Below are 55151 nucleotides of genomic sequence, written 5' to 3' on the forward strand. Positions count from 1 at the left end.
TCTCGACTCATCAAGCCTTGCCGGCCCGTACTCACTGTCCGGGCCGTTTGGCTGTTTGCCGGACCCCATATGCTTGCCAAACGCATCATCCCCTGTCTGGACGTGACCGCCGGCCGCGTCGTTAAAGGCGTCAACTTCCTGGGCCTGCGCGACGCCGGCGACCCGGTGGAAATCGCCCGTCGCTACAACGAACAGGGCGCGGACGAGTTGACCTTTCTGGACATCACCGCCAGCTCGGACCAGCGCGACATCATCCTGCACGTGATTGAATCGGTGGCGGAGCAGGTGTTCATTCCCTTGACCGTGGGCGGCGGGGTGCGGGAGGTGGCGGACATCCGCCGCCTGCTCAGCGCCGGCGCGGACAAGGTCAGCATCAACACCGCGGCGGTGACCCGCCCGCAGTTGGTCAGCGAGGCGGCCGACCGCTTCGGCAGTCAGTGTGTGGTGGTGGCGGTGGATGCCAAGGCGGTGACGCCGGAGAACGACCGCTGGGAGGTGTTCACCCATGGCGGCCGCACGCGCACCGGCATCGACGCGGTGGCGTGGGCGCGCCAGATGCAGCAACTAGGGGCGGGAGAAATCCTGCTGACCAGCATGGACCGCGACGGCACCAAGATCGGCTTTAATCTGGAGCTGACGCGCGCGGTGTCGGAGGCGGTGGATATCCCAGTGATCGCCTCCGGCGGCGTGGGCACGCTGCAACACTTGGTGGACGGGGTCAAGCTGGGCAAGGCCGACGCGGTGCTGGCCGCCAGTATTTTCCATTTTGGCGAGCACACGGTGGCGGAGGCCAAGCAGGCGATGCGGGACGCCGGCATTGAGGTGCGGCTGTGATAGCTGGTTCCATGCCCGTCGCGCTTGCCGCCGGGCACGGCCTCTAAACGCTCCCGCCTTGTTTGCGTCAACGTCCTGTCTCGCGCTTGCGCGCAGGACTTTAGAGCCTGTTCAAAGTTTCGCGAGCTAGGGCGAGACAAGGCGAAAGCCAGCGAAAAAGCGGAATGGTCGAGGGGTACATGAGCATGTTGAGCTTGTACTCACCGCGCAACGCTTCACGAAGCGCAGCAGACTATGAACAGGTTCTTAGAACATAAACCCACTTGCCGGCGTCTTAATTTGAAGCGAAGCGGACGCCGCGCTGAATCATTTTCCGCGCCGCCACTCATAGCCAAGGCGCGCGGCGCAAAGGTGAGCCATGAATTGGTTGGATGAAGTCAAATGGGACGACAAGGGCCTGGTGGCCGCCATCGCCCAGGACGCCGCCAGCGGCCGGGTGCTGATGGTGGCATGGATGAACCGCGACAGCCTGGCCTTGACCGCGGAAACCGGCGTCGCTCATTACTGGAGCCGCTCGCGCGGCAAGCTGTGGAAGAAGGGCGAGGACTCCGGCCATCTGCAAACCGTCAAGGAGCTGAGGCTGGATTGCGACGGCGACGTGGTGGTGATGCAGATCGAGCAGGCTGGCGGCATTGCCTGCCACACTGGCCGTGAAAGCTGTTTCTACCGACGTTTCGACTCAGCGCGGCAGGATTGGGTAGTTGTCGACGCGGTGTTGAAGGACCCGGATGCGATCTATCGCAAGGATTGACTTGCGCGCGGTCAACGCCGCGCGGCGGCCGGCCGTTAGAATGGCAGCCGGCAAGCCGATTGTTATCGTTTTGCCATCGGAACGACATATACTTGCCGGGGTTGCGGCGTAAAGGAATAGCGACATGAGCCAGGATGTGCTGAAAACCATCGCGGACACGCTGGAAGCGCGGCGCGAAGCCAGTTCCCAGTCTTCCTATGTGGCGTCCCTGTTTCACAAGGGCGAGGACGCCATTTTGAAGAAAGTGGCGGAGGAGGCGGCAGAGACGCTGATGGCCTCCAAGGACAAGGACAAGCTGCACTTGGTGCGCGAGGTGGCCGATCTGTGGTTCCACAGCATGGTGTTGCTGACCTATCATGGCCTGCGGCCCGAGGACGTGCTGATGGAGTTGAAGCGGCGCGAGGGTATTTCCGGCCTGGATGAAAAGGCCTCCCGCGCCCCCACCCCTTAAGATTTAGCGAGAGCCGACAACAATGACAGATTGCATCTTCTGCAAAATCGTGGCCGGGCAGATTCCGGCCAATAAAATCTACGAAGACGACGATGTGCTGGCCTTCCACGACATTCGTCCGATCGCTCCCGTGCATTTCATGCTGATTCCCAAGCAACATGTGGACTCGCTGGCCCATTGCGGTCCCGAGCACGAGGCGGTGCTGGGCAAGATGCTGACGCTGGCGCCCAAGTTGGCGCGCGAACAGGGTCTGGAGGCTGGTTTCAAGACCGGCATCAACACCGGCCGCGGCGGCGGGCAGGAAGTGTTTCACCTGCACGTGCATGTATTCGGCCACAAAAACTGATTGGCCGATCAGGCCGGAGCGGACGGCCGGGCGGCCTCCGCGCATTCATTCGATTTGATAAGGAAGTGAATCATGGGTTCTTTCAGCATCTGGCACTGGCTGGTGGTATTGCTGATCGTGGTGCTGGTGTTCGGCACCAAGAAACTGCGTAATATCGGCGAAGATCTGGGCGGCGCCGTTAAAGGCTTCAAGGAAGGCATGAACGGCGAGAACGACAAGGCCGCCAAGGATAAGCCGGCCGAAACCGGCCGTATCATCGACGGCGACGCCGACAAGAAATAAGGCGCGGTTCAAGCGTGTTTGAAATCAGCTTTGGCGAAATCCTGTTGATAGGCGTGGTGGCCCTGGTGGTGCTGGGGCCGGAGCGCCTGCCCACGGTGGCGCGCACTCTGGGCGCGTTGGTGGGCCGCGCCCAGCGCTTTGTGGCCACGGTGAAGGCCGATATCCAGCAGCAGGCCAACTTGACCGGTCTGAACGAATTGCGGCAGGACATCGAGGACGCCGCGCAGTCGTTCAAAGGCCAGCTCGATTCCGAAGTTCGGGGCGTGCGCGAGGCGATGGAGCAGAACGGCGCCGAACTGCGCGCGCTGGCGGACGAGGCGCGCGCGCCGGTGGAAGAGGCGGCCAACGTCATCCACGGCGGCCTGCAGCCGGATCTGCTGGAGCCTCTTCCGGTCGAGCCAGCGGCGCAGGCCGAGACGGCGCCGGTCAAGGACGAGAACCAACTGGATCTGTTCGACGACTTGCCGCCGTCGCCGCCCCAGCCGGTGGAGCCGCCATCGCTACGCTGAGGCCGGCCGCACCCGGCCGGGCGGGGCTGGTTCCCGCTTCGGCCGTTCCTGAATCCATTGGAAATCCCGCGCATGAATGAACAACCCTTGCTCGCGCATCTGCTTGAGTTGCGCACCCGTCTGGTGCGGGCGCTGCTCGGCATCGCGTTGGTGTTTCTCGGCCTGTTCCATTGGTCCGGGGATATCTACCACCTGTTGGCCAAACCATTGCTGGACGCGCTGCCTGCGGGGGCGAACATGATCGCCACCGATGTCACCGCGCCGTTCTTCGTACCGGTCAAGGTGACCATGCTGGTGGCTTTCCTGATCTCGCTGCCCAATACCCTGTATCAGATCTGGGCCTTTGTCGCGCCCGGGCTCTACCACCATGAGAAACGGTTGGTGCTGCCCTTGGTGGTGGCCAGCCTGCTGCTCTTCCTTATCGGCATGGCTTTCGCCTATTTCCTGGTGTTCCCTGTGGTGTTCGGCTTCATGTCGGCGGTAACGCCGGTTGGGGTCAGCATGATGACCGACATCGATAAATACCTGTCCTTCGTGCTGGGCATGTTCATGGCCTTCGGCGTCACCTTCGAGGTGCCGGTGGTGGTGATTCTGCTGGTGCGCATGGGCGTGGTGTCGGTGGAAAAACTGCGTCAGGGCCGGCCTTATGTCATCGTCGGCGCCTTCGTGGTGGCCGCCGTTGTCACGCCGCCGGACGTGCTGTCGCAAACCCTGCTGGCGGTGCCGCTGTGGTTGCTGTACGAAGCGGGCATTCTGATGGCGGTATTCCTGGGCCGCAAGAAGGAGCGTCCATTGCTGGAGGATGGTTCATGAATCGAAACGCCTGGCATTACGGCGCGTCGGCGTCGCTGATCGCGCTGATTCTGCTGTGCCTGGCCTGGGAGCTGTGGCTGGCGCCGCTGCGTCCGGGCGGCTCGCTGCTGGCGCTTAAGGCGGCGGTGCTGCTGCTGCCGCTGCGCGGCATCCTGGGGCGGCGCTTGTATACCTATCAATGGGCCAGCATGTTCATCCTGGCCTATTTCACCGAGGGCGTGATGCGCGGTTGGGCGGATCGCGGCTTGTCGCAGCAACTTGCATGGGGCGAAATCTTCTTGAGCGGACTATTCTTCGTCTGTGTATTGGGCTTTGCCAGAACTTTCAAGTTGTCGCGTCAACCGCAGTAGACTCCGCGCGCAGCGAAAAGGAAGCCGTCAGCTCATGCTGGCGGCTTTTTTTGTGCCCGCGGCCCATGCGGGACGCAGACTGTGAAACTTGCCGGAGTCATGCGAGTAAAACCGCAAACGGCTTGGTTTACAATCGCGGCGAAACCGCGGGCTTGATCGGCGGAAATCCAAAAAATACAGTTTGGTTGGGGAGTGTGTAAATGCGGAATATGACGATTGCGGCCCGGATTACCCTGGGTTTCGCCTTGTTGTTGGTGGCGCTGGCGGTGACCAGCTTGCTGGCTTTCATCGGCCTGGGGAGTATTTCCAGCCGGGTGGAGGATGTCAGCACCCATGAGTTGGCCTTTTACCGCGACGTGGTGGGTTTGCAGCAGCACATGGGCAATCTGCGGCGCTTCGAGAAAGACTATTTCATCAATATGGGTGACGCGGCCAAGCGCGCCGAGTACAGCGAGAAATGGAATAAAACAATAGAGAGCGCTCATGCGGCGATCAAGAACGCCGGCACGCACCCGCTGAACGGCGACGCCACTCAGCAACTGACGGCGCTGGACGGGCTGCTCAACAGCTATGCGGACGGTTTCAAGGCAGTGGCGGCGAAGGTGGACAAGCAGGAGCTTGCCGGCACCAGCGACGCCAACAAGGCGTTTGGCCAGTACAAGAGCAGTATTCACCAGATGGAAGAGGTCTCGGCCAAGCTAGCCAAGGGCGGTTCCGACGCAGTGGCGCAGCTGCGTAGCCAGATCGACGCCTCCGCGGACGCGGTGCGCAGCCAGTTGCTGGCCACGGTGGCAATCGGCCTGCTGGCTAGCCTGGTGGTGTCTTGGTACATCATCTGTTCCATCCGCGTGCCCTTGCTGCAGATGCGGGACTCCGCGCAGCAGTTGGCGCAAACCTGCGATCTGAACTTGAAGCTGCCGGACTTTGGCCGTAACGAGCTGGGCAGTGTCGGGGAGTCGCTGGCTTCCTTGGTCGGCACCGTGCGCCGCTTGGTGCAGGAAGCGCAGGGGCACGCCACCCAATTGGCCAACGCTTCCGGACAAATGGCCGACGTCAGTTCCCAGGTGTCCGGGGCCGCGGCCAATCAGGCGGAGTCCGCCGCCAGCGGCGCGGCGGCGATTGAGCAGATGTCGGTCAGCATCAATCTGGTGGCGGACAACACCCGTGATGTGGAAGATCAGGCGCGCCAGACCATGGCGCAGGCGGATAGAGGCAACGGCCTGGCGGAGAAAGCCGCCAGCGAGATTCAGCGGATCGCCAGCGGCATTACGGAAACTTCCACCGTGATGGACCAATTGAATCAGCGCTCCAGCGATATTGGCGACATTGTGCGGGTGATCCGCGACATCGCCGACCAAACCAATCTCTTGGCCTTGAACGCGGCGATCGAGGCGGCGCGAGCCGGCGAGATGGGCCGCGGCTTCGCCGTGGTGGCCGATGAAGTGCGCAAGCTGGCCGAACGCACCAGCCAGGCCACGACGGAAATATCCACCCATATCGAGGGCGTGCAGACCGATACTCAGCGTGCTTACCAGAGCATGCAGCAGGCGAATGCCCGCATCGAGAGCGGCGTCAGCAGCACCTCCAGCGTGGCCGAATCGTTGCGTGAAATTCATCAGCTGTCGCAGCATTCGGTGGAGCGCATCTCCGACATCGCCAACGCGATCAAGGAGCAGAGCCACGCCAGTCAACTGGTGGCGGGCAATGTAGAGCAGATGGCGCAGATGAACGAAAGCACCGCCAAAGCCTCCGGTCAGGCCAGCCGGCTATCGCAGGAGTTGCAGCAGTTGTCGGTGGATTTGGACTCCAATCTCAGGCGTTTTCGCACCTGAGAGCCTGTTAAACGTCTCGCGAGCAAGAGGGAGACAAGGCGAAAACCAGTGAATAAAGCGGAATGTGCACGTGGTACATGAGCATTTTGGGCTGGTTTTCAACGCCGTATCGCCGAAGCGCAGCAGACTTTGAACAAGTGTTGAGGGAAGAGGCTTTATCTCAGCCGGCGATGCCCAAAGCGTCCAGGCTGTTGCGGCGCAGGGCCTGGCGCAGTTCCGGTTCCGGCAGCCCGCGCAGTTCGGCCAGCAAGGCGCTGAAGGCGGCCAGATGGGCCGGCTCGTTGGGCCGGCCCTGGGCGAACTCGGGTCGGATGTCCGGCGCATCGGTCTCCAGCACCAGGCCCGACAGCGGCAAGGTGGCCGCCAGCCGGCGGATGCGCTGCGAGCCGGAGTAGGTCATCGCGCCGCCGAAGCCCAGCTTCATGCCCTGGCGCAGCATCGCTTCCGCCTGTTGCGGGCTGCCGTTGAAAGCGTGGGCGATGCCTAGCTCGACGCGCTGCTCGCGCAGATGTTTGAGCACGCGGTCCACCGAGCGGCGCACATGCAGCACCACGGGCAGCGCGTATTTGCGCGCCAGTTTCAGCTGTTCGACGAACAAGGCTTCCTGCCGCGCCGGGTCCAGTTCCGGCAGATAGAAATCCAGACCGATTTCCCCCACCGCTTCCGGCCGCTGTTCGCGCAGCGCGCGCTCCAGCTCTCCCAGATGCTCGTCCAGATGCCGTTCCAGGTAGATGGGATGCAGGCCGAAGCCTATCCAGCAACCGTGGTCGCGGCGCAGGGCGGCGGCGGCGGCGAAGGTGTCGGCGCGCACCGCGGGCACCAGGATCTGGCCCACGCCGGCGGCGCGCGCGCGTTCCAGCACGGCGGACAGCATCGGGGCCAGCTCCGGCGCGTCCAGATGGCAGTGGGTGTCGATCAGCGCGTCGGACGCGGGCGGGGAGAGAAAACGGTGCATGGCGGAGTCGTCGCTGGTTCAGCCGGCTTCCGGCTGCAATTGCTGCAGCAAGTATAGCCGTTGGTAGATGCCGCCCACGGTCATCAATTCCTCGTGGCTTCCGGTTTCGGCGATCTGGCCGTGGTTGAGCACGATGATGCGGTCGGCGTCGCGTATGGTGGACAGCCGGTGGGCGATGGAGATCAGCGTGATCTGGCCGCGAAGCCGTTCCAGCGCTCTTTGCACCAGCTGCTCGGTTTCGCTGTCGATATGCGAGGTGGCCTCGTCCAGCAGCAGGATGCGCGGCCGGCCCGCCAGCGCGCGGGCGATGGCGATCAACTGCTTCTGTCCGCTGGACAGCCGCGAGCCGCTCTCGCCCATATCGGTGTCGTAGCCCTGTTCCAAGGCCAGGATCAAGTCATGCACCCCGGCGGCGCGCGCGGCGTCCTCGATTTGCTGCTGGGACAGCGGCCGGCCCATGGCGATGTTGTCGCGCGCGCTGGCGGCCAGCAGGAAGGGCTCCTGCGGCACCAGGCCGACGCCATCGCGGAAGGCCGCGTCGTCGAAAGTGGCCAGCGCTTGGTCGTCTATCAGGATCTCGCCGCTTTGCGGCGCGTAGAAGCGCAGCAGCAGCGACAACAGTGTGGACTTGCCGCTGCCGGTGTGGCCGACGATGCCGATGAAGCCGCCGGCCGGAATCTCCAGCGAAAGATCAAGCAGCACCGGCCGTTCGGGCTGGTAGCCGAAACTCACCTGGCGGAAGCTGACGGCGCCCCGGCCAATGCGGCCCCCGCCTTGGCCGGCCGTTGCGGCCGGCTCCTGCAGCAGCGCGTCCACCCGCGCCGCCGCCACCACTGCTTGTTGCAGCTGGCTGAACTGCATGGTGATCTGGATCAGCGGGTCCACCATGCGGCCGATATAGCTGATGAAGGCGTAGAGCACGCCTATCTGCAGCGCGCCCAGCGGCCGTTGGCTGAAGCTGTAGATCACCCCGGCCAGCAGCAGCACTTTCAGCAAGTCCAGCGCCGGCCGCAGCAGCCAGGCGTTGGCGCTCAGTTCCGCGATCCGCGCCCGGTAATAATTGTGGTTGGCCTGATCGAAACGCTCGGCGAAGCGGCCGGTGGCGTTGGAGGCTTGCAGCACGCTCATGCCGGAGATGGATTCCGCCATCTGAGCGTTGATGTCGCTGCGCAGCGCGCGGGCTCGCGTCACCGACGGCGCGCTCCAGCGCTGATACAGCCAGACGATGGCCAGCATCGCCGGCAGCAGCATCGCCGCCAGCAGCATCAGCCGCCAATCCAGCCAGGTCATCGCCGCCATCACGCCGATCACCACGATGCTGCTGTCCAGCATCACGAACAGCACCTGCACGTACAACGCCTTCACCGACTCGGTGTCGTTGGTGACGCGGCTGACCAGTTGGCCGGTGATCGCTTTGTCGAAAAAAGCCATCGGCAGCCGGATCACATGGCGGTAAACCTGCTCGCGCAGTCTTTGCACCGAGCGCATCGCCACGCCGGACAGGCGCACCAGCTGCAGATAGCGCAGGCTGGAGGCGGCGTAGCCGGCCATCAGACAGGCGAGCAGCAGCAGGCCCATTTCCAGCCACTGCGGCGCGCGCGGCAGAAGGTAGCGGTCGATGAATACCTTGCCCAGCAGCGGCGACAGCGCTTCCATCAGCGCGGCGGCGATCAGCCACAGCGTGCCCCACAGCACATGGCGGTTTTCCGGAGCGGCGGATTGGCGCAGCAGGGCCACCGCCCGGCGCCGATTGATCGCGGATTGATCAGATTTCATCCAGGCTGGCCTCCAGTTGTTGGTAGCGCCACTGGCTGGCGTACCAGCCGTTCAGTTGCAGCAGCGCCTCGTGGCTGCCGGCTTCGGCAATGCCGCCGTGCTGCAGCACGATGATGTGGTCGGCGTCGGCCACCGCCGATAGCCGGTGGCTGGCGATGATCACGCTGCGGCCGCGGCGTGCTTCGCGCAGATGGTGCAGGATCTGGGTTTCAGTCTGGGTGTCCACCGCGGACAAGGCGTCGTCCAGCAGCAGCAGCGGCGCGTCGGCCAGCAGCGCGCGGGCGATGGCCAGGCGCTGGCGCTGGCCGCCGGACAAGGCCACGCCTTTTTCGCCCACCGGAGTGGCGTAGCCCTGAGCCAGACGCAGGATATCGTCGTGGACCGCCGCCAGCCGCGCTACGCGTTCGATGTCGCGCTCGGAGGCGTCCGGGCGCGTCAGCGCGATATTGTCGGCCACCGAGGCGGAGAACAGGAAGGATTCCTGCGGCACCCAGCTAATCGCCGCGCGCAAGGCGTCCATCTTGTATTCCTCCAGTGGCACGCCGTTCCAACTGATGCTGCCGGCCGGCAGCGGATATTGGCGCAGCAGCAGGCGCAACAGCGTGGATTTTCCGCTGCCGGTAGGGCCGACGATGCCCAGGGTCTGGCCACGGCTCAGGCGCAATTCGATCGCGCGCAGCGCCGGCGTCGCCTGTCCCGGGTAAGTGAAGTCCAGATTGTGCCAGCGTAGTTCGCCAGCCGGTTCCGTCGTGTTGGAGCCGCTGTCGTCCACGGACTCGGGCGCGCTCAGCACGGGCTCCAGCCGGTTCCAGCCGGCGCGGCCGCGCTCCAGCAGCGACAACACCCAGCCGGCGGCGAACATCGGCCAGATCAACTGGCCCAGATACATGCTGAAGCTGGTCAGCGCGCCTATGGTCAGTTGTTGTTGCCAGACCAGATAGCCGCCCACGCCTAGCGTGGCCGCCGCCGCGGTGCTCAGGGTCAGCCCCACCACCGGTTCGAACGCCGCCTCCCAACGTTGAGCCTCCAGGCTGTTGTCGGCCGCGGAAGCGGCCAGGCCGGCCAGTTCGCGGCTGCTGCGTTCCTCCAGGCCCAGGGTGCGCAGCGTGCGCACTCCGCTCAGCGTCTCTTGAACGTGGTCGTTGAGCCTGCTGAAGCTTTGCAGCGAGCCGGCCCAAGCCTGGTGCACGCGGCGGGTGATGCACCAGAAGGCGAAGGCCATGAGCGGGAAGGGCAGCAGCGCGGCGGCGGCCAGCCGCCAGTCTATGCCCAAGGTCATCATCGCCAGCACCATTACCAAGGTCAGGCTGCCGTCGAAGCCCGCCAGCATGGCTTCCCCGGCAGCCATTTCCACCGCGTCGATGTCGTTGGTGGCGCGCGCCATCAGGTCGCCGGTGCGTTGGTGATGGTAGAAGCCCGGTCCCTGGCGGCTTAGCCGCTGATACAGCCGGGTGCGCAACTCCACGCCCAACTGGTAGGCGGCGGCGAACAATTGCAGTCGCCAGCCGGCGCGCAGCAAATAGATCACCACGCCGAACAGCAGCAGCCAGCCCAACTCGCGCAGCAGCTGCGAGCCGCCAAGCTCGCCCTTGGCCAGCAGGTCGACGATTTGGCCGATCTGGCGCGGAATCAGCACGGTGAGCACCGCCACGGCGGCCAGCATCAACGCCGCGCGCAGGTAGTAGGGCCAATGGCGGAGGACGAAGCCGCGCAGCAGCGCGGGCAGGCTGGCGCCGGGGGCGAGATCGGACGGGCGTGACATGGCGGAGGCGGGCTATCCGGATTGGGTATCGAGTCGAACATTCTATGCCGAATCCGATAGCGGTGTCAGAACCTGTTCAAAGTCTGACGCGCTGCGGCGGTACGGTATTGCAAAGGGTTTCGAAATGCTCATATACCACGGGTACATTCCGCTTTTCCGGCTGTTTTCGCCTTGTTCCGCTCATGCGCGGAATCCTTTGAACAGGCTCAGGCCGGGCGGGCCCGGCCTGGCGATTGCACAACTGGGCTTAATTCGTTTGCGCCGCGGGCGTCAGCCGCGGCCTGCGCACTTTGTGATAGAGGACGACCAGCAACAGCAGGAAGGGCAGGCCGAAGACCAGGGTCAGCCGGAAGACCTCGGTAAAGACGGTGGTGACCATGATCGCCAGCATCAGCACCAGCCCGGTCAGCGTGCTGTAGGGAAACAGGCGCATCTTGAATGGCAGATCCAGCCCGCCGGCCTGATCGTGATGACGGCGGAAGCGAAGATGCGTGTAGAAGATCATCAGCCAGGTGAACATGGCGCCGAACATCGACAAGGAAATCATCAGCGTGAACGCCTGTTGCGGAAACAGCACGTACAGCACCGCCGCCAGCGCGATGCCGCTGGTGGACAGCAGAAGCGCGTTGACCGGAATGCCGCGCGGGTTCAGTTTGCCCAGCCCTACAGGCGCGTCGCCGGCGCGCGACAGGCTGAACATCATGCGGGTGGTGATGTAGAGCTGGCTGTTCATCGCCGACAGAGCGGCCACCACCACCACGAAGTTGAGGATGCCGGCTGCGTAGGGAATATTAAGCACCTGCATCACGGTGACGAAGGGGCTGTTGCCGGAGCCGATGCGGCCCCAGGGCACGATGGCGATGATCAGGCTCAGCGACAGCAGGTAGAACACCACGAGCCGCGCGATAGTGGCGCGGAAAGCCTGGCGCACCGCCTGCTCCGGATTTTCGGCCTCGCCAGCGGCCACCGCGATCATTTCCACGCTCAGATAGCTGAAGATGGAAATGACCACCGCCACCCACATCCCCCAGACACCGTTGGGGAAAAAGCCGCCGTCGGCGCTGAAGTTGTGCGCGCCGTAAGCCGGGTTACCGCTGCCCCACACCACGTAGCAGCCCATCAGGATGAAGGCGAGGATGGCGAAGATCTTGATGGAGGAGAACCAGTACTCCACGGTGCCGAAGGCCTTGACGCTGGCGGCGTTGACGCCGATCAGCGCGCTGGAGAACAGCAGAATCCAGATCCAGGGCGGGGTGTCTGGAAACCAGTAGCGCATGTATTCGGCCACGGCGGTGATTTCGGTTCCCACCGCCAGCACCACGCAGGCCCAGTAGCTGTAGCGCACCAGGAAACCAGCCAAGGGGCTGACGTAGTGCTCGGCGTAGGCGCCGAAGGAGCCGGAGGTGGCGTGCGCCACCGTCATCTCCGCCAGACAGCCCATCAGCAACAAGGTAATCAGGCCTCCGATGGCGTAGCTGAGCACCACGCTGGGTCCGGCGAAGCCGATGGCGAACTTGCTGCCGAGGAACAGGCCGGTGCCGATGGCGCCGCCGATGGCGATCATGCTCATCTGTCCGGCGGTGAGCCGGCGTTGCAAGCCTTGTTCTCTGTCTTTGATGTCCTGGAAGCTGCTCATGATGTTTCTCCTCTGTAGATGGCGCTATTTGCGGGATCTAACGTCCCTTGCGCTGTTGAGCCGCCGGCCGCGTGAGATCGCGGGCGGCGGCTCTAGGGAGGCGCGACGGTTTGGGACGTCGCGCCGTGCCGGGTTCAGGTTACCTCGCCGCGGCGATGAAACTCCGGGCGGTCCCAACTGCCGCTGTCCAGGATCTCGCGCAGAATTTCCACCGCGTCCCAGATGTCGGCATAGCTCAGGTAAAGCGGGGTGACGCCGAAGCGCAGCACTTCCGGCTCGCGGTAGTCGCCAATGACGCCGTTGGCGATCAGCGCCTGCATCACCGCGAAGCCCTGCGGGTGGCGGAAGCTGACGTGGCTGCCGCGGCGCGCGTGCTCGCGAGGGGTGATCAGGGTCAGCGGATGCCCGCCGCAACGTTGTTCCACCAACTCGATGAACAGATCGGTCAGGGCCAGGGACTTGGCGCGCAGCTGCTGGCTGTCCACCTCTCGCGCCACGTCCAGGCCGCACTCCAGCAACGCCAGCGACACGATGGGCTGGGTGCCGCACAGGAAGCGGCGGATGCCCTGGGCCGGCGCGTAGTCGGCGGCCATCTCGAAGGGTTTGGCATGGCCCCACCAGCCGGACAAGGGCTGCCAGAAAGCGTTTTGATGGCGCGGGGCCACCCAGATGAAGGCCGGCGAGCCCGGGCCGCCGTTCAGGTATTTGTAAGTGCAGCCCACGGCGAAGTCGGTGTCCGCGCCCTTCAGGTCAACTTGCAAGGCGCCGGCCGCGTGGGCCAGGTCCCAGATCGCCAGCGCGCCGTGTTGATGAGCGCTGCGGGTCACCGCGGCCATATCGTAGAGATAGCCGGTGCGGTAATTGACGTGGGACAGCAGCAGCACCGCCACCTTGTCGTCCAGCGCCTGTTCCAGCGGCAGCGCCTCGTCGATCAGTCGCAGTTCATAGCCCTGCTGCAGGAATTCGATCATGCCCTGGATCATGTAGAGATCGGTGGGGAAGTTGTCGCGCTCGGACAGGATCACCTTGCGTTCCGGGTGGGCTTGCCGCTGGATGCGCAAGGCCGCCGCCAGCGCCTTGAACAGGTTGAGCGAGGTGGTGTCTGTGATCACGGTTTCGCCGGGGCCGGCGCCCAGTAGCGGCGCCAGTTTGTCGCCCAAGCGCGTCGGCATTTCGAACCAGCCGGCGGTATTCCAGCTGCGAATCAGATCATGACCCCATTCGCGGGTGATCACCTGCTGGCTGCGCTCCAGCGCGCCCTTGGGGAGCACGCCCAGCGAGTTGCCGTCCAGGTAGATGGTGTTGGCCGGAAGGTCGAACCGTTGGCGGAAGCCGGCCAGCGGGTCTTGCTGATCGGCGATGAGACAAGCTTCGCGAGTGTGTTTCATGGCGGGTCCTACACGAGAGGGGTGGAAACGGACAAGGGCCGCAGCACGGCGCGTACCGGGCTGGCGTCCAGGTTCATCAACTTCAGCGGCAGCGCGATCAGCTCGTAATCGCCCTCCGGCGCGTGGTCCAACAGCAATTGTTCCAGGATGGCCATGCGTTGGCGCGCGGTGGCGTGATGGGCGTCCATGGTTTTGCTGTCCATCGGGTCCAGCGAGGCGGTATCGACGCCGATCAGGCGCACGCCCTGGCCGCCCAGCCAATCTATGGCGGCGGCCTCCACGCCGGGGAAGTCCGCGTCCCAGGACTCCAGCGGGTAGCGCGCGTAGCTGCGGATCAAGAGGCGCGGCGGCAGCGGCCCGGTTTGGATGGCGAGCCGGGACTGGATCTGCTCCAGCCGGATCAGAGGGCCGGGAGACAGGCAGTGAATCACCCTGCAGGGCCCCAAGTAGGCGTCCAGCGCGACTTGGCCGATGCCTTGGCCGGCGGCCTGGAAGTGGGCCGGCGCATCGGCGTGCGCGCCGCTGTGCGGAGACAGGGTCAGTCGCGCCACGTTGACCGGACAGTGGGCGTCCAGCTGCCAGGCCGGGCTGGCGTCGAAAGCGGTGTCGCCGGGCCAGACCGGCAGGCCGGCGCGCAGCGGGGGGCTGATGTCAAGCAACATGGAGCGGCTCCAGAGAGGCGAAAAGCTTGGAATCATGCTATCACCAAGGCCTCCGCCAGAAATTGCAAGTTGCTCTTGCTGATGGCATGCTTTTCGCAGGAACTGCAGCGAAACGGATAGATAACGATGGGAAATTGCAAATGCAGCTTGATGCGATAGATTGCCGGATTCTTTCCGCATTGCAGCACAACGCTAGGCTCAGCAATCAGGACCTGGCCGATCAGGTAGCCCTGTCTCCGTCCGCCTGCCTGCGGCGAGTGCGCACGCTGGAGAGCCAGGGCCTGATACGCGGTTATCACGCGCAGTTGGACCCGGCCCTGCTCGGCTACGAGCTGGAGGCCATCGTGCACGTGACCTTGGACCGGGCGCGCGAGGATTGGCACGAAGATTTCATGAACCGCATCCAGCAGTTCGAGGAAATCGCCGCCGCTTACATCGTCGCCGGTCCCAGCAACTATGTACTGCACGTCCGTTGTCGCAATCTGGCGGCCTTTAGCGGTTTCATCGTGGAGCGGCTGAACCGCATTCCCGGCATGCGCGACATCTGTTCCTACATCGTGATGCGCACGCTCAAGGATCGGCGCTGGGAGGTGCCGTTGGACGGCAAGTAGCGGCGGAGGTCATTCCGCGGCGAGTATGGGGGGCGCTTGGGATGGATTGTGAATAATCACGTTGTTAATGATAATCATTAGCATTAACTTCGGCGCTCCTATCCCAAGTACCCCACCCATATCATGAAATACCGGAGTCTTTCCGCCTGCCTATTGCTGTCGGCGGCTTACCCGCAAACCCTGCTGGCCGCCGAGCCCGCGCCGCAACTGGAAACCGTTCACGTTAGCGCCGAGCGCAAACGCGCGCTTTTGCATGGCGAGGAGCTGGATGCGGCGCAATTGCGCCGCGCGCGCGGCACGGGCAACGCCGACATCTTTTCCGCCCTGCCCAGCGTGCAGGTCAACAATATCCGCAACGAAGCCGGCGCCATCGACCTGGGCATCCGCGGCCTGCAGGGCGAAGGCCGGGTGCCGGTATTGATAGACGGCAGCCTGCAATCCACCCATACCGCCCGCGGCTACCAGGGCACCAGCGACCGTACCTATATCGATTCCGACTTGATCAGCAAGGTCAGCGTGGAGGAGGGGGCCAGCAACGGCGCCTTCTCCAGCGGCGCGATTGGCGGCCTGGTGCAGATGCGTACCTTGGGCGTCGAGGACGTACTGCGTCCGGGCAAGGATTTCGGCGTACTGTTGAAAGGCAGCCTGTACAACAATAACAAGATGCCCGCAGTGCCTGGAGACGAGCGCGACCAAGTGTATTACCAATTGAACAACGGCCTCAGCCCGCGAGTGTTCAACAACGGTTCGGCCACGCTGGCGTTGGCTTATCGGCAGCCTGGCCTCGACGCTCTGCTGGCTTACAGCAAGCGGCGCACCGGCAATTACTTCGCCGGCGTCCATGGCTATGAGGGCTACCCGGAAGCGGTGGTGTCGCGCGGTCAGGAAGTGGTGAACACCAGTTACGAGAGCGACTCTCTGTTGGCCAAGCTGGGCTTCGCGCTGGACGACGCGCAGCGCTTGAAGTTGATCTTCCGCCGCCACCGTCAGCAAGCCGGCGAACTGCTGGCCGCTTACTGGTACAAGAATTCCAACGATAAGAATTTCCAAGAGCTGCCGCCAGGCGTGGAGTCGATGCCGCAATGGGCGCTGGGCAGCGCCGTGGTGCATGCCTATAGCGCCAACTACAGCTATACGCCCAGCGACAACAAGCTGATCGACCTGAACTTGGGCCTGTGGGCCACCGAGGCGGATCTGGATCAGCACAACGGCCTATGGGCCGGCCGCCCCGGCGCCTCCTACGGCGATCAGTACATGCATGCCTACAACAACAAGCGTCACGGTTTCAATGTGCTCAACCGATCAGAACTGGATGTCCTGCCCTTGAGCCTGAGCTACGGCCTGGCCTTCCAGCAGGAGCGCACCCAGCCCACCAGCCGCTACACCGAGCAGCCGAGGACGCTGGAAGCGTCGCGCAACGGGGTGCGCAATGAGCGCAGCCTGTTCGCCAACGCCGTCCTGTCCTATCGCTGGGCCAGCTTCTCTCTGGGCACGAATCTGCATGGTTCGACCACGCGCGACTATTCGACCAATCTGGAAGCGGATTACGCGCCCAAGCTGGACCTGACTGGCCAGGTGGACGTTCATCTGGCCAAGTGGCTGGATGTTTACGCCAAAGGCGGCCGCGCCTACCGCACCCCCAGCCTGTACGAAACAACCACCTCGTCCGAGGTCTTCAGCTACAACCCTTACAACCCCTTGCGGCCGGAGCGTTCGCTGAACCTGGAACTGGGCCTTAAGGCGAGTTTCCAGAACGTGTTCCGCGATCAGGAGCGCATCGGCTTCAAGGCCGCCTATTTCGACAACAAGGTAGCGGACTATATTTCCAGCGCCTGGTTGGACAGGACGCCGGGCATGCCGTCGTGGCAGGGCAATCTGACCTTCCTCAACTACGACAAGGTGGAACTGCGCGGCTATGAATTCGGCTTGGACTACCATAGCCCGTCCTTCTTCGTGGAAGCCGCCGCCACTCGCTACCTGGAGCCGGAAGTGTGTTCGGTGAACCAGGCGACCCGGCGCGACGCCGCGGTGTGCAATCCGAACGGCTTCGCCTGGAGTCTGATCCCGACCCGCATCCCGCCCAAGAGCGTGTACGTGATTTCCGCCGGCAAGCATTTGTTGAACGGCGATCTGACCGTGGGCGGACGCTGGCGTTACCATTCGGGCAAGACCAATCCGGCGGACTGGCTCAAGGGCACTGGCGCGCAACCGGTGTTGGAACTGGCGTCCGAACGCTTGGTGGACCTGTTCATCGAGTACCGCCTGAACAAGCAAGTCAACGTGAATTTCAATGTGGATAACCTGACCAACCGCTATGCGGTGGATCCCGGCTCCGTGATCAGCATGCCGATCCCGGGGCGGACCATACGGATGGGGATGGAGGCGCGCTTCTGAGAGCCTGCTCAAAGCCTGCTGCGCTTCGTGGAGGGTTGCACGGTGAGTACAAGCTCAAAATGCTCATGTACCACGTGTACACACCGCTTTTTCGCTCGTTTTCGTCTAGTCTCGCTCTTGCTCGCGTGGCTTTGAACAGGCTCAGGGAAACCGGCCGCGCGTTTTTTGCCGTGGCCGGCGGGAATCTGCGCGCCGGCCGGCGGTCTGTAGACTTTATGAGCCGTATGGACGCGGCCGCTCGATTCAGGGGGATAAGCATGAGCATCAAAGTGAAGCTGGCGCTGGGCGCGGCGGTGTTGGCCTTGGGGGCGTGGTTCTACGCGACGCCGTATCTGACGGTGCGCGGGATGCAGCAGGCGCTGGACGCGCGCGACGCGGCCAAGTTGTCCGGCTATGTGGACTACCCCGCCTTGCGCAATAGTCTGAAAGAGGCGGTTGCGCCCAAGTCGGTGCTGGAGTTGAACCAGTCCAAGGACAAGAATCCTTTGGCGGCGATGGGCGCGGCCATTGCCGACGCGGTGATTGCCCCGGTGGTGGACGCCATGGTGACGCCGGAAAGCCTGGCCTTGATGATGCGGGGGATCAAGCCCAAGCCGGGTTTGCCGCAAGGCGGCGCCGATGAGCCGGCGACCGGCGGCGGCGCATCGGAAGATCGGCGCGCCGGCGTGGATACGGCCATGGGCTATGAAGACATTGACCGCTTCGTGGTGACGGTGAAACAGAAGGAGAAATCCGAACAGTCCTTGGGCTTGATTTTCAAGCGCGATGGCTGGTTCGGCTGGAAATTGTCGGCGGTGCGGCTGCCCGAGTAAGAAGCTGTTGACGATCCGCCACATGTTGGCTGTGTGGTGTTGAAACCCGCATTGGAAATGCTCATGCGCGATCGGCGCATTCCGCTTGCTCAGCGGGTTTCGTCTTGTCTCGCCTCAGTCCGCGCTAAGTAGAGAAGACAACAAAAAAACCCGCATAGCTTGCGCTGTGCGGGGTTTTTGGGGTTTCGGCTTGCCAAATCGCTGGTGCCCAGAGTCGGACTCGAACCGACACACCTTGCGGCGGGGGATTTTGAATCCCCTGCGTCTACCAATTTCGCCATCCGGGCGTCTTCGGCATTCCGAGAACACGAATGATAGCGATAGCAAATCGCTTTGTAAATCCTTTTTTCCCAGGCGCTGGGCGACGGCTCAATCCTGCTTCAGTTTGAGCGCAAGGTCGTAGAGCTGTTTGCGGTTGCCGTCGCAGATCTGCGCAGCCAGGGAGGCGGCCTGTTTGGTGGGCAATTCCGCCGCCAGCAGCTTGAGCACGCGCACGGTTTCTTCCGGCACGGCGTCATCGGTTTCGTCGCGCGCCGGGGCTGCGTCCAGGATCAATACAATCTCGCCGCGCTGCTGGTTGGAATCGGATTCCACCCACTCCAACATTTCCTGGGCGGGGAGATTGCGGAAGGTCTCGAAGGTTTTGGTCAGCTCGCGCGCCAGCAGCACGCGGCGTTCCGCGCCCAGCTCCGCCACGATGTCTCGCAGGGCGTCGACGATGCGGTGAGGCGCTTCATAGCACACGGTCAGATGCGGCGCGGACTGCCATTGGCGCAGCGTTTTGCGGCGCTCGCCGCTCTTGGGCGGCAAGAAACCGTGAAACAGGAAGGACGGCGCGGTCAACCCGCTGGCGGACAAGGCGGCGATCACCGCGCTGGAGCCGGGCACCGGCCGCACTGGCAAGCCGGCGGCGCGCACCGCTTCCGCCAGCCGCGCGCCGGGGTCCGACACCGCCGGCGTGCCGGCATCCGACACCTGCGCCACGATTTGGTCTTCGGACAGCCAGCGCACCACTTGTTCGGCCATGCCGCGCTCATTGTGCTCGCGCAGGCTGACCAGGCGTTTAGCGTGGATGCCGTAGGCGGACAGCAGTTGTCCGGTGACGCGCGTGTCCTCGGCGCAGACCACGTCGGCGGCGCTGAAAGCCGCCAAGGCGCGGGCGCTGATGTCCGCCAGATTTCCAATGGGCGTGGCCACCACATATAATGTGCCGCGACAGAAACTTTCCCTGGCTGATTCAAGCAGATGAGCGAACGAAGTATGCAAAGACTGACTCCGCTGTTGGTTGGCGTCTTGATGACTTGGTTGACGCCGACAATGGCGCAAACCCCGGACTATATCATCCAAAGCAACACCGCGCCGCTCAAGTTGCTGGGCCAGCCGGCGCCGAAGCCGCTTGTTCCGAAGGTCGCGCCGCGCGATGCCAGCGCGACGGCGACGAAACCGCAGCCGGTCAACGGCCGCCTGCGCGTCGGCCTGCTGCTGCCCACCGGCTCAGCCACTTTGGGCGAAGCCGCTGCGGTGGTGCGCAGCGGAGTGGAGGCGGCGGCGAGCGTGGATCAGAACGCCGAGCTGGTGCCCATAGACGCGTCCGAGGACACCGCGGTGGCCAGCTACCATCAGGCGCTGGCTGGCGGGGTCAATGTGGTGATAGGCCCGCTGTCGCGCGGCGCCATCGCCGCGGTGGCGCCGCTGGTGTCGGTGCCCACGCTGGCCTTGAACTCGATAGGCCGTGAAGTGCCGGCCAACCCCAAACTGTTCTCCTTGTCGCTGATCGTCGAAGGCGAGGCGCGCCAAGTAGCGCGTCTGATGTATGCGGACGGCAGGGCCAACCCCTTGCTGCTGTTCGGCGCGGACAACCTGTCCCAGCGGTTGCGCCAGGCTTTCATCGACGAGTGGAGAGCTTTGAGCCGCGGCAAGTCGCCCATGACCTTGGAAGCCAAGCAGGACAGTCTGCCGGCGATACTGCAGGCGGCGGCCGGCGCGGACGCGGTGTTCATGGCGCTGGACGCCCAGGAGGCCGGCATCGTCAAGGCCGCGCTGGCGCCGGAACTGCCGGTGTACGGCACCTCACAGCTCAACGGCCGCGGCAGCGTGGCGGCGTTGGCCGGAGTGAGGGTGATAGACATGCCCTGGTTCCTGATGCCGGAGCACCCGGCGGTGAAACGCTATCCGCGGCCGGCGACGGCGTTGACGATGCAGACTGAGCGTTTGTATGCCCTGGGCGTGGACGCCTGGCGGCTGGCGGTGCTGCTGGCGGGCGCCAGGCAGCCGGCGGGGCTGAGGCTGGACGGCGTCACCGGCGACCTGAGGCTGGGGCGCGACCGTCTGTTCGAGCGTCAGTTGCCGATGGCGGTGCTAAGCGTGGAGCAACCGTAGTGAATCTTCAGGGCCGGCTTGCCGAGGATAGGGCGCTGGCCTGGCTGCTGAAACGGGGCCTGACGCTGGTGGAGCGCAACTGGTCCTGTCGCGGCGGCGAAATCGATCTGATCATGCGCGATGGGCGCTACTGGGTGTTCATCGAAGTGCGTCATCGCGCCAGCGCGGCCTTTGGCGGCGCGGCCGCCAGCATAGGCGCGGCCAAGCAAAGGAAACTCATGCTGGCCGCCGAGGTCTATCTGTCCCAAAAGGGAATAGACGCGCCATGCCGTTTTGACGCGGTGTTGACCGTGGGCGAGGCGGAGCCGCAATGGCTGCAGAATATTTTCATGTAGTGCTATGGGCCGATAGGCCCTAAAAGATAAGGATGTCCCATGGATTTGATTGACCGCGTCAGCGGGCATTTCCTGGAAAGCATCGCCGTCAAGCAAGAGGCGATGGAGCTGTTGTCGCCGGCGATAGCCGCGGCGGCGGAACAGATGGTGGCTTGTCTGATGAACGAAGGCAAGATTCTGGCCTGCGGCAATGGCGGTTCCGCGGCGGACGCGCAAAACTTCGCCGCGGAAATGGTGGGGCGCTTCGAGAAGGAGCGGCCGGGATTGGCGGCGATTTCGCTGGCCACGGACAGTTCCGCCTTGACCGCTATCGGCAACGATTACGATTTCGACATGGTGTTTTCCAAGCAAGTGCGCGCGCTGGGACATACCAATGATTTGCTGCTGGCGATTTCGGCGTCCGGCAATTCCGCCAATGTGATCGAGGCCATCTACGCGGCGCACGAGCGCGGCATGAGCGTGATCGCCTTGACCGGCATGGATGGCGGCAAGGTGGCCGAGATCCTGTCGCCGGAAGACATTCAGTTGATTGTGCCGGCGTTGCGCCGTTGCCGGATTCAAGAAGTGCACACCCTGGTGGTCCACGCCTTGTGCGACACCATTGATTACATGTTGTTGGGAGGTGAGTGATGAAGCGTCGCGTATTCGCGGTATTGCTGGCTGCTGGTTTCAGCAGCGCCTTGAGCGGTTGTTTCGGCGTAGTGGCGGCGGGCGCCGCCGGCGGCGCGCTGGTGGCCACCGACCGTCGCACTAGCGGCGCCTATGTGGACGATCAGGGCATCGAACTGAAAGCCGCCGACCAGATCGGCAAACTGTTGCCGTCCGCCCACGTCAACACCACCAGCTTCAACCGCGCGGTGTTGCTGACCGGCGAAGTGCCCAGCGAGCAGGCGCGCCAGCAAGCGGAACTGACCGCGCGCGGCATCCCCAATGTGCGTCGTGTGTTCAACTACACGGTAGTGGCGCCGTCGTCCGGCTTTTCCGAGCGCAGCAGCGATACCTGGGTGACCAGCAAGGCGCGCACCCGGCTGCTGGACGGCAAAGGCTACAACCCCAACAACGTCAAGGTAGTGACCGAGCGCGGCGTGGTCTACATGCTGGGCATGGTGACCCAGGCCGAAGGCGCGGCGGCGGCGAAGGTGGTCAGCGAGACTTCCGGTGTGCAAAAAGTGGTGACCCTGTTCGAATACATCAACGACATCGCGCAGTGACGCGGATGTTCCGCGACGACCAGCCCGGCTTAGGCCGGGCTTTTTCATTGTCAGGCGGGGCGGGGACGAGGAATCGCCTATTTTTTTAGGAAAAATCCTATGTCCGCTTGCCGGCGGTTCTGCTGGAATTTGCCTTGCTGCCGAACCCTGTGGGTTTCGGCGTATTTCTGACGCCTGGCATCCGCCAGGCGTACCGGCAACGCAGTTGGAAAGATGGGCGAGGACGCGGCTTTATGAACCAGGCGGGCAAGATATCGGCGGAGACACGGGAGCGCATTATCGCGGCGGCTACGGAACTATACGAGAAGTCCGGTCGCAAGCGGCACCCCGCCGTGGACCAGGTCCGCCAACTGGCGGGCGTGGGCATGGACTCCGCCAGCGTGGTGCTCAAAGACTGGCGGCGAGTGCAGCCGGCGACGGCGGCGGCCTTGGACGGGGAGGTGCCGGAAGGCGTCAGCCAGGCGGGGCTGGCCGCGTTGGAAGCGATCTGGACGCAAGCCAAGGCGCTGGCCAACGACAGCTTGAGCGCCGCCCAGGCGGCCTGGGAGCGGGAGCGGGCCGAACTGGACCATCTGCGCGCCGAGCTTGCCGACGCCTTCGAACGTCAGGCAGCCGAGCTGGACGCCACGCGCCGTCAGCTGTCGGCTTCCTTGGCCTTGACCGCGCAGCAGGCGCAAGACCTGGCGGTGGCGCAGCCGCAGGCGGAAGCGTTCCGCGAGCGCATGGACAAGGCCGAGGCCCGCGTCGGCGAATTGGAGCGGGAGCTGTCCGAGGCGAAAAGCCAGTTGTTGAAAGCTCAGAGCGAGTTGCGCCTGAGCGCCGCGGACAGCCAAGCGGCGGAAACCGCGCTGGCCAAGCTACGCGGCGAATTGCTGCAAGCCGGCGCCAGCGCCGCGATGAAGGCGGAAGTGGCTCGGATCAAAACGCCTCCCAAACCGATGGCCGCGCCGGAGCCCGGCGACGAGGAGCCCTCCTTGACGGCCGCCTATACGCCGCAGCCGGCCGCCGAGGACATTCTGAAGTTTCGTTGATGCGTAGCGCGGCCGCGGTCAGTGTTGGGGAATCAGCACGTCGGCGCACAGCACGTGCATGATTTCGTCGATTTCTATCGCCATCGAGATGGTTACGCAGGAACGGGTGTCTGTCATCGACAGATACGGCTCGCTCATATACAGCACGCCGGGTTGGTCCACCGCATGTTGAAAGTAGCTGCGCCGAGACCAGACCGCGCCGGTGGTATCCAGCAGCGGCGCGAACTTGGGGTTGGCGGCGGCTTGCGGCTGGCGGCTGTTGAGGTTGCGGCCGATTTGGCGTCCGGCGCTGTCCAGCAGGAAGCAGCGCACCACGTCCGGCAGCGCCAGCATCGGCTTGGCGGCCAAGTCGAACGGCGTGCCTTGCATGAGCGAGATGGCGCTTTGAACAAAGGATTGTCGCGCCAGCTCGATCTGGCGCCGGGTCAGTTTGCGTTTCAGCAGTTCGCGCGCCATCAGCTCATCCCAGCGCTCATCGATGCGCGGGGTGATGATGTGGTCCTGATCCGGCTGGTCGCTGGGGTGGGCGACGAAATAGCCTTGCACCAAATCGCAGCCCGATTCCAGCGCGATCAGAACATCCTGATCGGTTTCTATCCCTTCTTCCACCACCAAGGCACCAATTTCGTGCATCAGCCGCACCAGCTTGGCCAGCAGATTGCGGGTGCGTGGCTGATGGACGGCGGCGCGCAGCAGGTGTCGGTCGAATTTGACCAGGTCCGGCTCTAGCTGGCAGACCCGGTCCAGATTGGAGTGGCCGACGCCGAAGTCGTCGATGGCGATTAGAAACCCGCTGCTTTTCAGTACATTGACGCCTTCAATCAGCGCCTCGTCCACTTCCAGCACATGTTCCAGCACTTCCAGCACCACCTGGCTGGGGTCCAGCCCGGCGGCTTTGATGCTGTTGGCCAAGGCCATCGCGCGTTCTGGTCGCGACAAGGACGCGGCGTCGATATTGAGAAACAGCCAGCAAGGGTGGTCGCTCTGCATCTGGCTGAAACGGACGGCATGGGCTTCGCTCGCGGCCAGATCCAACTGGTGGCGGCGTTCGGGAGAGACGACGGAGTAAAAGGCCTCCGCCGGCGTCAGCGGCGAGGTGTCCTGTCTGGCGCGCAGCAAGGCTTCCATTCCTATCGTGCGGCGATGGGCCAGGCTGTAGATAGGCTGGAAGTGACTGCCGAGTTTCAAGCCGGCATGCTCGAATTCTTTCATGGAATAGCTGCCCTCCGTGGCGCGGACTCTATGGCCAGTATTGTTTTTTTGCCTGAAGCAATTGGCATTCCAGTTTAGTGCATCGCCATTAAAAATAAAAAACGGGCCAAGAGGCCCGTTTGGATAAAGATGTTAAAAACCTTATTACTGTTGGATGCCCGCCACCAACCACTTGCCGTTGGTGCTGTCGTCCTTGATGTAGTGCCAGTATTCGGTGAACGGCTCGGCCGGCGCGTTTACGGCTTCGCTGACCATGCCGGAGAAGCGCACGCTGGCGATATAGCGGTTGCCTTCGGTGCTGGCTTCGGACAGCTGGCAGTCCAGCTGCGGGAAGTCGGCCACGTCGGTATTGCCGGCGATGTCCTCGCGCAAGGCGTTGAACAGGTCCGGCGTCATGTACTTGCGCACTTCTTCCAGGCTTTCCGTGCTGTTCAAGCTTTGCAGGTGCAGGAAGGTAGCCTTGGCCTGACGCAGGAAGTTCGGGGTTTCCGTGCCGTCCGGCAGGCGGGCCGGGGCGTCGTAGGCCGCCGCCGCGCCGAAGGCCGGCTGCGCGCCGCCCAGGCCGGAGCCGATTTTCGGGATGGAGTCGAAACGCGTCGGTTCCTGATAGCCGCCCATGTTCTGCGGCATGCCTGCCGGCTGCGCCGAGCCCATGGCCGGACGCGCCGCTCCGGCCTTGCGGCGGAAGAACATATAGCCACCTACCAGCACCAGGCCCAGCAGGGCCAGCGTGCCCCAGGGCATGCCGCCGCTCTTCTGCGGCTGCTGGCCTTGGGCTTGCGCCGCGAGGGCCGGATCTGCGTTGCCGTTAGCCGTGGCGGGAGCTTGCTGTTGGCCGCCTTTGTCGCTCATGGCGGAGCCCAGCATATAACCGGCTGCCGCGCCGGCCGCGCCAGCGGCTACGGCGGTGCCGATGCCGGGGCCGGACTTGGGTTGAGCTTGAGCCGGCGCAGGCGCTTGCGCGGGCGGAGCCACCGGGCGTGCCGGCGCTTGTTGTTGGTAAGAACGGGTGGGGGCCGAGCGCTGCATGCCGGCGCTCTTGCCTTTACCTAGGCGGGCCGCTTCCGCGAACGGGGCGGCCAACATGGAAACCATGGTGAAGGCGAGCATGATCGTCTTCGCGCGGGTGGTCATATTTGCTTTTTTCCTGAGTGGTTGGTATCGCCCCGGTATGACTGGAGCGCAAAAAATTAGTTCGGGGTCAATGGCTGAATTTCAATGACTTGCGCATGGTTTTTTTCCACGCGGAAGCGCACATTCCACTGGTGTAGTGCCACGCCGTAAATCCGTTCCGGGTCGTCCTGATAGGCCGGGCGCGGATCTTGGGCCAGCACCTGTTCCACCAGCGCGGCGAAATCGTCCGGCAGGCTGGCTTCGGTGGCCAGTTGCGCGTGAGCTGCGGCGTCCCAGCCCACGCTCAATTGCGGCGGCGGGCCATCGACGAAGCCGCCGCGGGCGTCGGCCCTGGCTTCGACGAAGGGTATATAGGGCTTGATGTCCAGCACCGGGGTGCCGTCCAGCAGGTCGGCGCCCTCTAGCGTCAGCACTACCTTGGGCTGGGTGTCCACGCGCAGCAGCCGCACCAGTGACAGGCCCAGCGGATTGGGGCGATGGGTGGCGCGGCTGGCGAATACGCCGACTTTGGCGTTGCCGCCCAGCCGCGGCGGCCGCACCAGCGGCTGCCAGCCGCGGTCGGCGGTTTGATGAAACACGAAGCTGATCCAGACGTGGGAAAACGCGTCCAGACCGCGCACCATGTCCGGGTGGTCGTAGGGCGGCAGCAGCTCCAGCGTGATGCGGGCTGCGTTGACCAGCGAGGGCTGGCGCGGGATGCCGAATTTCTCGCGGTAGGGCGAATGGATCACGCCTATCGTTTCAAAGGTGTAACTCATGGCCGGATTGTAGCATCCGACCATGCGCCAAGCGCTTGTCGCTAGCCGACGAAGTGCTTGTTGTAGCGGCTGCTCAGCCGGCCCATGGGCAGCAGCATGAAGAAGTCCGCGCAGTTGAAGTCCGGGTCCCAGGCCGGCTCGCCGCAGATATAGGCGCCGGCGCGCAGATAGCCCTTGATCAGCGCCGGCATCGGCGCGGAGGGAGCGTCGTCGCAGACTCGGTCCAGAGGCAGCGGCAGGTGGGGGAACACTCGCCATTCCGCCGGCGACAGGTGCTTGGCTTCCAGTTGACGGTACAGACTGACCGCCTGGTGGCCGCCGTCGCTCAGCGACACGCTGGCGCAGCCGGCCAGGTATTGACCGCCGTGCAGTTGAACGTAGTCGGCCAGGCCGGACCAGAGCAGGGCGATCACCGCTCCGGAGCGGAAATCGCGGTGCACGCAGGAGCGGCCCACTTCGATCAGGCCGGCGCGCAGGTGAGCCAGCCGGGTCAGATCGAACTCGTGCTCGGAATACAGGCTGGGCGCGCGGCGCGCCATGGCCGGGGACAGCATGCGGTAAGTGCCCACCACCAGGCCGCTGGCGGCGTCTTCCACGATCAGGTGGTCGCACAACTCGTCGTACTCGTCGCAATCGATGCCTAGATCGCGCGAGGCGAGCTCCGCGCCCATTTCTCCGGCAAACACATCGAAGCGCAGCTTCTGCGCGCGGCGGATATCCTGCGCTTCACTGGCCACGCGCACGCTCAGGCGCGGTTTGGCGCTCACGGCAAGCTGTTCATTTAGCAGCATGTTTTGCTCCCTTTTGTGGTGAGCCCCATGCTAGGCAGCTTGTTTGACGCGGCGATGTCTTTAATATGACTATCGGGTGACCGGCGCTTGACGCCGCGGTTACCAGCTGGATTTATTGAAATCAACGACTTACGCTGGTTAAGGATTTGGCGTAGAATAGGCCGTTTTTCCGTTCGATTTGCTCTTTCCGACAAAGCCATGATTTATCCGACAAACTTCGACGTGATAGTGGTGGGCGGCGGCCATGCCGGCACCGAGGCCGCTTTGGCGGCCGCGCGCATGGGCTGCAACACCCTTCTTTTGACGCACAACATCGAGACGCTGGGTCAGATGTCGTGCAATCCGTCGATCGGCGGCATCGGCAAGGGCCATCTGGTCAAGGAAGTGGATGCCCTGGGCGGCGCAATGGCGCTGGCCACCGATATCGGCGGCATCCAGTTCCGCACGCTGAACGCCTCCAAGGGCCCGGCGGTGCGCGCCACCCGCGCGCAGGCCGACCGCATTCTGTACAAGGCTGCGATCCGCGAGATGCTGGAGAACCAGCCCAATCTGACCTTGTTCCAGCAGCCTGTGGACGATCTTCTGGTTGAAGGCGACCGCGTCGCCGGCGCCATCACAGCCATTGGCATCACTTTCCGCGCCAAGACCGTGGTGTTGACCGCTGGCACCTTCCTGTCCGGCAAGATCCATGTGGGCATGGAAAACTATACCGGCGGCCGCGCCGGCGATCAGGCCGCGTCCACGCTGGGCGCGCGCTTGCGCGAACTCAACCTGCCGGTCGGGCGCCTGAAAACCGGTACGCCGCCGCGCATCGACGGCCGCAGCGTCGACTTCTCCGTAATGGAAGAGCAGCCGGGCGACACGCCGGAGCCGGTATTCTCCTACCGCGGCAGCCGCGCGCTGCACCCCAAGCAGCTGCCGTGCTGGATCACCCACACTAATGAACGCACCCACGAGATCATCCGCTCCGGTTTCGACCGCAGCCCGATGTTCACTGGAGTGATAGAAGGCGTGGGCCCGCGTTACTGCCCGTCTATCGAAGACAAGATCAACCGTTTCGCGGACAAGGATAGCCACCAGGTGTTCCTGGAGCCGGAAGGCCTGACCACGCACGAGTTCTACCCCAACGGGATTTCCACCAGCCTGCCCTTCGACATCCAACTGGCGGCGGTGCGTTCGATCCGCGGCATGGAAAACGCCCACATTCTGCGGCCTGGCTATGCGATCGAATACGATTATTTCGATCCGCGCGGTTTGAAGGCCTCTCTGGAAACCAAGGCGATCCAGGGTCTGTTCTTCGCCGGCCAGATCAACGGCACCACCGGCTATGAAGAGGCCGCCGCTCAGGGCCTGCTGGCCGGCATGAACGCCGCCTTGTTCGCCCGGGGCCAGGCTAGCTGGTGCCCGCGTCGCGACGAGGCCTATCTGGGCGTGCTGGTGGATGACTTGATCACCAAGGGCGTGGCCGAGCCCTATCGCATGTTCACCAGCCGCGCCGAATTCCGCTTGCAGTTGCGCGAAGACAACGCCGACCTGCGCCTGACCGAGATCGCCCGCCAGCACGGCCTGATCGGCGATGCCCAATGGGACAGCTTCTGCCGCAAGCGCGACGCGGTGGAGGCGGAGAAGGCGCGGTTGAAAGCCACCTGGCTGCACCCGTCTCGGCTGAGCGACGCCGCCGCGCTGCAAGCGCTGCTGGGCAAGGCGATTGAACGCGAGTACAGCCTGTACGATTTGCTGAAACGCCCCAACGTTGCCTATGCCGATTTGATGACCTTGCCGGAGGCCGGCGGCGCGGTGGCTGACGAGGCGGTTGCCGAGCAGGTGGAAATTCAGGTCAAATACCAAGGCTATATCAACCGCCAGAACGAAGAACTGGCGCGCCGCGACAACCTCGAGGACGTGCGCCTGCCGGCCGATATCGACTATGGTCTGGTCAAGGGCCTGTCCAAGGAAGTGCAGCAGAAACTGAACCAGCAACGCCCGGAGACCCTGGGGCAGGCTTCACGCATCCAGGGCATCACCCCGGCGGCGGTTGCTCTTTTGATGGTCCACTTGAAACGCGGCTTTGCCGACGCAACGAAAACCGCATGACACATACCACAGAACTACAACAAGGCCTGTCGCAGCTGAAACTGGAACTGAGCGACGCGCAAATCGATTTGCTGGACCGCTACCTGGCGCTGCTGGCCAAGTGGAACCAGACTTACAACCTGACCGCTGTGCGCGAGGAAAAGCGCATGGTCAGCTACCATCTGCTGGATAGCCTGAGCCTGGTGCCGCATCTGGACGGCGGCAGCCGTTTGCTGGATGTGGGCTCCGGCGGCGGCATGCCCGGCATTCCGGCGGCGATCGCCCGCCCGGACTTGCAGGTGGTGCTGTTGGATTCCAATCATAAGAAAACCACCTTCCTGCGCCAGGTGGTGGTGGAGCTGGGCCTGCCCAATGTACAGGTGATGACCGAGCGGGTAGAGGCTTACCAGCCGGAGCAGAAGTTCGACCGCATCACCAGCCGGGCGTTTTCCGAACTGGCCGAGTTCGTCAAGCTGACCCGCCACCTGTTGGCGGAGCAGGGTCAATATGTCGCAATGAAGGGTGTCTATCCTTACGAGGAAATCGCCTTGTTGCCGCAGGGTACGGTGGTTTCCGAAGTATTGCCGGTGATAGTGCCGGGCCTGGATGCCGAACGGCACCTGGTGAGAATGCGCCTGGAAGGGGTGGGTGCGCAATGAATTCAAGGGTGATCGCGGTCGCCAACCAGAAGGGCGGGGTCGGCAAGACCACGACTGTGGTGAATCTGGCGGCGGGCCTGGCCGACTTGGGCCGGCGCGTGCTGATTGTCGATCTCGACCCGCAGGGCAATGCCACCATGGGTAGCGGCATCGCCAAGCAATCCCTGAAGTTGTCCGGCTACGACGTGCTGCTGGGCGAGGCCTCGGTTGAAGAGGCGCGCCAGCCGGCGAAGGAGGGCGGCTACGACGTGCTGCCCGCCAACCGCGATCTGGGCGGCGCGGAATTGGAACTGGTCAATGAGCTGGCGCGCGAGGCGCGGCTGAAGAACGCGCTGCAGGCGGTGGAGGAACAGTACGACTACGTGCTGATAGACTGCCCGCCGTCGTTGAACCTGCTGACATTGAACGGACTGGTGGCGGCGCACAGCGTGCTGATCCCGATGGTGTGCGAATACTATGCGCTGGAAGGCCTGTCGGACCTGGTGGCGACCTTGCGCAAGGTGCGGGTGGCGGTGAATCCCAAGATCGAGATCATGGGGTTGCTGCGAACCATGTTCGACGCGCGCAATAATTTGTCGCAGCAGGTGTCCGAGCAACTGGCCCGCCATTTCGGCGCCAAGGTGTTCGACACTGTGATCCCGCGCAATGTGCGGCTGGCGGAAGCGCCCAGCCACGGCTTGCCCGGCCTAGTCTACGATCGCGCCTCGCGCGGCGCTCAGGCTTATCTCGCGCTGGCGCAAGAGCTGGCGGACCGGCTCGAGCCCGCAACCACAACTCCCTCCGTCTAAGCAATATGGCCAAATTAAAAGGATTGGGGCGCGGCTTGGACGCGCTCCTGTCCACTGCCGAGACAGTGGACGACAGACTCACCTCCCTGCCCATAGACAGCATCCGTCCCGGCAAATACCAGCCGCGCAGCTTCATGGACGAAGCCGCGCTGGATGAGCTGGCCGCTTCGATTCGCGCTCAGGGCGTGATTCAGCCGCTGGTAGTGCGAGAGATCGGCTTCGGCGATTACGAATTGATCGCCGGCGAACGGCGCTGGCGCGCTTCGCGCAAGGCCGGTTTGACCGAAGTGCCGGCGGTCATCAAGAGCGTGCCGGACGAGGCTGCGCTGGCGATGGCGCTGATCGAGAATATCCAGCGCCAGGAGTTGGACCCCATAGAAGAGGCACAGGGGCTCAAGCGCCTGATCGACGAGTTCGGCCTGACCCACGAGGCCGCGGCCGACGCGGTGGGTCGTTCGCGCAGCGCGGTCAGCAATCTGCTGCGCCTGTTGGCCTTGCCGGAACCGGTGCAGACCATGTTGCATCAGGGGCGGCTGGAGATGGGCCATGCTCGCGCTTTGCTGGCGTTGCCGGTGGTGGAGCAACTGGGCTTGGCGCAGGAGGTGGGCGACAAAGGCCTGTCCGTGCGCGAGGTGGAGCGCAGGGTACAGCAGAAAGCTGTGGAAAAAACCACAGTCGCACCGCAGCAAAAACGTACAGACCCGGATGTGACAAGGTTGGCTGAACAAGTGTCGGAACGCATAGGGGCCCGGGTCAGCATTCGCCACGCAAACCGCGGCAATGGCAGGCTGGTCATAGAATATGCGACGCTGGACGAGCTGGAAGGCTTGCTGGAAAAGCTGCAGAAAAGTTCAGAAAAATGAGGATGTTGCGCCGCAGCATACCAATGACACGCAAGTTGACGCAAATCAAGCAGGAAGCCTATAATTCGGCGGTTTTTTTGCTGGGTCAACATGGTTAATCCGGAAGTTAAGCGTATACTGCGCCTGCAGTGCACTCTGGTGGGTGTCGCACTGTTGATTGGAGTGGTTGCAGGGGGAGGAAACCTGGCCATTCCGGTTTCTGTCTTGCTTGGCGGATTGTCGGCCTTGGTGCCGGCCCTGGTGTACGCCAGGATCGCCTACGCCAAGCGCCATGTCGCCCCCGCGGAACTGATGAAAGCGCATTTCAGGGCCGAGGCGGTCAAATACGTCCTCACCATCCTGATATTTGGCGCGACTTTGGTATTTTTCAAGGATTTATCGATAGTCGGTCTTTTTGGCGGATTTTTTGCCGCCGTATCCGGCTACTGGTTCGGGCTTTTAATCAAAAATTGAGAAAATGAGCGATGGCAAGCAACGCAACTGACTACATCAAGCACCACCTCACCTTCTGGAATTCGGATCCTTCCGCCGGCTTCTGGAGCCTGCACCTTGATACCTTTTCCATTTCCTTGGTTCTCGCTTTCATCTTCGCCGGCGTGTTCGCCGTCGTGGCGCGCCAGGCCAAGCTGGAGAATCCGGGCCGGCTGCAGTTGTTTGTGGAAAGCATCGTCGAGATGGTGGACAAGCAGGTGCGCGACGTATTCCATGGCCAGAGCAAGGTGATCGCTCCGTTGGCGCTGACCATTTTCTGCTGGATCTTCCTGATGAACTTCATGGACTTGCTGCCGGTGGATCTGCTGCCGTCGCTGGCCCAGTGGGTGGGTTACACCTTCTTCGGCGCCGAGCCGCATCATGTCTATTTCCGCGTTGTGCCGTCCGCCGATGTGAACGCCACTTTCGCGATGTCCTTGTCCGTGATGTTCTGCATCATCGGTTTCTCCATCAGCGCCAAGGGCGTTGGCGGCTACACCAAGGAGCTGTTCACCGCGCCGTTCCATGCCGAAGGCACCGTGGGCAAGATCTTGCTGGCCCCGGCCAACTTCCTGCTGCAGATGGTTGAACTGCTGGCCAAGCCGATTTCGTTGTCCCTGCGTTTGTTCGGCAATATGTACGCCGGCGAAATGATCTTCATCCTGATCGCGCTGCTGCCGTGGGGCTTGCAGTGGATCCTGGGCGCGCCGTGGGCGATCTTCCACATCCTGATCATCACCCTGCAGGCCTTTGTGTTCATGATGCTGACCATCGTGTACCTGAGCCTGGCGGTGGAAGCGCACTAATACCGGTTTCTTTGTTTTACCTTTGTTTCTTTAGCTTTTTTACCAACCATCCTTGATTAAGTCTTAGGAGATACACAATGGAAGCACTCGTTTCTCAGATCCAGTCCATGACCGTACTGGCCGCTGCCCTGATCATTGGCCTGGGCGCCATCGGTACTGCTCTGGGTTTTGCCATCCTGGGTGGCAAATTCCTCGAGTCCTCCGCCCGTCAACCGGAAATGATTCCGGTTCTGCAAACCAAACTGTTCATTCTGGCCGGTCTGCTGGACGCCATCTCCATGATCGGTGTTGGTATCGCCATGCTGTACACCTTCAATAACCCGTTCCTGTCCGCCGCCCTGGCCGCTCTGAAAGCCGGCGCTTAATTTTTAAGCGGAATTGGTTGTTGCAGTAATACTACTGGAGGAAAACAAGCGTGGAATTTAACGTAACACTACTGGGTCAGGCGATCACGTTCGCCATCCTGGTATGGTTCACCATGAAGTTTGTTTGGCCTCCGCTTACCAACATGATGGATGAGCGCGCCAAGCGCATCGCAGACGGCCTGGCCGCCGGCGAGCGTGGCAAGCAAGATCTGGAAGCCGCTGAAAAGCGCGTTGCGGACGAACTCCGCAAGGCTAAACAGCAAGCGACCGAAATCGTGATGGCCGCTGAAAAGCGCGCCAGCCAGATCGTGGACGAGGCCAAGGATGCCGCACGCGTTGAAGGCGCGCGCATTGTGGCCGACGCCAAGTCTGAGATCGATCAGGAAGTCCTGCGCGCCAAGGAAGCCCTGCGCGCGCAAGTGGCCGACCTGGCGGTTGCGGGTGCAGAGAAGATCCTGCGCAAAGAGATCGACTCGGCCAAGCACGCTGATCTGCTTGCCTCCATCAAAGCGGAGTTTTAATTAACTCATGGCAGAACTCATTACCGTAGCTAGGCCCTATGCCGAAGCGGTATACAGCCTCGCCACCGAGCAGCACGCCACCCAGCAATGGTCGGAATCGCTGTCGTGGCTGGCTGCCATGGTGAAGAACCCGGATTTGGAAGCCGTCATCACCAATCCGAAACATACCGCACAAGAGCTTGAGGCGCTGATGCTGGACGTTCTGGGCACGCGCGGCAATGAAGACGTAAAACGTTTTCTGGCCGCGCTGATCGAGAACAGCCGTTTGACGCTGCTGCCGCAAATCGCCGAACAGTTTGAAGTGTTCAAGGCGCAAGCGGAAGGCGTTGTGGATGCCGTGGTGGAAACGGCGTTTGCATTGAACGATGCGCAGAAGGCCGAACTGACCGACACGCTTTCCAAGAAGTACGGCAAATCCGTACGGATTGATGTGCGTGACAACCCTGACCTGATCGGCGGGGTTCGTGTGTTGGTAGGCGACGATGTCATCGACGCTTCCGTGCGCGGCAAACTGCAAGCCATGGCAGTAAGCCTCAAGAATTAGGAGAGATCATGCAGTTGAACCCCTCTGAAATCAGCGATCTGATCAAGGCGAAGATTCAGAACCTGGCCGAAGGCGCAGAAACCCGTACCAAAGGTACCGTGATTTCCGTGACCGACGGTATCGTTCGTATCCATGGCCTGGCAGACGTGATGCAGGGTGAAATGCTCGAATTCCCGGGCAACACCTTCGGCCTCGCGATGAACTTGGAGCGCGACTCTGTCGGCGCCGTGGTTCTGGGCGAGTACGAGCACATCTCGGAAGGCGACGAAGTTACTTGTACCGGTCGCATTCTGGAAGTTCCGGTGGGTCCGGAACTGATTGGCCGCGTGGTCAACGCCCTGGGTCAGCCTATCGACGGCAAGGGCCCGATTAACGCCAAGCTGTCCAGCCCGATCGAAAAGATCGCGCCGGGCGTGATTGCGCGTCAATCGGTATCCCAGCCGATGCAAACCGGCCTGAAAGCCATCGACTCGATGGTTCCGGTTGGCCGCGGTCAGCGCGAGCTGATCATCGGCGACCGCCAGACCGGCAAGACCGCGGTGGCGCTGGATGCGATCATCAACCAAAAAGGCACCGGCGTAGTGTGCATCTACGTGGCGATTGGCCAAAAAGCCTCCTCCATCGCCAACGTGGTGCGCAAGCTGGAAGAGCACGGCGCGCTGGGCCACACCATCGTGGTGGCCGCGACCGCTTCCGAAGCCGCCGCGCTGCAGTTCATCGCCCCGTACTCCGGTTGCGCGATGGGCGAATACTTCCGCGACATCGGCGAAGACGCGCTGATCGTATACGACGACCTGTCCAAGCAGGCTGTCGCCTACCGTCAGATTTCGCTGCTGCTGCGTCGTCCGCCGGGCCGCGAAGCCTACCCCGGCGACGTGTTCTATCTGCACTCCCGTCTGCTGGAACGCGCTTCCCGCATCAATGAAGACGAAGTGGCCAAGCTGACCAACGGCGAAGTGAAAGGCAAGACCGGTTCCCTGACCGCGCTGCCCATCATCGAAACCCAGGCCGGTGACGTTTCCGCCTTCGTGCCGACTAACGTGATTTCGATCACCGACGGTCAGATCTTCCTGGAAACCGACCTCTTCAACGCAGGTATCCGTCCGGCCATCAACGCCGGTATCTCGGTATCCCGCGTTGGCGGCGCCGCGCAGACCAAGGTGATCAAGAAGCTGGGCGGCGGTATCCGTCTGGCCCTGGCCCAGTACCGTGAACTGGCTGCGTTCTCGCAGTTCGCTTCCGATCTGGACGAGGCTACCCGCAAGCAACTGCAACATGGCGAAGTGGTAACCGAGCTGATGAAGCAGAAGCAGTTCATGCCGCTGGCCACCGCCGAAATGGCGTTGACCCTGTGGGCGGTGAACAAGGGCAGCTACGAAGACGTTCCGGTGAAGAAGGCCCTGGCTTTCGAAGCGGCGTTCCTCGCCTATGTGCGCGCGAACCATCACGATGTGTTGGCCGCGGTGAACGCTTCCGGCGACTTGTCCGGCGACAACGAGAAAATCCTGGCCAAGGCGATGGAATCGTTCAAGGCTGGCTTCAGCTACAACTGAGTCTTTTCGGTTAACGCAAACAGTTACTAGGAAAGGTTCAGGATATGGCAGTCGGCAAAGAGATTCTCACCAAGATCCGAAGCGTGCAAAACACGCAGAAGATCACTCGCGCAATGCAAATGGTGGCGACCTCCAAGATGCGCAAAACGCAAGAGCGTATGCGCGCTGCCCGTCCTTACGCCGAGAAGGTGCGCACAGTCATGGCGCACCTTGCTCAGGCGAACACGGATCTTGAGCACCCACTGTTGCAAAGCCGCGACGTAGTCAAACGCGCCGGCATCATCCTGATGACCTCCGACAAGGGCCTGTGCGGCGGCTTGAACGTGAATACGCTCAAGCGCTTCTTCGCCCAAGTCAAGGATCTGCAGGAGCAGGGCATCGAAGTCGATGTCTGCTGCTTGGGCCAGAAAGGCCTGGCGGCATGCCAGCGCGCGCGCCTCAACGTCGTGGCCAGCGCAACCCAGCTCGGCGATGTGCCGAAGATGGAAAAACTGATTGGCCCGCTTACGGTGCTGTTCAAGCAGTACGCCGAAGGCGAACTGGACGCGCTCTACATCGTTTACTCCCGTTTCATCAATACGATGAAGCAGGAGCCGGCGACTGAACAGCTGCTGCCGCTGACTTCGGAACACATGGTGGTGGAGCACTCGCACTCGTGGGATTACCTGTACGAGCCGAATGCGCTTTCCGTGATGGAGTTCCTGGTCAAACGCTACATCGAGTCCGTGGTGTTCGAGGCGATGGCCGAGAACATGGCCTCCGAGCAAGCTGCCCGCATGGTGGCGATGAAATCTGCCACGGATAACGCCGGTAACACGATCAAGCAACTGCGCCTGGTGTACAACAAGGCTCGTCAGGCTGCGATCACTACCGAGTTGTCTGAAATCGTGGCAGGCGCCGCAGCGGTGTAAGCCGTCGCAGACTGAAAAAGTTTAATGTTTAGGAACCGATAATGAGCCAAGGTAAAATCGTACAAATCATTGGCGCGGTGATCGACGTGGAATTCCCGCGCGACGCCATGCCAAAGGTTTATGATGCCCTGAAGCTGGTTGATGCCGACCTGACGCTCGAAGTCCAGCAGCAGCTGGGCGACGGCGTGGCGCGCACCATCGCCATGGGTAGCTCTGACGGCCTGAAGCGTGGCATGAGCGTAGTCAACACCGGCGCACCGATTTCGGTGCCGGTGGGCAGCGCCACCCTGGGCCGCATCATGGATGTCTTGGGCAACCCGGTGGACGAAGCCGGCGCGGTAGCGACCGATGTTCGCCGCGCCATCCACCAGCCCGCTCCGAAGTTTGACGAGCTCTCCCCCGCCACCGACCTGCTGGAAACCGGCATCAAGGTGATCGACCTGCTGTGCCCGTTCGCCAAGGGCGGCAAAGTGGGCCTGTTCGGCGGCGCCGGCGTGGGCAAGACCGTCAACATGATGGAACTGATCAACAACATCGCCAAGGCACACTCCGGTTTGTCCGTGTTTGCCGGCGTTGGTGAGCGCACTCGTGAAGGTAACGACTTCTATCACGAGATGAAGGACTCCAACGTTCTGGACAAAGTGGCGATGGTGTACGGCCAGATGAACGAGCCGCCGGGCAACCGTCTGCGCGTAGCGCTGACCGGTCTGACCATGGCCGAGCATTTCCGCGACGAGAAGGACGAAAGCGGCAAAGGCCGCGACGTGCTGTTCTTCGTGGACAACATCTACCGCTACACCCTGGCCGGTACCGAAGTATCCGCGCTGCTGGGCCGTATGCCTTCCGCCGTGGGCTATCAGCCGACGCTGGCGGAAGAAATGGGCCGCCTGCAGGAGCGTATTACTTCTACCCGCGATGGCTCGATTACGTCCATCCAGGCCGTATACGTACCTGCGGATGACTTGACCGACCCGTCTCCGGCGACCACCTTCGCCCACTTGGACGCTACCGTGGTTCTGTCGCGCGACATCGCTTCGCTGGGTATCTACCCGGCGGTGGATCCGCTCGACTCCACTTCGCGCCAGCTGGATCCGCTGGTGGTGGGCGACGAGCACTACACGGTTGCCCGTGGCGTGCAGTCCACCCTGCAGCGTTACAAGGAACTGCGCGACATCATCGCGATTCTGGGTATGGACGAATTGTCCGAGGAAGATAAACTGGTCGTGGCTCGCGCCCGTAAGATCCAGCGCTTCCTGTCCCAGCCGTTCCACGTGGCTGAAGTATTTACCGGCTCGCCGGGCAAATACGTGCCGCTGCGCGAAACCATCAAGGGTTTCAAGGCCATTCTCGCTGGCGAGTACGACCATCTGCCGGAACAAGCGTTCTACATGGTTGGCTCCATTGAAGAAGCTGCCGAGAAAGCCAAGACCCTTAACTAAGGAGAGGGCTGATGTCCAAGATGCGTGTGGAAGTGGTCAGCACCGAGCAAATGATCTTCTCCGGCGAAGCTGAATTCGTGGTTGCGCCGGCTACCGAAGGCGAGATCGGTGTGTATCCCCAACACGTGCCGCTCCTGACCCGTATCAAGCCCGGCGTGCTGCGTCTGAAAGTGCCGGGCAGCAGCGAAGAAGTTCTGGTGGCAGTGTCTGGCGGCATGATGGAAGTGCAGCCCAGCCTGATCACCGTGCTGGCGGATACGGCGATTCGCGGCGAGGATCTCGACGAGGCCCGCGCCAATGAGGCAAAACGCGCTGCGGAGGATTCCCTCAAGCACGCCACCGACGACCTCTCCACCGCGAAGGCGCACGCTGCTCTGGCAGTGGCCATCGCGGAGTTGAAGGCGCTGGATTTCCTCAAGAAGCGCGCCCACTGATAAGAGATGTAATCGTGTATAGTAGGCTGCCACGCAAGTGGCAGCCTTTTTCCGTTTTCGACTCGTGAAAAACCATGGATAGTCTCAGCATCGTCATTCTCGCTGCCGGCAAAGGCAAGCGCATGTATTCCTCCAAACCCAAAGTGCTGCACCCCATCGGCGGGGAGCCGATGTTGGCGCGGGTGATCCGCACCGCGCGCGCGCTGAAGCCGGCGCGCCTGATCGTGGTGTACGGCCACGGCGGGGAACAGGTGCGGGCGGCCATCCCGGACGCGGACCTGATCTGGGCGGAGCAGGCCGAACAACTGGGCACCGGCCACGCGCTGAAGATGGCTTTGCCGCATCTGCCGGCGGACGGCAAGACCATGGTGCTGTACGGCGACGTGCCGCTGACCAAGGCGGATACGCTGCGCCGCTTGTCCGATGCCGCCGGCGCGGGCATGGCGGTGCTGACCGACGTGCTGGACGACGCCAGCGGCTACGGCCGCATGGTGCGCGGCGCGGACGGCAAGCTCCAAGCCATCGTCGAGCACAAGGACTGCGCGCCGGAGCAATTGGCTATCCGTGAAATCAACACCGGCATGATGGTGCTGCCCAACGCGCGGCTGGCCGGCTGGCTCGCCGCGCTCAACAATGGCAACGCGCAGGGCGAATATTATCTGACCGACGTGCTGGCTCTGGCGGTGGCGGACGGCGTGAGCGTGGACAGCGCCAGCGTCGACGCCAGCTGGGAGGCGGCAGGCGTCAACAACAAGGTGCAATTGGCCGAGCTGGAGCGCATTCTGCAGCGTAACCAGGCGCACGCTTTGCTGGAAGCCGGCGTCACGCTGGCGGACCCGGCGCGCATCGATATCCGCGGCGAGCTCGCCCACGGCATGGATGTCAGCATCGACATCGGCTGTGTGTTCGAAGGCGTGGTGGAGTTGGGCGACCAGGTGGAAATCGGCGCGCATTGCGTGTTGAAGAACGTCAAAGTGGCCGCCGGCACCAAGATCGCGCCGTTCTCGCATCTGGAAGACGCGGTGGTGGGCGAGGGGTGCAGGATCGGGCCTTACGCCCGGCTGCGCCCCGGCGCCCAACTGGCCGGCCACGTGCATATCGGCAACTTCGTCGAAGTGAAGAAGAGCGTGATCGGCGAAGGCTCCAAGGTCAATCACCTGAGCTATATCGGCGATGCCGAGATTGGCGGCAAAGTGAATGTGGGCGCCGGCTCGGTAACCTGCAATTACGACGGCGTCAATAAATTCAAGACCGTGATTGGCGACAACGTCTTCGTCGGCTCCGGCACCCTGATGGTGGCGCCGGTGACGCTGGAATCCTACAGCACCATAGGCGCCGGCTCGGTGATCAGCCGAACCGCGCCGGCCGGAGAGCTGACAGTGGCGCGCGCGCGTCAGGTCACGGTGCCGGGCTGGAAGCGGCCTCAGAAAAAGACCGACTGATTCCATTTCCCGGCAAAGCGGCGCCCATTCTCCTGATTTGGAGGATGGGCGCCGTTTTTCATGGCGGCATTCTTGCGACAGCCCCTTGCCGCTACGCGACGGTTCCGCGCGAAAGGCTTGTCAGCGCCGAAGGTGCGCTGCTATGATCGCGAAACTTTCGAAACGAAACTTGTGATGACCAAACGAAATACTCAGCAACGCCGTCACGCCATTGCCGCCCTGGTGCAGGAACGCGGCGAAGTCAGCGTGGACGAGCTGACCAAGCGTTTCTCAACCTCCGAAGTGACCATACGCAAAGACCTGGCCCTGCTGGAAACCGGCGGGCTGCTGCTGCGCCGTTACGGCGGCGCGGTATCCTTGCCGTCGGAGATGGTGGTCGAGGAAGACGCGGAACAGGTTTCAAAACGAAAGATCGACATCGCCCGCGCCGCCGCCGAGCGCCTCCGCGACCATAACCGCGTGATCATAGACAGCGGCACCACCACCAGCGCGATGATTCCGCTATTGGGCAATAAGCGCGGCCTGGTGGTGATGACCAACTCCCTGAACGTGGCCGGCGCGCTGCGCGAGCTGGAGAACGAACCCACGCTGCTAATGACCGGCGGCACCTGGGACCCGCATTCCGAATCCTTCCAGGGCCAGGTGGCGGAACAGGTCTTGCGTTCCTATGATTTTGATCAGCTGTTCATCGGCGCCGATGGCATCGATCTTGAACGCGGCACCACCACCTTCAACGAGCTGGTGGGCCTGTCGCGCGTGATGGCCGAAGTGGCGCGCGAAGTCATCGTGATGGTGGAGTCGGAAAAGATAGGCCGGCGTATCCCCAATCTGGAATTGCCGTGGGAGCGCATTCATACCCTGGTAACCGACGACGCCTTGCCGATGGAAGCCAGAACCCAAATTCAGGCGAAGGGCATTGCGCTGATCTGCGCGTCCTCGCCCACTGATAGTTCAAGGAGAAAGTAATGTGCGGCATTGTCGGCGCCATCGCGGCGCGTAATGTGGTTCCGGTACTGGTGGACGGCCTGAAGCGGCTGGAATATCGCGGCTACGACTCCGCCGGCGTGGCGGTATTGGCCGGCGACGCCATCCGTCGCGTGCGCCGCGTCGGCCGCGTTGCGGAGATGGAAAACGCCGCGGCGGAAGAAAGCCTGCAAGGGCAGGTGGGCATCGGCCACACCCGCTGGGCCACCCACGGCGGCGTTACCGAGCCCAACGCCCACCCGCACGTGTCCTTCGGCAAAATCGCCGTGGTGCACAACGGCATCATCGAAAACCACGAAGAGCAGCGCGAGCGCCTGAAAGGCCTGGGCTACGCCTTTGAATCGCAGACGGACACCGAAGTCATCGCCCACCTAGTGCATCACTACTACCAGGCCGGCGACAGCCTGTTCGACGCCGTCAAGCGCGCCAGCCGCGAACTGACCGGCGCTTACGCCATCGGCGTGATCGCCGTGGACCGCCCGGACGAACTGGTGTGCGCGCGCATGGGCTGCCCGTTGTTGGTTGGCCTGGGAGACGGGGAAAACTTCATCGCTTCCGATGTTTCCGCCATCGTGTCCGCCACCCGCCGCGTAATTTTCCTGGAAGAGGGCGATATTGGCCGGCTGACCCGCGACGGCGTAGAGCTGCTGGACAAGGACGACCAGCCGGCGCAGCGTCCGGTGCATGTGTCCGACGTATCGCTGGCCTCGCTGGAACTGGGCCCGTACAGCCACTTCATGCAGAAGGAAATCCACGAACAGCCGAAGGCGCTGTCCGACACCATAGACGCGGTGCAGGACTACGGCTTCAATCCCGAGCTGTTCGGCGAGCGGGCCGGCGAAGTGCTGCCGCAGCTGGAAGGCGTCAAGATCCTGGCCTGCGGCACCAGCTACTACGCCGGCCTGACCGCCAAATACTGGATCGAAACCATCGCCGGCGTGCAGTGCGATGTGGAAATCGCCAGCGAATACCGCTACCGCAGCGCCTGGGCCAACCCCAATTACCTGGTGACCACTATTTCCCAGTCCGGCGAGACGCTGGACACCATGGAAGCGCTGAAATACGCCAAGGAGCTGGGCCACCGCTACGCGCTGTCGATCTGCAATGTGCGCGAATCCGCGATTCCGCGCGCCAGCGAACTGGTGTTCTTCACCCGTGCCGGCGCGGAGATTGGCGTGGCCTCCACCAAGGCCTTCACCACCCAATTGGTGGGCCTGTTCGCGCTGGCGGTGACGCTGGGCAAAGTGCGCGGCAAGGTCAGCGCCGCCGACGAGGCGCGCTACCTGGACGAATTGCGCCACCTGCCGGGCAGCGTGCAGCACGCGCTGAACCTGGAGCCGCAGATCAAGGCCTGGGCCGACAAGTTCGCCGCCAAGGACAATGCGCTGTTCCTGGGCCGCGGCCTGCATTTCCCGATTGCGCTGGAAGGCGCGCTCAAGCTGAAGGAAATCTCCTACATCCACGCCGAAGCCTACCCGGCCGGCGAGCTCAAGCACGGCCCGCTGGCGCTGGTGGACGAGGACATGCCGGTGGTGGTGATCGCCCCCAACGACGCGCTGTTGGAAAAAGTGAAATCCAATATGCAGGAAGTGCGCGCGCGCGGCGGAGAGTTGTTCGTGTTCGCCGATCTGGACAGCCATTTCAGCGAATCCGACGGCGTGCATGTGATCCGCACCCCGCGCCATGTCGGCGTGCTCAGCCCGGTGGTGCACGCCATCCCGGTGCAGATGCTGGCCTATCACGTGGCGCTGGCGCGCGGCACCGACGTTGATAAGCCGCGGAACCTGGCCAAGAGCGTGACGGTGGAGTGAGGCGGGGTTTGGCCCACGGGCTTTGATCAGTAAGAATAAAGTCTGTAACGAGGTAATGGAGCCTTTCACGACGATGACGTGATCAGCTCTTTGCCAATAATGCTAAACAAAGAGGCCCGGAAGGGCCTCTTTTCGCTTGTGCTTCCTTGTCGAAAGGGGCGGTGTAGATGGGCTGCTATTCAGCCTTAGCTGACATTCAAATCCAAGATGAACTGTGGCCTTTTACCTATTGGTAAGCGGCCTAAACTTGGGAAAGTTCAGTTCTTATTTATTAGCAAGCGTTTCTCTGGGGGTGTCGGCATGCCCGTGGTGTTCAACTCTTTCTCATTGAGCTCGGCGGACTTGCCCCCAATAAGGCCTACATATTACGGCCTGCCAAAAAATAAAACCCGCCTCAAGGCAGGTCTTATTTTTAAAATACAAAAAGCCCCATATGGGGCTTTGTCATTTAGGCGCTGTAATGCTTAGAGCCTACTTACGATCTGCTGCGCGTCGGCGATACGGCGTTGAAACCGAGCTCAAAATGCTCATGTACCACAGTACATTCCGCTTTTTCGCTCGTTTTCGCCTTGTCTCGCTTAGCTCGCGAGATCGTCAGTACGTTCTTAGAGCGGCTGAATCGCGGACGCTGCCGGGCCTTTTTGGCCCATTGCGCGGGTGTAGCTTACTTTTTGACCTTCACGCAGGGACTTGAAGCCATCCGCGCGAATTTCGGAGAAGTGAGCGAACAGATCGTCGCCGCCATTGTCCGGGGTGATAAAGCCAAAGCCTTTTGCGTCATTGAAAAATTTAACGGTACCAGTTTCCATAATGCACTCCATGTGTCAGTTAAGGACAATAAAATTATCGTATGGCATGATAATCAAGGAATAGATATGGAAACAATGAAGACCCAGTTTGATGGGCAACGAGGTATCGATAGATATGACGCTTGAAGATCCTGCCCGGACTTTTTACAGGAAAGTGGCGTAGAGGTCAACAGTAATTTTTAAAACGCTAGCAAGGCTGCCGGGGAAAACCAATTTAAGGGCCGCTAACAATGCCTTGCCGGAGCTTGGACCAAGACGAGCCGACGCAGGCAGTTGTTCGACAAGGAGGCTGAGCAGGGTCAGGGGTTTTGTTAAATGCTCATGTACCTCTTGTGTCCTCCGTTTCTCTGCTGTTTTAGCTTTGTCTCGCCCGCGCTTTGGAGACTTTGGACAGGCTCTAAGCTTCCAGTCTGGACGTCGAGTTCGCGTCCGGCCCGCGTTCGTGTTCCAGCAGCCATTGCTTGCGCGCCAGGCCGCCGCCATAGCCGGTCAGCGCGCCGTTCTTGCCCAGCACGCGGTGGCAGGGAACGATGATGGCGATGCGGTTGGCTCCATTGGCGGCGGCCACCGCGCGCACCGCGCTGGGGTGGCCTATCCGTTCCGCCAGGCTCTGGTAGCTGTGGGTGCTTCCGTAGTCCAGCACCCTCAGGCTTTGCCAAACTTCTTGCTGGAATTCACTGCCTGGCGTTTCCAGTTCCACGTCGAAGTGTCTGCGACGGCCAGCGAAGTATTCGCCAATTTCCCTCTCGGCCTGCTGGGTGTGCGCGTTCTCCCCGGCGATGATCCGCGCCTTGAGCAGGCGTTGCAGGTCTTTGAATTCGGTTTCCAGCATGCGTCGGTCGGTGAATTCCAGCAGGCACAGGCCGCGCTCCGTCGCGCAGGCCAGCATCGGGCCTAGCGGGGTGGTTAAGCGGTGCAGCAGGATGACGCGCGCGCTGTCGCTGGGGGCGCTGCCGGTCAGTTTCTTGTAGGCGTGGGCAAAACCGCTGAGCGAGTCGTAGCCACTGTCGAGCGCGACCTCGGTGGCGCTGCGGCCGCTCTTGAGTTCGCGCAGCGCGGTATTGATGCGCAGCATGCGCTGGAAGGCGTGGAAGGTGATGCCGTGGTGCTGGAGAAACCAGCGACGCAGCGCTTCCGGGCTGATGCCGCGCTGTCTGAGCTGGCCATCGCTGATCCGGTCCTTGGGGCTGGCCCGCAGCCAGGTCATGACCTGGGCCACCGCCGGCGGCGCGGCGTGGGCGTTCTCGGTGGGGCGGCAGATCTTGCAGGGGCGGAAGCCCGCGTCCAGCGCGGATTTGAAGCTGGAGTGAAACTCTACGTTTTCCCGTTTCGGCTTGCGCGCGCGGCAACTGGCGATGCAGAACACGCCGGTGGTGCGGACGGCGACGAAGAAAATGCCGTTGTATGCCTCGGCGCGTTCCAGCAGCGCCCGGTAATAGCCGTCGGCCTGTTCGGTGTCAGTGATCAGCATGGGTGAAGACGGCCTGGAAGGATTGTTGGGCGCGAATATTGTGCAGCATGTTCAGCAAGCTGCGCTGCAATTGTTCGTGGACGGCATTGCCCATGGAGAGGCGTTTGACGCCCAGCCGCGCCAGCGCGGCAAAGTCCGGCAAGGCCGGCATGCACATCACATTCAAGGGCAGCGGCACCGCTTCGACGATGGCGCGAATGTCCGTTTCTTGCACAACGCAAGGCACGAACAGGCCGTCTGCGCCGTGGGCGGCGTATAGGCGGCCGCGGGCGATGGTCTGCGCTTGCGCGTCGGATAGGCCCAGCAGGAAGGGATCGGTGCGGACATTGAGGAATAGCGTGTGGCCGGCTTGGCGCAGCGCTGTCCGCACCGCCGTCAACATGGCAGCGAATGCCGCCGCGTTCTGCAGGCTGCGCCGGCCTTGGCGCACCATGCTGTCTTCCAGGTTGACGCCGACGACGCCGAGCGCGGCCAGTTCGCTCAGATTGGCGGCGATGCGCTCGGGGCTGTCGCCGTAGCCGGCTTCCATGTCCACGCTCAAGGGCAGGCTGCTGGCGGTGCGCAGGCGGGCGACAAGCTGGCGCAATTCGGCAAAGCCGAGTTCTTCGCCATCCTCGTGGCCCAGCATGGCGGCCATCGCCGCGCTGGAGGTGCCGATGGCGGCATAGCCGGCCTGTTCGGCTAGGCGGGCGCTGACGGCGTCCCAGACATTGGCGATCAACAGCGGTTCGGCTTGGTGGTGCAGGGCGGCGAAGTCCATGTGTGTGCTCCGGTTGGAATGCGCACAGCTTAGGGGGCGCCCAAGACCGTCACAACCGAAAATCGGACGAGTATTTTGCGGGCGGCTTGCCGCCCGCAAGTGGCTCAGTCCCGCCCGGCCGCGCCGTAGCGCGCGTCTAGTTCGTCGTAGAGCGGCTTGTTGACCAGGCGCTGACGTTCGGTGAACGGGGTCACCAGTTGCGGGTCTTCCTGCAGGATGCCGTCGCGTGCCAGCGTGCCCAGCGCCCGCTGCATGCCCAGCACGGCGCCTTGCAGAGCGGCGTTGGCGTAAAGCACCAGGCCGTAGCCCAGTTCCTTCAGATCGGCGGCGCTCAGCGCCGGGGTTTTGCCGCCGATGACGATGTTCATTAGCAGGGGGCGGTCGAACAGCGCCGGCAGGCGGCGGATGTCGTCCAGTTCCCGTACCGCTTCGATGAACAGCACATCGGCGCCGGCCTCGGCGTAGCGGCCGGCGCGTTCAATGGCGGCGTCGATGCCGTCCACCGCGCAGGCGTCGGTGCGGGCGATGATCATCAGGTTTTCATCCTGGCGCGCGTCCGCCGCCGCCTGCAGTTTGCCGCACATCTCGGCGGCGCTGATCAGGTTTTGGCCGGTGAAATGGCCGCATTTCTTGGGGAGTACCTGATCTTCCAACTGGATGGCGTCGGCGCCGGCGCGTTCCAGCACGCGCACGGTGCGGCGCACATTGAGCGCGTTGCCAAAGCCGGTGTCGGCATCGACGATGAGGGGAATCGACACCGCGTCGCGGATGGCGGAAACCTGGTCCGCCACTTCTTTCAGGCCGACGAAGCCCAGGTCGGGCAGGCCCAGCTGCATATTGGTCAGGCCGGCGCCGGTCAGGTAAAGCGCGCCGAAGCCGAGGTCTTCGACGATGCGAGCGCTCAGCGCGTTGTAGGCGCCGGGCACCAGCAGGCCGGAGCGGCTTGCTATCAGGCTGCGCAGGACGTGTTTGCTGTTTTGCGTCATGTTTGCGGTTCCAGAGTGGCTAGGGGATGGGTTGGATGGTTCTGGCCGTGTCGATCAGCGGCGCGCCGTGGCGTTCCTGCGTGAACGGTGCGCGCTTGCGCTCGTTGTCGCCTTGTCTCGCATTTGCTTGAGGCTCTAGTCCCGAGGCGACGGCGACGCCGGTGGCGAAGCTGCCCAGCTTTTGGCGCAGGGCTTGCGGGTGCTGGCTCATCATACGGAGATGGCGTAGCCGAAATCGATTTCGCTGGCGGGCAGGCCGCCGCGCATGCCCCAGTTGTCCGCGGCTTCCTCGCGCAGCAGAATCAGCACCGAGGCGGGCGAGATGTCCAGCAGCGCGGCTAGGTCGGCGGCCAGCTTGGCGTAGAGTTTTTTCTTGGTCTCCGGCTTGCGGCCGGCGAAGACGGTGATCTCGATGTGCAGGTAGTCCGGGTCTCCGTCCGGCGGCAGCAGGTCTTCCTGCGCGAAGCGCTGGTAGCGCGCCTGCAGCTCTTCGTCGCTGACGCCGAACACGGCGCGCAGCGCGTCGTAGACGCAGTGAACGATGGCTTGGCGTTGGGCCGGCGTGCGAGCGGCGGCGTCTTCGATTCTGACTATTGGCATAGCGGGCTCATTTCGATGGCGGTGGCGGCGGCGAAGGAGGCGGATTGCATTTCGGCGAGCCGGCTCAGCGTGCGATGGGTATCCGCCGACAGCGTGGCGTCGCGCAGCATGGTTTCGATTGGGCGTTCGGAAATCAGCAATAAACACTGGCGGCGGTCGTAGAGCACGTCCACCAGCCAGATGAAGCGGCGCAGGCCGTCGGCCTTGTTCAACTGCGCTTGGGCGATGTCGGAGACGACGACGGTGTGCCAGCGTTCCGACATCTCCAGGTAATCCAGGTGCGAGCGCGGGCCCAGGCAGATGGTTTCGAAGTCGAACCAGATGCAGTCCGGGCTTTGCGCCCGCGCGGACAGCGGCCGGCCGGACAGCGAGACGGCGGCGGCGGGGCCGATGGTTCGGCCCTGCTCTTGCAGCAGCCGGCGCAGGGCTTGCTCGGCTTCCGCGCCGCAAGGGTGTAGATAGTGTTCGCCGGCGGCGGCTTCGCGATAGCGGTAGTCGCGGTCGCCGTCCAGGTGCAGCACCTGCATGTGGCGCTGGATCAGCGCGATGACGCGCAGCGCGTAGCGATGCAGTTGCGGGTCCGGCAGCAGTTGTTCCGGCGCGTAATTGGAGGTCAGGATCACCAGCACTCGTTCTTCCAACAGCACGGTCAGGAAGCGCTCCATCAGGATGGCGTCGGCGATGTCGTGCAGATGGAATTCGTCCAGGCAGAACAAGCGGCTTTGCGCGGCCACGCGCCGCGCCAGCGCGGGCAGGTAGTTGGCTTGCTCGCCGCCGGACTGGGCCAGGCCGCGGTGCAGGTCGCGCAGGAACTGGTGGTAATGGATGCGTTGTGCCGGCGCGGTGGACAAGGCGAACAGTCCGTCCATCAGCATGGTCTTGCCGCGGCCGGGCTCGCCCCACAGATAGGCACCGGTTTGCGGCGACGGCCGGCGCAGCGGCCAGGCGGGGGCGGTCCGCGTTTGGAGGCGCAGCGCGTCCAGCGCGTCGGCGGCGCGGCGCTGGCCGGGGTCCAGCGTGACGCCTTGATCGATGAAGCGCCGGGCCAGCTCGGAGGGTTCAGCCATGCGCGTGCTCCACGGTTGCGGAAAATCGCAGCAGCTCCTCCAGCAGCGCGCGCTCCCCGGCCTCGTCGCGGCGCAGCAGATGATCCAGCGCCGCTTGCTGGTCTTCCGGCTTTTTGTCCTGCGAGAGTTTAAAGCGGCCTTCCTCGCGCAGCACATGAACGCGCAGGCCGAGGATGTGCGGCGCGTTGGCGATGACTCGGGGATCGGCGGCCTCGTACTGGAACGGCGCCTGGGGCGGCTGCAGCCGCTCGCAAGTGTCGCTCAGCGCGCGGCGGGCCGATTCCAGGTCGTCGAGGATTTCGATCTCGGCGTCCATGTGCACCGCAATGTAATTCCAGGTGGGCAGCAAGCGGCTGCGGTAGGCCTCCGGCGGGATATAGCTTTGCGGGCCCATGAAAACCAAGCGCGCGGGAAAGCGGCCGCGGCCCTGGAATTGGGGATTGCGGCGGTCTACGTGGCCGAACAGGCTGCGGTCGGCGACGCGGAACAGCGGGATATGGCTGGCGTGCGGACGGCCCTGGTATTCACTGCTGATCAGCGCCAGCGGGTAGCGGGCGATCATCCGGTCGATCAGCTCGGGGCGGGTACAGCAGTATTCCTGATAATGGAAAGCGCATGAACTCACGGGGTAGCTTCCTTTGGCGAGCGAGGTTCGGCCGGCGTGAGCCGGGCGCGCCGGCGCCGGTCGTGGGCGATGACCGCTTCGGTCATCCACTTTAGCAGCGCGCGGCCGCGCAGCGGACGCGGATTGAACGGCAATAGGGCCGGGCCGGCGCCGATCAGTTGGCGCGCCAGGGTTCGGCCCAGCATGAAGGACAGCGCCAGGCCGCGGCCGTTGCAGCCGGTCCAGGCCAGGACGCCGTCGCCGACGCGTTGCAAGCTGGGCAGGCCGGACGGAGTAAGGCCGACTTGTCCGGCCCATAGCCGTGGAGCGGCGTCGAACTCCAGGCCGAAGACGGTGCGGACGCGCTGGCGCAAGGCGGCGGCGTATTGCTCCGTTTCGGCGTCTGGCCTCAGCGCGAACAGGCCGGTCAGCAATTGGCCTTCCGGCATTTTGCGGAAAAACCACATATCGCGGCGATTGTCGGAGAAGGGGATGTCGGCGGGCAGCACCCGCGCCTGTTGTTCCGCGCTCAGTTCGAATTGCCCGAGCGCCAGCGTCAGCGGCACGCTGTGTCGGGCGACCGCGGCTATGCCGTCGCGGCTGTAGGCGTTGCCGGCCATGAGCACGCGACCCGCGCGCAGGCTGCCGCGCGGGGTGCGGATCACGTGCATGCCGTCCCGGCTTTCCCGTTCCACCAGCTTGGCCGGACAGCGTTCCAGCAGGATCACGCCGCGTTGGCTGCAGCGTTCGGCCAGGCCGCGCGCCAGCGCCAGCGGGTCGATCTGGCCGCCGTCCTCGAACAGCAGGCCGCCGTGGTAGCCGGCGGCGGCGGTCAGGGCTTGCGCCTGTTCGGCGTCCAGCGCGCGGGCGCGCACGCCCAGCCGGCGCCAGGCCAGGGCGGAGGCCTGCGCGGAGCCGGGGGCGGAGAACAATTGCATCCAGCCTTTGCGGACCGGGCTGGCTTCCGGCAGCGCCAGCAGTTCGGCCGCGGCTTCGCTTAGGCCGGCCAGATAGCCCTCGGCCTGCGGGCCCAGCCAGGCGCGCAGCTCCGGCGGGCCGCAGCGCGCCGGCACCGGCACCACGAAACCGGAGTTGCGGCCGGTGGCGCCGCCGCCGACGGCGTCGGCCTCCAGCACCACCACCGAGCAGCCGGCCTCGGCGGCGGTCAGCGCCGCCGACAGTCCGGTGAGGCCGGCGCCTATCACCGCCAGTTCGCAACTGACCGGCAGCGCGTCGGCCTTGGCCGCCAGCAGCCGCGGAGCGCGCGCCTGCCAGCCGGTGGCGGCGCTCAGCAGAGCGTCAAGCGCGGATGCCGTCATGTCGCGATCCTTGTTCCAGCCGCGCCGCCAGGGATTGCACGATGGCTTGAGAACGCAGCGCCAGCAGGCTGAAGGAGCCGGCGTCGCCCATGCCGTGAGAGGATTCGCACAGGCCGTTCAGGTACAGCGGCGCGCCGCGGTCGGCCGCGCCTTGCAGCCGCACGCGGTAGTCCAGCGTGATGTCCACGGTGTCGCGCTCGGCGCACAGCTGCGGCGACAGCGTTTCCAGCACGCGCGGCCAGGGCTCGCGCTTGGGGCCGCGGCCCAGGTCTAGGAAGCCGGTGGCCAGCACCACCAAGTCCACGGTTTCGCTGACCGCGTCGCCGCCCAGGAAGTGGCGCAGCCGCAGGGTGACACCGTCGGCGCCGGGTTCGCAGGCCTCGGTTTCCATGCAGGTGAGCAGGGCCAGGCTGTCCTTGTCCTGTAACCGGTTGGCGTATTGTTTGACGTAGAGCTGGTTGAGCACGTCGATGTCGGCGGCCGAATAATTGGTGAATACCAGCTCCTGACGCAGCCTGTCCTTGTGTTCCGGGCTGGCGGCGAAGAAGGCGTCGACGAAGGCGGGGAAATAGACCTCGTCGGAGAAGGGGCTGGTGTCTTTCTGGCGGTAGCCGAAGTTGCGGGTAACGCCGACCACGCGCGTCAGCGCCGGCTCGGAACTGGCGTGCAGCAGGATTTCCACCGCGCTCTGGCTGCCGCCTATCACCGCCACCCTGCCGCCGCCTTTGGCTTTCAATTGTTCCAGCGCCGGCAGGTAGTGGTTGAGGTGGACCACGCGCGGGTCCGGCGCGCGCTGGAACGGTTCCGGGATGTTGGGGGTGCGGCCCGGCGCCAGCACCACGCTGAGCGCCAGGTACTCGCGGCCGTCGGCGCACAGCACGCGGTAATGGCTGAGCTCGCCGTCGCTGTCGTTGACCGGCAGGATGTCGATGACTTCACGCTGGTATTCCACCTGGTGCTGGAAGCAGCCGGCGACCCAATCGACGTATTGCGCGTACTCCAGCCGCAGCGGGTAGTGCAGCGGCAGGTTCAGGTGCTGATAGAGCCGGTTGTGCTCGTGCAGGAAGTTGGTGAAGGTGTAGCGGCTGCGCGGGTTGCGCGGAGTGACCAGGTCGCGCAGCGGGTGGTTTTGGATGTCCGAGCCTTCCAGCAGCATGCCCGGCTGCCAGGCGGCGGAGGGCCGCCGTTCCAGGAAGCGCACGGACAGCTGCGGCGCCAGTTCTTCCAGCGCGATGGCCAGTGCGATGTTGGCGGGGCCGAAGCCGATGCCGATGATGTCGTGTACGGTGTGCGTCATGCTGTCGCTCCAGGTTCAAAAGGCCATGGCGGCCGGTGCGTGCGCGGCGGCCGGGGCGGCGGGCCACAGGCGGGTCAGCGCGGTTTCAAAACGACGGACGATTTCTTCCGCGTCGTCGGCGCTGATGATCAGCGGCGGCAGCAGCCGCATCACCGCGCCGTGACGGCCGCCGCTCTCCAGGATCAGGCCGTGTTCCAGACAGGCGCGCTTGAGCGCCTTGGCCAGCAAGCCGTTGGCCGGTGGGTGGCCCAGCGCGTCCGGCGCGCCGTTGGGGTCTATCAGCTCCACGCCCAGCATCAGGCCGCGGCCGCGCACGTCGCCAATGCAGGAAAAGCGCGTTTGCAGCGCTTGCAGCTTCTGGCGCAGGAGTTGGCCCACCTCCCGCACTTGCTCCAGCATGCCGGGCTGGCGCAGGTATTCCAGCGTGGCCGCGCCGCTGACCAGGGCGATCTGGTTGCCGCGGAAGGTGCCGGCGTGGGCGCCGGGCGCCCAGCGGTCGTATTTTTGGTGGTAGGCCACCAGGGCTAGCGGGTAACCGCCGCCCACCGCCTTGGACAGGATGACGGCGTCCGGCACGATGTCGGCCCATTCATGGGCGAACATATCGCCGCTGCGGCCGAAGCCGGTTTGCACCTCGTCCATTACCAGCGGCACGTCGTGGCGCGCGGTGATTTCGCGCAGGCCGCGCAGCCAGCCGGCGCTGGCCGGGATACAGCCGCCTTCGCCCTGGATGGGTTCCACCAGCAGCATGGCCGGTTTGCCGACGCCGCTTTCCGGATCGGACAGCAGGTTTTCCAAATAGGCCAGGGACAGCCGCTCGGTCTCGGCGGCGCCTGCGCCGAAGGGGCTGCGGTAGGCATAGGGAAACGGCAGGAACTGGATTTCCGCCGGGTAGCCGCTGACCGCCTGTTTCGGCCCCAGATTGCCCATCATGCCCAGCGCGCCCATGGTCATGCCGTGGTAAGCGCCCTGGAAGGCCAGCACCGGGCGGCGGCCGGTGGCGGTCTTGAACAGCTTGAGCGCGGCTTCCACCGCGTCGGAGCCGGACGGGCCGCAGAACTGCACCTTGGCGTGTTCGGCGAAGCCGGCGGGCAGCGCCTGATATAGCTGTTCGACAAAGGCGAGCTTGGCCGGGGTGGCGATGTCCAGCGCCTGCTGCAGCTGGCCGGATTGCAGAAAAGCAGCCACCCGCTGTTGGATGAAGGGATGGTTGTGGCCCAGCGGCAGCGCGCCGGCGCAGGCCAGGCAGTCCAGGTATTCGCGGCCTTCGCTGTCGTAGACTCGGGCCAGCTCGCCACGGCTGATCACGCGGTCTATGCCGCGCGCGTAGGTGCGCGCGTTCGATTCGCGCTCGGCCAGCTGGAGGCGGCGGGGTTCAAATGCATCCATCGCTTGCTCCCTGTCAGTTCTGCAAGGCCGCGGCGCGCGGCTCGGCGTGGTTTGGCGCGTCGGCGCGCAGGCCCAGTTCCTTGATCCAGCGCCGGTATTCGATGCCCAGCCGGTCGCTGCGAACGTGCATTTCCTGCTGGATGTCCAGCGGCAGCCGCGCTGGTCGCTGCGATTCCACGATCAGCCGGTCTTGCTCGAACACCATGTCTTGGCGGTAGAGGATTTTTTCTTCGCTCAAGTCGGCGCCGAAGTTGATGGCCACGATCAGCCAGATCACGCACTCGGCCTCGTCCACCGGGGTGGCGTTGAGGAAAGTGCAGAAGCGCTCGGTGTCGCCGGTCTTCTTGACGAAGTAGGCGGTGGTGGGGTTGAACACCGAGTAGGTGTAGCGCGCGGTGACCGGGATGCCGCGGTGGTCGCCGTAGGGTTGGAACACCGATATTTCCGAGGTGCGCAGCCCGTGTTCGTCCTTGAACACCTGGTAGTCCGGCAGCGGCTCCGGCGCGTCCGGGTCGCCGTTGAGATTGGCGTGGACGAAGGGGAAGTGCGAGGCGTCGAGAAAGTTTTCCACCGAGCGCAAAGCGTTGCCCATATAGCGGTAGGGGCCGGCGAATACTTTACGGAAACTGCCATCCTCCCATTCCGGGAACACCGGCAGCGGCCGCTGCGGCGCGTCCAGGCTGGCCCAGATCAGACCGTAGCGTTCGGCCGCGTGGTGACGGAAGATCAAGCGCGCCGACGAGGGCGTGGCTTGGTCCGGGTGGGCGGGCACCCGCGTGCACTGACCGCCGGCGTCGAAGCGCCAGCCGTGGTACGGGCATTCGATCTCCCCCTTTTTGACGCAACCCAGCGACAGCTTGGCGCCGCGATGGCCGCAATAGTCCTTCCAGGCGTGGATCTGGCCGGCGCCGTCGCGCCACAGCACCAGTTCTTCGCCTAGCAGCCGCACCGCCTTGGGGCGTTCGGCGCTGACTTCTTCGGCGCGCGCCACCACGTGCCATTGGTTCTTCAAGGCTTGGTAATCCAGACCGGCGCGGTCCCATTTGCCTGCGTACAGCATGCTTGCCTCCTTTCCGGTCCGGTTCAAACGCGGTCGCGGCAAGCGCCGTCGAACTGCCAGCCCGGACGCGACCAGCCGTCCGGCGTGTAGTCGGCCATACAGTCGTCCACCAAGGCGCGGCATTGCTCCAGCACGCCGCTGCTCTCGCAGTGGCGCAGCATGTCCAGCCTCACTTGCTCGTTGTTGCCGGCGTAATTGTGCTCGTACAACTCGTGGCGTCCGCCGAACTCGCTGCCCAGCGCGTCCCACAGCAGCTTGATCAGCTTGAGACGATCCACCGCCTCCTGATCCGTGCCCTGGAAGTAGCAGCCGATCAGCTCTTTGAGCTCCGGGTTGGCCAGGTCCAGCCAACTGGACACCTGCATGATGGGCGAGCCGCCGAGTATGGTGTTGAACACCGGTTTGAGCTGGGACATCATCTGGGTGCCGAAATAGCGCACCGTGGAGGCGGCTTCCAGCCGCGGCACCACCGAGCCGTCGCGGCGCGGTTCCGGGTTGTGGCACAGCGATTCGGTCAGCGACCACATCAGGTTGCGCAGCGCCACGATGTCCGCCAACCGGGTACGCACGCCGCGGAAGCCGTCACTGCCGTTGGACTCCAGCACCTTGGCCAGCAGGCCGCAGATGAAGTCCATCTTCACCGCCAGCCGGGTGCCGGATTGCAGCGGGTAGCGGTTGAGGAAGCCGGAGGCGGAATAGAAGCTGCGCGCGCGCTCGATGTCGCGGTAGATCAGCACGTTTTCCCAGGGCACGAACACGCCGTCGAAGATCAGCACCGAGTCGTTTTCGTCGAAGCGGCTGGACAGCGGATTGTCGAATGGGCTGAGCGCCGAGGCCTCGTAGGAGCGGCGGCAGATGATTTTGAGGTTGGGCGCGTTCATCGGCAGGATGAAGCACAGCGCGAAGTCCTCCTCGCCGCCTGGTTGGTATTGAGCGGCGCTGTTCTGGGCGACGAAGGTGGCGTTGGAGATGGCGGCGCTGGTGGCCACCATCTTGGCGCCGCGCACGATGATGCCGGCGTCGGTTTCCTTCTCCACGTGCAGGTAAAGATCGCGCATCTCCGAGGCGGCGCGGGCGCGGCCCGCCGGCGGGTTCACCAGCACATGGTTG

General features: G+C 63.6%; 57 protein-coding genes and 1 tRNA gene (1 of these 58 running past the window's edge). 33 read left to right on the plus strand and 25 right to left on the minus strand.

What is annotated here, in order from left to right; translation table 11 throughout:
* Positions 1-69: 69 nt before the first annotated feature.
* From hisF to ACUXV1_RS02985, 9 genes are all read left to right on the plus strand, one after another.
* On the plus strand, positions 70-834 hold the full coding sequence (gene hisF, locus ACUXV1_RS02945; protein ID WP_019103912.1) for an imidazole glycerol phosphate synthase subunit HisF: 765 nt from the start codon (positions 70-72) through the stop codon (positions 832-834).
* A gap of 358 nt (positions 835-1192) precedes the next feature.
* Positions 1193-1585, plus strand: a complete 393-nt coding sequence (gene hisI / locus ACUXV1_RS02950) for a phosphoribosyl-AMP cyclohydrolase (RefSeq protein ID WP_019103913.1) — start codon at positions 1193-1195, stop codon at positions 1583-1585.
* A 124-nt stretch (positions 1586-1709) separates the two neighbouring features.
* Complete coding sequence (locus ACUXV1_RS02955; protein WP_043589545.1) at positions 1710-2036, plus strand: phosphoribosyl-ATP diphosphatase; 327 nt, start codon at positions 1710-1712, stop codon at positions 2034-2036.
* Positions 2037-2058: 22 nt separating this feature from the next.
* Positions 2059-2382, plus strand: a complete 324-nt coding sequence (locus tag ACUXV1_RS02960; RefSeq protein WP_019100820.1) for a histidine triad nucleotide-binding protein — start codon at positions 2059-2061, stop codon at positions 2380-2382.
* A 72-nt stretch (positions 2383-2454) separates the two neighbouring features.
* Entirely contained in the window at positions 2455-2664 is a 210-nt protein-coding gene (gene tatA, locus ACUXV1_RS02965) for a Sec-independent protein translocase subunit TatA (protein ID WP_043589548.1), read from the plus strand.
* A 14-nt stretch (positions 2665-2678) separates the two neighbouring features.
* The gene (gene tatB, locus ACUXV1_RS02970; RefSeq protein ID WP_052370776.1) at positions 2679-3173 is read left to right on the plus strand and encodes a Sec-independent protein translocase protein TatB; all 495 of its coding nucleotides are present in this window, start codon (positions 2679-2681) and stop codon (positions 3171-3173) included.
* A 72-nt stretch (positions 3174-3245) separates the two neighbouring features.
* Positions 3246-3986, plus strand: coding sequence for a twin-arginine translocase subunit TatC (tatC, locus tag ACUXV1_RS02975; protein WP_043589550.1), 741 nt, complete (start codon positions 3246-3248; stop codon positions 3984-3986).
* Entirely contained in the window at positions 3983-4336 is a 354-nt protein-coding gene (locus tag ACUXV1_RS02980; RefSeq protein WP_043640648.1) for a DUF2069 domain-containing protein, read from the plus strand. Before tatC ends, ACUXV1_RS02980 begins: the two co-directional genes overlap by 4 nt.
* 200 nt (positions 4337-4536) lie before the next feature.
* The gene (locus ACUXV1_RS02985) at positions 4537-6168 is read left to right on the plus strand and encodes a methyl-accepting chemotaxis protein (RefSeq protein ID WP_446014699.1); all 1632 of its coding nucleotides are present in this window, start codon (positions 4537-4539) and stop codon (positions 6166-6168) included.
* Between the two features lie 160 nt (positions 6169-6328).
* Here ACUXV1_RS02985 and ACUXV1_RS02990 read toward each other — a convergent pair whose 3' ends face one another.
* The 6 genes from ACUXV1_RS02990 to kynB all read right to left on the minus strand — a co-directional run bounded on the left by ACUXV1_RS02990 (position 6329) and on the right by kynB (position 14347).
* Positions 6329-7123, minus strand: a complete 795-nt coding sequence (locus ACUXV1_RS02990) for a TatD family hydrolase (RefSeq protein WP_194427428.1) — start codon at positions 7121-7123, stop codon at positions 6329-6331.
* 18 nt (positions 7124-7141) lie between these two features.
* Positions 7142-8899 (minus strand): ABC transporter ATP-binding protein, encoded by a 1758-nt coding sequence (locus ACUXV1_RS02995; protein WP_446014698.1) that lies wholly within the window; start codon positions 8897-8899, stop codon positions 7142-7144.
* Entirely contained in the window at positions 8889-10661 is a 1773-nt protein-coding gene (locus tag ACUXV1_RS03000; RefSeq protein ID WP_446014696.1) for an ABC transporter transmembrane domain-containing protein, read from the minus strand. The genes ACUXV1_RS02995 and ACUXV1_RS03000 overlap by 11 nt, the downstream gene beginning before the upstream one ends.
* A 247-nt stretch (positions 10662-10908) precedes the next feature.
* Positions 10909-12297, minus strand: coding sequence for an amino acid permease (locus tag ACUXV1_RS03005; protein WP_043640636.1), 1389 nt, complete (start codon positions 12295-12297; stop codon positions 10909-10911).
* A 134-nt stretch (positions 12298-12431) separates the two neighbouring features.
* Positions 12432-13685, minus strand: a complete 1254-nt coding sequence (kynU, locus tag ACUXV1_RS03010) for a kynureninase (RefSeq protein ID WP_446014694.1) — start codon at positions 13683-13685, stop codon at positions 12432-12434.
* A gap of 8 nt (positions 13686-13693) precedes the next feature.
* Positions 13694-14347 (minus strand): arylformamidase, encoded by a 654-nt coding sequence (gene kynB / locus ACUXV1_RS03015; RefSeq protein ID WP_446014692.1) that lies wholly within the window; start codon positions 14345-14347, stop codon positions 13694-13696.
* Between the two features lie 140 nt (positions 14348-14487).
* Between kynB and ACUXV1_RS03020 the strand changes: the two genes are divergently transcribed.
* From ACUXV1_RS03020 to ACUXV1_RS03030, 3 genes are all read left to right on the plus strand, one after another.
* Positions 14488-14958 (plus strand): Lrp/AsnC family transcriptional regulator, encoded by a 471-nt coding sequence (locus ACUXV1_RS03020; RefSeq protein ID WP_043640627.1) that lies wholly within the window; start codon positions 14488-14490, stop codon positions 14956-14958.
* Positions 14959-15081: 123 nt separating this feature from the next.
* Complete coding sequence (locus tag ACUXV1_RS03025) at positions 15082-17352, plus strand: TonB-dependent receptor domain-containing protein (protein ID WP_446014691.1); 2271 nt, start codon at positions 15082-15084, stop codon at positions 17350-17352.
* A gap of 257 nt (positions 17353-17609) precedes the next feature.
* Entirely contained in the window at positions 17610-18164 is a 555-nt protein-coding gene (locus ACUXV1_RS03030) for a DUF2939 domain-containing protein (protein ID WP_446014689.1), read from the plus strand.
* A 202-nt stretch (positions 18165-18366) separates the two neighbouring features.
* On the opposite strand, the gene ACUXV1_RS03035 is transcribed toward ACUXV1_RS03030, so the two are convergent.
* Both ACUXV1_RS03035 and rsmI read right to left on the minus strand, forming a co-directional pair.
* A tRNA-Leu gene (locus tag ACUXV1_RS03035) sits at positions 18367-18451 on the minus strand.
* Positions 18452-18533: 82 nt separating this feature from the next.
* On the minus strand, positions 18534-19430 hold the full coding sequence (gene rsmI / locus ACUXV1_RS03040; RefSeq protein WP_205208302.1) for a 16S rRNA (cytidine(1402)-2'-O)-methyltransferase: 897 nt from the start codon (positions 19428-19430) through the stop codon (positions 18534-18536).
* On the opposite strand from rsmI, the gene ACUXV1_RS03045 reads away from it, so the two are divergent.
* The 5 genes from ACUXV1_RS03045 (at position 19425) to ACUXV1_RS03065 (ending at position 23120) form a co-directional block, all read left to right on the plus strand.
* A complete protein-coding gene (locus ACUXV1_RS03045) occupies positions 19425-20543 on the plus strand; it encodes a penicillin-binding protein activator (RefSeq protein ID WP_446014688.1) in 1119 nt (372 codons plus the stop codon). The genes rsmI and ACUXV1_RS03045 overlap by 6 nt on opposite strands.
* A complete protein-coding gene (locus ACUXV1_RS03050) occupies positions 20543-20878 on the plus strand; it encodes a YraN family protein (RefSeq protein WP_114152420.1) in 336 nt (111 codons plus the stop codon). The genes ACUXV1_RS03045 and ACUXV1_RS03050 overlap by 1 nt, the downstream gene beginning before the upstream one ends.
* Before the next feature lie 39 nt (positions 20879-20917).
* Positions 20918-21508, plus strand: a complete 591-nt coding sequence (locus tag ACUXV1_RS03055; protein ID WP_043640614.1) for a phosphoheptose isomerase — start codon at positions 20918-20920, stop codon at positions 21506-21508.
* Positions 21508-22089, plus strand: coding sequence for a BON domain-containing protein (locus ACUXV1_RS03060; RefSeq protein ID WP_019102460.1), 582 nt, complete (start codon positions 21508-21510; stop codon positions 22087-22089). The genes ACUXV1_RS03055 and ACUXV1_RS03060 overlap by 1 nt, the downstream gene beginning before the upstream one ends.
* A gap of 134 nt (positions 22090-22223) precedes the next feature.
* The gene (locus ACUXV1_RS03065; protein WP_446014686.1) at positions 22224-23120 is read left to right on the plus strand and encodes a DNA-binding protein; all 897 of its coding nucleotides are present in this window, start codon (positions 22224-22226) and stop codon (positions 23118-23120) included.
* A gap of 18 nt (positions 23121-23138) precedes the next feature.
* On the opposite strand, the gene ACUXV1_RS03070 is transcribed toward ACUXV1_RS03065, so the two are convergent.
* From ACUXV1_RS03070 to ACUXV1_RS03085, 4 genes are all read right to left on the minus strand, one after another.
* Positions 23139-24332 (minus strand): sensor domain-containing phosphodiesterase, encoded by a 1194-nt coding sequence (locus ACUXV1_RS03070; RefSeq protein ID WP_043640611.1) that lies wholly within the window; start codon positions 24330-24332, stop codon positions 23139-23141.
* A gap of 144 nt (positions 24333-24476) precedes the next feature.
* The gene (locus ACUXV1_RS03075; RefSeq protein ID WP_446014683.1) at positions 24477-25466 is read right to left on the minus strand and encodes a Tim44 domain-containing protein; all 990 of its coding nucleotides are present in this window, start codon (positions 25464-25466) and stop codon (positions 24477-24479) included.
* A 56-nt stretch (positions 25467-25522) separates the two neighbouring features.
* Positions 25523-26224: a tRNA (N6-threonylcarbamoyladenosine(37)-N6)-methyltransferase TrmO gene (tsaA, locus tag ACUXV1_RS03080; RefSeq protein ID WP_043640607.1), complete on the minus strand. Its 702-nt coding sequence runs from the start codon at positions 26222-26224 to the stop codon at positions 25523-25525.
* 41 nt (positions 26225-26265) lie between these two features.
* Positions 26266-27015: a GNAT family N-acetyltransferase gene (locus ACUXV1_RS03085; protein WP_446014682.1), complete on the minus strand. Its 750-nt coding sequence runs from the start codon at positions 27013-27015 to the stop codon at positions 26266-26268.
* 198 nt (positions 27016-27213) lie between these two features.
* Between ACUXV1_RS03085 and mnmG the strand changes: the two genes are divergently transcribed.
* From mnmG to glmS, 16 genes are all read left to right on the plus strand, one after another.
* Complete coding sequence (gene mnmG / locus ACUXV1_RS03090) at positions 27214-29109, plus strand: tRNA uridine-5-carboxymethylaminomethyl(34) synthesis enzyme MnmG (protein WP_446014680.1); 1896 nt, start codon at positions 27214-27216, stop codon at positions 29107-29109.
* Positions 29106-29747, plus strand: a complete 642-nt coding sequence (gene rsmG / locus ACUXV1_RS03095) for a 16S rRNA (guanine(527)-N(7))-methyltransferase RsmG (RefSeq protein WP_081554458.1) — start codon at positions 29106-29108, stop codon at positions 29745-29747. The genes mnmG and rsmG overlap by 4 nt, the downstream gene beginning before the upstream one ends.
* Complete coding sequence (locus ACUXV1_RS03100; RefSeq protein WP_043589578.1) at positions 29744-30535, plus strand: ParA family protein; 792 nt, start codon at positions 29744-29746, stop codon at positions 30533-30535. The genes rsmG and ACUXV1_RS03100 overlap by 4 nt, the downstream gene beginning before the upstream one ends.
* Positions 30536-30540: 5 nt before the next feature.
* On the plus strand, positions 30541-31398 hold the full coding sequence (locus ACUXV1_RS03105) for a ParB/RepB/Spo0J family partition protein (RefSeq protein ID WP_114152425.1): 858 nt from the start codon (positions 30541-30543) through the stop codon (positions 31396-31398).
* A 90-nt stretch (positions 31399-31488) separates the two neighbouring features.
* Positions 31489-31851, plus strand: a complete 363-nt coding sequence (locus tag ACUXV1_RS03110; RefSeq protein WP_039755309.1) for an ATP synthase subunit I — start codon at positions 31489-31491, stop codon at positions 31849-31851.
* Positions 31852-31862: 11 nt separating this feature from the next.
* Complete coding sequence (atpB, locus tag ACUXV1_RS03115) at positions 31863-32675, plus strand: F0F1 ATP synthase subunit A (RefSeq protein WP_043640594.1); 813 nt, start codon at positions 31863-31865, stop codon at positions 32673-32675.
* Between the two features lie 77 nt (positions 32676-32752).
* A complete protein-coding gene (gene atpE, locus ACUXV1_RS03120) occupies positions 32753-33040 on the plus strand; it encodes a F0F1 ATP synthase subunit C (protein ID WP_019101091.1) in 288 nt (95 codons plus the stop codon).
* A 50-nt stretch (positions 33041-33090) separates the two neighbouring features.
* A complete protein-coding gene (locus ACUXV1_RS03125; protein WP_019101090.1) occupies positions 33091-33561 on the plus strand; it encodes a F0F1 ATP synthase subunit B in 471 nt (156 codons plus the stop codon).
* Positions 33562-33568: 7 nt separating this feature from the next.
* Positions 33569-34105, plus strand: coding sequence for a F0F1 ATP synthase subunit delta (locus tag ACUXV1_RS03130; RefSeq protein ID WP_043640588.1), 537 nt, complete (start codon positions 33569-33571; stop codon positions 34103-34105).
* An 8-nt stretch (positions 34106-34113) separates the two neighbouring features.
* Entirely contained in the window at positions 34114-35658 is a 1545-nt protein-coding gene (gene atpA / locus ACUXV1_RS03135; protein ID WP_019100514.1) for a F0F1 ATP synthase subunit alpha, read from the plus strand.
* 44 nt (positions 35659-35702) lie between these two features.
* Positions 35703-36569, plus strand: a complete 867-nt coding sequence (atpG, locus tag ACUXV1_RS03140) for a F0F1 ATP synthase subunit gamma (RefSeq protein WP_043640585.1) — start codon at positions 35703-35705, stop codon at positions 36567-36569.
* Between the two features lie 41 nt (positions 36570-36610).
* Positions 36611-38008 (plus strand): F0F1 ATP synthase subunit beta, encoded by a 1398-nt coding sequence (gene atpD, locus ACUXV1_RS03145; RefSeq protein ID WP_019103741.1) that lies wholly within the window; start codon positions 36611-36613, stop codon positions 38006-38008.
* A gap of 11 nt (positions 38009-38019) precedes the next feature.
* Positions 38020-38442 (plus strand): F0F1 ATP synthase subunit epsilon, encoded by a 423-nt coding sequence (locus tag ACUXV1_RS03150; RefSeq protein WP_043640582.1) that lies wholly within the window; start codon positions 38020-38022, stop codon positions 38440-38442.
* A gap of 74 nt (positions 38443-38516) precedes the next feature.
* On the plus strand, positions 38517-39884 hold the full coding sequence (gene glmU, locus ACUXV1_RS03155; protein WP_446014676.1) for a bifunctional UDP-N-acetylglucosamine diphosphorylase/glucosamine-1-phosphate N-acetyltransferase GlmU: 1368 nt from the start codon (positions 38517-38519) through the stop codon (positions 39882-39884).
* A gap of 174 nt (positions 39885-40058) precedes the next feature.
* Positions 40059-40850, plus strand: a complete 792-nt coding sequence (locus ACUXV1_RS03160; RefSeq protein ID WP_446014675.1) for a DeoR/GlpR family DNA-binding transcription regulator — start codon at positions 40059-40061, stop codon at positions 40848-40850.
* Positions 40850-42679, plus strand: a complete 1830-nt coding sequence (glmS, locus tag ACUXV1_RS03165) for a glutamine--fructose-6-phosphate transaminase (isomerizing) (RefSeq protein ID WP_446014674.1) — start codon at positions 40850-40852, stop codon at positions 42677-42679. The genes ACUXV1_RS03160 and glmS overlap by 1 nt, the downstream gene beginning before the upstream one ends.
* A 605-nt stretch (positions 42680-43284) precedes the next feature.
* Here the strand turns inward: glmS and ACUXV1_RS03170 are convergent.
* The 13 genes from ACUXV1_RS03170 to ACUXV1_RS03230 form a co-directional block, all read right to left on the minus strand.
* A complete protein-coding gene (locus tag ACUXV1_RS03170; RefSeq protein WP_043634925.1) occupies positions 43285-43488 on the minus strand; it encodes a cold-shock protein in 204 nt (67 codons plus the stop codon).
* Between the two features lie 397 nt (positions 43489-43885).
* Positions 43886-44959 (minus strand): bifunctional transcriptional activator/DNA repair enzyme AdaA, encoded by a 1074-nt coding sequence (locus tag ACUXV1_RS03175; protein ID WP_446014672.1) that lies wholly within the window; start codon positions 44957-44959, stop codon positions 43886-43888.
* The gene (locus tag ACUXV1_RS03180) at positions 44946-45719 is read right to left on the minus strand and encodes an isocitrate lyase/PEP mutase family protein (RefSeq protein ID WP_446014671.1); all 774 of its coding nucleotides are present in this window, start codon (positions 45717-45719) and stop codon (positions 44946-44948) included. Before ACUXV1_RS03180 ends, ACUXV1_RS03175 begins: the two co-directional genes overlap by 14 nt.
* Positions 45720-45823: 104 nt before the next feature.
* On the minus strand, positions 45824-46705 hold the full coding sequence (locus ACUXV1_RS03185) for an isocitrate lyase/PEP mutase family protein (protein WP_446014670.1): 882 nt from the start codon (positions 46703-46705) through the stop codon (positions 45824-45826).
* Positions 46706-46724: 19 nt separating this feature from the next.
* Positions 46725-46919, minus strand: a complete 195-nt coding sequence (locus tag ACUXV1_RS03190) for a hypothetical protein (RefSeq protein WP_446014669.1) — start codon at positions 46917-46919, stop codon at positions 46725-46727.
* Positions 46916-47305, minus strand: coding sequence for a tautomerase family protein (locus tag ACUXV1_RS03195; RefSeq protein WP_446014668.1), 390 nt, complete (start codon positions 47303-47305; stop codon positions 46916-46918). The genes ACUXV1_RS03190 and ACUXV1_RS03195 overlap by 4 nt, the downstream gene beginning before the upstream one ends.
* Positions 47296-48372, minus strand: a complete 1077-nt coding sequence (zapE, locus tag ACUXV1_RS03200; protein ID WP_446014667.1) for a cell division protein ZapE — start codon at positions 48370-48372, stop codon at positions 47296-47298. Before zapE ends, ACUXV1_RS03195 begins: the two co-directional genes overlap by 10 nt.
* A complete protein-coding gene (locus ACUXV1_RS03205; protein ID WP_446014665.1) occupies positions 48365-48997 on the minus strand; it encodes an FMN-binding negative transcriptional regulator in 633 nt (210 codons plus the stop codon). The genes zapE and ACUXV1_RS03205 overlap by 8 nt, the downstream gene beginning before the upstream one ends.
* Positions 48994-50295: an NAD(P)/FAD-dependent oxidoreductase gene (locus ACUXV1_RS03210; RefSeq protein WP_446014663.1), complete on the minus strand. Its 1302-nt coding sequence runs from the start codon at positions 50293-50295 to the stop codon at positions 48994-48996. The genes ACUXV1_RS03205 and ACUXV1_RS03210 overlap by 4 nt, the downstream gene beginning before the upstream one ends.
* Positions 50276-51592: a lysine N(6)-hydroxylase/L-ornithine N(5)-oxygenase family protein gene (locus tag ACUXV1_RS03215; protein ID WP_446014661.1), complete on the minus strand. Its 1317-nt coding sequence runs from the start codon at positions 51590-51592 to the stop codon at positions 50276-50278. Before ACUXV1_RS03215 ends, ACUXV1_RS03210 begins: the two co-directional genes overlap by 20 nt.
* 15 nt (positions 51593-51607) lie before the next feature.
* Positions 51608-52981, minus strand: coding sequence for a diaminobutyrate--2-oxoglutarate transaminase family protein (locus ACUXV1_RS03220; RefSeq protein ID WP_446014660.1), 1374 nt, complete (start codon positions 52979-52981; stop codon positions 51608-51610).
* A gap of 13 nt (positions 52982-52994) precedes the next feature.
* On the minus strand, positions 52995-54041 hold the full coding sequence (locus ACUXV1_RS03225) for an aromatic ring-hydroxylating dioxygenase subunit alpha (protein WP_446014659.1): 1047 nt from the start codon (positions 54039-54041) through the stop codon (positions 52995-52997).
* Between the two features lie 23 nt (positions 54042-54064).
* Positions 54065-55151 carry the 3' portion of a 4-hydroxyphenylacetate 3-hydroxylase family protein gene (locus tag ACUXV1_RS03230; protein ID WP_337883266.1) on the minus strand. The gene runs 440 nt beyond the window's last position, so the window shows 1087 of its 1527 coding nt (coding positions 441-1527); its start codon lies beyond the right edge, outside the window; it ends in the stop codon at positions 54065-54067.

The organism is Chromobacterium sp. W521, from assembly GCF_052805975.1.

Bases quoted from the DNA above. Each gene is read 5' to 3' on its own strand.
- ACUXV1_RS03215 (WP_446014661.1), bottom strand. From the start codon at position 51,592: ATGACGCACACCGTACACGACATCATCGGCATCGGCTTCGGCCCCGCC.
- ACUXV1_RS02985 (WP_446014699.1), top strand. From the start codon at position 4,537: ATGCGGAATATGACGATTGCGGCCCGGATTACCCTGGGTTTCGCCTTG.
- ACUXV1_RS03100 (WP_043589578.1), top strand. From the start codon at position 29,744: ATGAATTCAAGGGTGATCGCGGTCGCCAACCAGAAGGGCGGGGTCGGC.
- ACUXV1_RS03185 (WP_446014670.1), bottom strand. From the start codon at position 46,705: ATGACGCAAAACAGCAAACACGTCCTGCGCAGCCTGATAGCAAGCCGC.
- ACUXV1_RS03105 (WP_114152425.1), top strand. From the start codon at position 30,541: ATGGCCAAATTAAAAGGATTGGGGCGCGGCTTGGACGCGCTCCTGTCC.
- ACUXV1_RS03000 (WP_446014696.1), bottom strand. From the start codon at position 10,661: ATGTCACGCCCGTCCGATCTCGCCCCCGGCGCCAGCCTGCCCGCGCTG.
- ACUXV1_RS03025 (WP_446014691.1), top strand. From the start codon at position 15,082: ATGAAATACCGGAGTCTTTCCGCCTGCCTATTGCTGTCGGCGGCTTAC.
- ACUXV1_RS03075 (WP_446014683.1), bottom strand. From the start codon at position 25,466: ATGACCACCCGCGCGAAGACGATCATGCTCGCCTTCACCATGGTTTCC.
- hisF (WP_019103912.1), top strand. From the start codon at position 70: ATGCTTGCCAAACGCATCATCCCCTGTCTGGACGTGACCGCCGGCCGC.
- ACUXV1_RS03195 (WP_446014668.1), bottom strand. From the start codon at position 47,305: ATGCCAATAGTCAGAATCGAAGACGCCGCCGCTCGCACGCCGGCCCAA.
- ACUXV1_RS03070 (WP_043640611.1), bottom strand. From the start codon at position 24,332: ATGAAAGAATTCGAGCATGCCGGCTTGAAACTCGGCAGTCACTTCCAG.
- tatA (WP_043589548.1), top strand. From the start codon at position 2,455: ATGGGTTCTTTCAGCATCTGGCACTGGCTGGTGGTATTGCTGATCGTG.
- ACUXV1_RS02995 (WP_446014698.1), bottom strand. From the start codon at position 8,899: ATGAAATCTGATCAATCCGCGATCAATCGGCGCCGGGCGGTGGCCCTG.
- ACUXV1_RS03160 (WP_446014675.1), top strand. From the start codon at position 40,059: ATGACCAAACGAAATACTCAGCAACGCCGTCACGCCATTGCCGCCCTG.
- ACUXV1_RS03170 (WP_043634925.1), bottom strand. From the start codon at position 43,488: ATGGAAACTGGTACCGTTAAATTTTTCAATGACGCAAAAGGCTTTGGC.
- mnmG (WP_446014680.1), top strand. From the start codon at position 27,214: ATGATTTATCCGACAAACTTCGACGTGATAGTGGTGGGCGGCGGCCAT.
- ACUXV1_RS02990 (WP_194427428.1), bottom strand. From the start codon at position 7,123: ATGCACCGTTTTCTCTCCCCGCCCGCGTCCGACGCGCTGATCGACACC.
- glmS (WP_446014674.1), top strand. From the start codon at position 40,850: ATGTGCGGCATTGTCGGCGCCATCGCGGCGCGTAATGTGGTTCCGGTA.
- glmU (WP_446014676.1), top strand. From the start codon at position 38,517: ATGGATAGTCTCAGCATCGTCATTCTCGCTGCCGGCAAAGGCAAGCGC.
- ACUXV1_RS03030 (WP_446014689.1), top strand. From the start codon at position 17,610: ATGAGCATCAAAGTGAAGCTGGCGCTGGGCGCGGCGGTGTTGGCCTTG.
- hisI (WP_019103913.1), top strand. From the start codon at position 1,193: ATGAATTGGTTGGATGAAGTCAAATGGGACGACAAGGGCCTGGTGGCC.
- atpD (WP_019103741.1), top strand. From the start codon at position 36,611: ATGAGCCAAGGTAAAATCGTACAAATCATTGGCGCGGTGATCGACGTG.
- ACUXV1_RS02960 (WP_019100820.1), top strand. From the start codon at position 2,059: ATGACAGATTGCATCTTCTGCAAAATCGTGGCCGGGCAGATTCCGGCC.
- ACUXV1_RS02980 (WP_043640648.1), top strand. From the start codon at position 3,983: ATGAATCGAAACGCCTGGCATTACGGCGCGTCGGCGTCGCTGATCGCG.
- ACUXV1_RS03110 (WP_039755309.1), top strand. From the start codon at position 31,489: ATGGTTAATCCGGAAGTTAAGCGTATACTGCGCCTGCAGTGCACTCTG.
- zapE (WP_446014667.1), bottom strand. From the start codon at position 48,372: ATGGCTGAACCCTCCGAGCTGGCCCGGCGCTTCATCGATCAAGGCGTC.
- ACUXV1_RS03175 (WP_446014672.1), bottom strand. From the start codon at position 44,959: ATGCTGATCACTGACACCGAACAGGCCGACGGCTATTACCGGGCGCTG.
- ACUXV1_RS03130 (WP_043640588.1), top strand. From the start codon at position 33,569: ATGGCAGAACTCATTACCGTAGCTAGGCCCTATGCCGAAGCGGTATAC.
- ACUXV1_RS03055 (WP_043640614.1), top strand. From the start codon at position 20,918: ATGGATTTGATTGACCGCGTCAGCGGGCATTTCCTGGAAAGCATCGCC.
- ACUXV1_RS03180 (WP_446014671.1), bottom strand. From the start codon at position 45,719: ATGGACTTCGCCGCCCTGCACCACCAAGCCGAACCGCTGTTGATCGCC.
- atpA (WP_019100514.1), top strand. From the start codon at position 34,114: ATGCAGTTGAACCCCTCTGAAATCAGCGATCTGATCAAGGCGAAGATT.
- ACUXV1_RS03085 (WP_446014682.1), bottom strand. From the start codon at position 27,015: ATGCTGCTAAATGAACAGCTTGCCGTGAGCGCCAAACCGCGCCTGAGC.
- tsaA (WP_043640607.1), bottom strand. From the start codon at position 26,224: ATGAGTTACACCTTTGAAACGATAGGCGTGATCCATTCGCCCTACCGC.
- ACUXV1_RS03020 (WP_043640627.1), top strand. From the start codon at position 14,488: ATGCAGCTTGATGCGATAGATTGCCGGATTCTTTCCGCATTGCAGCAC.
- tatC (WP_043589550.1), top strand. From the start codon at position 3,246: ATGAATGAACAACCCTTGCTCGCGCATCTGCTTGAGTTGCGCACCCGT.
- ACUXV1_RS03060 (WP_019102460.1), top strand. From the start codon at position 21,508: ATGAAGCGTCGCGTATTCGCGGTATTGCTGGCTGCTGGTTTCAGCAGC.
- ACUXV1_RS02955 (WP_043589545.1), top strand. From the start codon at position 1,710: ATGAGCCAGGATGTGCTGAAAACCATCGCGGACACGCTGGAAGCGCGG.
- ACUXV1_RS03220 (WP_446014660.1), bottom strand. From the start codon at position 52,981: ATGGATGCATTTGAACCCCGCCGCCTCCAGCTGGCCGAGCGCGAATCG.
- ACUXV1_RS03005 (WP_043640636.1), bottom strand. From the start codon at position 12,297: ATGAGCAGCTTCCAGGACATCAAAGACAGAGAACAAGGCTTGCAACGC.
- kynB (WP_446014692.1), bottom strand. From the start codon at position 14,347: ATGTTGCTTGACATCAGCCCCCCGCTGCGCGCCGGCCTGCCGGTCTGG.
- ACUXV1_RS03225 (WP_446014659.1), bottom strand. From the start codon at position 54,041: ATGCTGTACGCAGGCAAATGGGACCGCGCCGGTCTGGATTACCAAGCC.
- atpG (WP_043640585.1), top strand. From the start codon at position 35,703: ATGGCAGTCGGCAAAGAGATTCTCACCAAGATCCGAAGCGTGCAAAAC.
- ACUXV1_RS03045 (WP_446014688.1), top strand. From the start codon at position 19,425: ATGCAAAGACTGACTCCGCTGTTGGTTGGCGTCTTGATGACTTGGTTG.
- ACUXV1_RS03190 (WP_446014669.1), bottom strand. From the start codon at position 46,919: ATGATGAGCCAGCACCCGCAAGCCCTGCGCCAAAAGCTGGGCAGCTTC.
- ACUXV1_RS03150 (WP_043640582.1), top strand. From the start codon at position 38,020: ATGTCCAAGATGCGTGTGGAAGTGGTCAGCACCGAGCAAATGATCTTC.
- kynU (WP_446014694.1), bottom strand. From the start codon at position 13,685: ATGAAACACACTCGCGAAGCTTGTCTCATCGCCGATCAGCAAGACCCG.
- atpE (WP_019101091.1), top strand. From the start codon at position 32,753: ATGGAAGCACTCGTTTCTCAGATCCAGTCCATGACCGTACTGGCCGCT.
- rsmG (WP_081554458.1), top strand. From the start codon at position 29,106: ATGACACATACCACAGAACTACAACAAGGCCTGTCGCAGCTGAAACTG.
- ACUXV1_RS03210 (WP_446014663.1), bottom strand. From the start codon at position 50,295: ATGACGGCATCCGCGCTTGACGCTCTGCTGAGCGCCGCCACCGGCTGG.
- atpB (WP_043640594.1), top strand. From the start codon at position 31,863: ATGGCAAGCAACGCAACTGACTACATCAAGCACCACCTCACCTTCTGG.